The following is a 46,033-nucleotide window of genomic DNA, read 5'->3' on the forward strand; positions in this document are numbered from 1 at the left end:
ATCTACAAAGAGGTTGAAGATAAATACGGTCAAAATGGCAATGTCTCCGTTCCTCCTCCTGTTATTTTAAAACTCATATTTCTTTTTTTCTTTTACAACATCCGTTCAGAACGGGAACTCATGGAAACCATCCCTGAACGAATAGACTGGTTATGGTTTCTGGGCTACAATCTCGACTCCGGTATTCCTGATCACAGTGTCTTATCCAAGGCACGGAAGAGATGGGGAAAAGGAATCTTCCAACATTTCTTTGAACGTATAGTGGTTCAGTGTGTCAACGCAGGACTCGTCGATGGAACAAAGATATTCATGGATGCAAGCCTTATCGATGCCAACGCATCGAACAACTCTGTAGTTGATACCCATTCTTTAAAACGGTATCTCGATACGGGCTATCAGGAATTGGAAAATAGACTGGATGATACTCTGGGTCCCCCTATAGTGATGTCAACAGGAGATATGCTTCAACCACCGATCCCGATGCATCCATCGTACGTCACGGGAAAGGAAAACCGAAGCTCCAATACAAGACCCACCGGGCAGTAGATCCGGAACATGAGATTATCACCGCTGTAGAAGTCACACCGGGTGCAGTGAATGAAGGCCACAAGATGGCTCATCTCATTGAGAGCCATGAAGCCAATACGGGCAGTAAGATAACCGCCGTTGTTGCCGACAGCCTTTACGGGACAAAGGAAAACCTCATTACCTGTCATGACGAAGGGATAAAGGCTCACATGCCGGTGGTAAAACTTCTGAACGACAATACCGGTTCCCGGGAGGGCATATTCCCGGAAGACCGGTTTGCCTACGATAAGGAGACGGACACGTACACCTGTCCTGCCGGGAAAACCCTCAAGAAAAGAACACTCCATGAAAACAAGCAGAACATCGAATACGCCGCATCAAAGAAAGATTGTGCTGTCTGTGCTGCACGGTCCGATTGTACCAAAAGCAGAGGACCACGAACTGTGCAACGGCATGTCCGTCAGGAAGAACTTGACCTAATGCTCACGATAGCCCGGAGCCACCAGGCCAGAAGCGACCTCAAAACCCGCAAGCACCTCATGGAACGTTCCTATGCAAGGAGCACACGGTTCGGATTCGATAGAGCACGGTGGAGAGGCGTATGGAAGGTTGCTATTCAGGAATACCTTATTGCGGCTATCCAAAACATCCAGGTATTGATCCGGTATGCAAAGCAACCAACAAAGGGGGCGCTTACCCTTCCATTGCTCACCGCAATTAAAACAGATATCTGCCAACCAATTGAGCTTTTTATAATAACATTTGGTTTGTATATCCTGAGAATGAGAGAACGTAGCAAAAACCATTATCTCCTGCCAACGTTATGACGACGAGGAGACCTTCATTGTGACACCCGATAAAACATACTGTTTGGGCAACAGGCCGTTTATCCTTGACTTTGGAGGGCGGAAGGCAAAACTGGCTCCTTATTTTTTGAATGTCACGTTTCCCTTTGCATCTACATCCACTTTGACTTTGTCGCCCTCTTTGACGTCACCTTTTAATATCATCATTGCAAGGGCATCCTGGAGTTTCTTCTGGATGAGTCGCTTTAATGGTCTTGCTCCGTAGACAGGGTCATATCCTTCCCTGGCTATCATATTTTTCAACTTGTCAGTGAATATGAGCTCAATTCCTTTCTCTTCAACCCTCTTAACCAGGTATGCAAGCTGGAGGTCGGCGATATGTTTTATGTTTTCAATGGAAAGCGACCTGAAAATAATGATTTCATCGATTCTGTTGAGAAATTCCGGTTTGAAATGGGCCTTTACACCCTCCATTACCCGTCGTTTCAACTCATCATAGTCTTTTCCGGCAAGTTCAGTTATCCACTGGCTTCCGATGTTGGATGTCATGATGATGACAGTATTTTTAAAGTCCACTGTCCTTCCCTGGCCATCCGTAAGCCTTCCATCATCAAGAACCTGCAAAAGGACATTGAATACTTCGGGGTGGGCCTTTTCCACCTCATCCATCAGGATTATAGAATAGGGTTTTCTCCGCACTGCTTCTGTGAGATAACCACCTTCTTCATAACCTACATATCCGGGAGGAGCGCCTATAAGTCTTGATACAGAGTGTTTTTCCATGAATTCGCTCATGTCAATTCTCACGATTGCCTGTTCATTATCAAAGAGGAATTCAGCAAGTGCTTTTGCAAGTTCGGTCTTGCCGACCCCTGTGGGTCCTAAAAACAGGAATGAACCGAGCGGCCTGTTTGGATCCTGGAGTCCTGCCCGTGCTCTCCTTATTGTGCTTGATACGGCCTCAATGGCTTCGTCCTGGCCTACAACCCTTTTATGAATCCTCTCCTCCATGCTGACAAGTTTTTCCATTTCCCCTTCAAGCATCCTTGAGACCGGTATGCCGGTCCATTTTGAAACTACCTTTGCTATATCCTCTTCATCAACTTCTTCATTGAGCATCTTAATGTTTTTCTGTAGTTCTAAGAGTTCGTTGTTTTTTTCTTTCTGTTCCTGTTCGAGAGCGGAAATGGTGCCATACCTTATTTCTGCAACCTTCCCGAAATTGCCTGCCCGTTCTGCCTCTTCCGCCTCAGTCCTTGCCCTGTCAATTTTTTCTTTAATTTCACCTATACTCATAATCAGAGCTTTTTCTTTTTCCCAGTGCTTCCTCTTTTCATTTACCTCTACCCTCATTTCTTCCAGATCTTGTTCGAGCCTTACTTTTCTTTCTTTTGAGGCCGTGTCTTTTTCCTTTTTCAATGCTTCTATCTCAATCTGAACCTGAATTATTTTTCTGTCAATCTCATCGATCTCGGTTGGTACGCTGTCAATTTCCATCCTTAACTTTGAAGCAGCTTCGTCGATTAAATCTATTGCCTTGTCCGGCAAAAACCTGTCTGTAATGTAGCGGTGTGATAGGGTAGCCGCAGCGATGAGCGCCGAGTCTTTTATCCTCACCCCGTGATGAAGTTCATACTTTTCTTTTAGTCCCCTTAAAATCGCTATCGTTTCCTCAACCGATGGTTCACCTACCTTCACGGGTTGAAACCTTCTCTCAAGGGCGGCATCTTTTTCAATATATTTTCTGTATTCATCAAGCGTTGTTGCGCCTATGCAGCGGAGTTCACCTCTTGCCAGAGCCGGTTTTAGCATGTTTGATGCATCGATTGCCCCCTGCGCATTCCCAGCGCCGACAATCGTGTGAAGTTCATCTATGAAAAGAATTATAGAACCGGATGCCTCGTCAATCTCTTTCAATACTGCCTTCAACCTGTCCTCAAATTCACCCCTGAATTTTGCTCCTGCAAGCATGGCCCCGAGGTCAAGGGCAAGAACTTTCTTATTTTTCAACGTTTCAGGGATGTCGCCGCTTATAATCCTCTGGGCCAACCCCTCAACGATTGCTGTTTTCCCGACGCCTGGCTCACCGATAATAACGGGATTGTTTTTTGTTCTCCGTGAAAGCACCTGCATGACCCGCCTTACTTCCTCATCCCTCCCTATAACAGGGTCGAGTTTGCCCTTCCGGGCCTCTTCGGTAAGGTCCCTGCAGTATCTTTGTAATGCCTGATACTTCTCCTCCGGGGCTTGATCGGTTACCCTCTGTGAACCGCGCATATCCTTTAAGACGGTGTATATTTTATCCTTTGTGACACCATAATCTTTTAATATCCGTGAAGCAGGGCTTTCGTTTACATCGGTAATGCCTATAAGGAGATGCTCTGTACTTACATATTCGTCCTTTAGTCTTTCTGCTTCGTTAAATGCTATGTCAATTGCTTGTTTAAGGTGAGGGGATATATAGACCTGTGCGGCGCCTTCTATCTGAGGCAGCTTCTTGAATTCCCTCTCCAGGTCGTTCATTATGTAATTAGTGTTCGCCCCCAGCTTATCAAGGATAGGTTTTACTATTCCCTCTTTCTGAGACACAAGGCCGTAAAGAAGGTGTTCATTTTCTATCATTTGATTTCTGTTCGCTTCGGCCCGTTTCTGGGCATCAGCTATGGCCTCCTGGGCCTTTATCGTTAATTTATCCCAGTTCATATTTCACCCCATAATTAAATTAGCGTATAGCGTATAGCAAGAATATACCGGTTTTCCCTCTACGCCTGTCCTCGCGTAGCGGGGGCTCCACGCTCTATACTCTCCACTATCAGCTAATCGTTGTTATTTATTATAATCATTATTTTCGCAAAATCAATTACCGGCAACTCATTATTATCGCTTGATATTATTTGCAGGATTGGCTATAAAGTAGATATTTGTATGTATTTGTAAGCTAAAAGGGGGAAATAATCAGATGGGTAAAATCAGTAAAACCATATGGACCGTCGTTTTATGTTTGACGTGTATATTTTTGATTTCTACCTGCTCATCAAACAGCGATAATTCTTTGGACAGGGTAAATAAGGCCGGTTACATGGGTTTCGGCATGAGTAGCGGCTATCCACCGTTCTGTTTTTATAATAATAGAACTGAATTGGTTGGATATGATGTCGATGTGGCAAATGAAATCGCAAAAAGGCTGGGCGTGCAACCGAAACTAATCGACACTGAGTGGAAAGACATCATCAACAATTTGAATGCAGGGGTATATGATGGTATTGTCAGTAGCATGTCTGTCACCGATGAACGGATGGTGTTGGTAAACTTCTCTATACCTTATTACTATAGTAAATCTGTTCTTGTGGTTAGTAAGGATGCGCCATATAAGTCTCATGCAGATATGAAAGGAAAAATCATTGGTGTTGAGGCAGGGACGATGTTTGAAAGTGATGCCAAAAGAATGGGAGAAGTCAATATCCGTACCTTTAATACCAGTGATCAGGCCCTTTTGGCGCTTCACAATAAGCTTATAGATGGTGTAATTACGGACGAAATAGTAGCCAATTATGTTGCCGGCACAAAGAAATTCAACTTAGAACCATTGAGTGAGCCTCTCCGCAGGGATAAAATTGCTGTGGCCCTCCGCAAAGGAGATAATGCCTTACTTAAAAAGGTGAATGAAATCCTGAAGGCTATGCAGGAAGACGGTACCCTGAGAAACCTGTCTGCAAAAATAATTAAAAACAAGTATAAGTGATTCCTTGCTTCTGTCCCCGCAGTTTTTGACAACATTCCTCTGGTGTGCTATGTATTAGCCATGAAAGTCGAATGTGACGGTAAGACGCTCGAATATGACAAACCCATGGCAATCTATAGGCTGATGGAACATCTTTCGCTGAACAGGGAGACCCATCTTGCCATGGTTAACAACCGGCTTGTTACGGAAGATTACAGGGCAGGCAAAGATGATGCGGTAAAATTCATAAAGGTGGTATCGGGCGGTTGAAGTGCAGGGTATGCGGCGAACCGGCAAGTATCAGCTTGAAGGCGTATAGTACCGCACTTTGTGCACCTGATTTTATCTCTTTTTTAGAAAACAGAACCCTTACTACCATTAAAAAATATCACCTCATTGAAGAAGGCGAAAAACCAATTGTAGCCGTATCGGGTGGAAAAGACAGTCTTTCCATCTGGTCTATGCTGAACAAACTCGGTTATCCTGCCGATGGTATTTATATCCATCTCGGAATAGGGGATTATTCGGATATTTCGCTTTCCAGGATAATAAAAATGGCCGATTTACTGAAAAGAAAGGTCTATACCTTCAATCTCCGCAACATCCTCGGGAAGGGCATCGATGAACTTGCAAAGGCCATGAGGAGGGTGCCATGCTCCGCCTGCGGCATGATAAAACGTTATGTCATGAACAGGATATGTATGGACAAAGGCTATACAACGCTCATTACAGGTCATAATATTGATGATGAAGCCTCTGCGCTCTTCGGAAATATGCTTTACTGGAAAGAAGAATATCTTGGAAAAAAGAACCTGGTGCTGGAAGGCAGGGAAGGGCACCTATCCAAAAAGGTGAAGCCCTTCTTTTTGTGTTCTGAGAGAGAGATTGCCGCCTATGCCATTTTGAACAATATAGACTATATCCATGACGAATGCCCTTTTTCTGTTGGCGCCAAGACATTGATATATAAAGGAATATTGAACAAACTTGAAGAATCTTCACCAGGAACAAAGATACAGTTCATAAAAGGATACTTAAAAACTTTTGCCGCCCATAAAAACGAAGACAGTAAAAGTGCTGAGAATTTTTGTTCAAAATGCGGGTATCCAACATATGGCGATATATGTAATTTCTGTAAGGTTATTGAACGGTTAAATATTGAAGGCCATATTCATTTCGATGAATACAACGCTTCCAGCCTTGACAGCAGTGAACAGTTAGTGACATAATTCTCCTATGGGCATGATAGACGGTTTCACAAACCTCATATTCAACGTTTATGAAGCATTTACTGTAGCTCTCTTCATAAAACACAGGGAAAATTTAAGGTGTCTTTCATATGTCTCATTCGCAAACAGTTTTGATAAAAATAGAAGTATTCCTATTGACGGGTCCCTGCCGGGGTGGGTTATGAAACACAATGAGCCGCTCATTATCCCTAATTTTGATAAGGATGAAGGCACACTCGGCTATTATGGGAATTCTGAAGGGATTAAATCTTTCATGGGGTTTCCCATGGAGGACGAAGGCGTTATAATCGTTGACAGCAAGAAAAAATGGGTTTTTACGGATAAAGAAAAGAAGATCCTCAGCTCTTTTGTCACCGCCATTCATGAAGAGATTGAGAATGAAAAACGTTTTTTCGATATGGAGGAGAAGCTCGATGAGCTTAATACGGAAAGAAGAATCTTAAACCTCTTCAACGAGCTCAATCAGTCAAAGATATCTGCAAATGAAGTATTTAAAGAATGTATCAATTTTTCCCATGCTGATTTTTGTTTTGTTGGTATTGAAAAGAACGGGAGAATGTTTGTTCATGATGTTTTTGGAGTCGATAGCAACGAATATATCAAAAGAGAATGTCCGGCGGGGAGCAGCATAGCCTCTGTGGTTATGGAAGGAGAGAGAGAGCTTTTACTGCCCCACAGCAGCAGATTTCTCAGGGAAAAACCTTTATTTTTTCCCGGAGAAATGGTGAGGGCAAAACAATTCTTTGGCTTTCCTTTGATTACCGACGACATGACCTTCGGTATGGTTGGTTTTGTTTCCTTATCGGACAATAACTTGAAAGAACAGTCCATAGGTTTTTTAAGAAATATCTCCACCCTTCTGTCATTATATTACTCATCATTGTGGATGAGGGAAAACCTGGAAAAGTTAAAGGATTTTGAGCCGGTAACCGATGCGCTTCAGTTCCCGGTTTTTCTTGAAATTTCAGATAAAATAATAAAAAAGTCTGAGAAATTTTCACTGTTATCAATAAAACTTTCCGGTATAAAGGCTTGTAACAAACACATGGGCCTTGATTTTACAAATAAGCTCCTTAAAAAAGTATTTCATATTATAAGGAATTGTGCGGGTACCCGTGCCTATATTGCACGAAAAAGGGGAGGGCACTTCTCCGTTTTGCTTAAGGACAGCGATGTAACGGAAATAAACAGTATCCTGAGGGTTTTACATTACAGTATTGCCAAGGGTCTCGCAGAAGAAAAAGTGGATAATATAATGAATGACGCAGAGATTGGAATATCCAGTTTTCCGGAGGATAGTACAGACATCTGGGGACTTTTAGATAAGGCGGGTCATAAGAAAATTAATTTTCAAAAATAAATAAAAAAAAGGAGGGGACATGGATTTTTTCAGTAAATTGTTTGGATTTTTCTCCACCCATCTTGCTATGGATCTTGGTACTGCAAACACGCTCATATACATGAAAGGGGAGGGTATTATACTCAATGAGCCATCGGTGGTAGCAATCGACAATAATAACGGGAAGGTTATAGCGGTAGGAAAGGAGGCGAAGGAATATATTGGAAGGACGCCCCCGAATATCAGTGCTATCAGACCCCTTAAGGACGGAGTTATTGCCGATTTTGATGTTACAAAGGCCATGATAAAATATTTTCTCACCGTTGTGAGGAGGGACAGGAAGATTTCAAAGCCTAAAATGGTGGTAGGCGTGCCGTCAGGGATTACACAGGTTGAAAAGAAGGCGGTTGTGGATGCCTGTTTCCAGGTTGGTATCAGAGACGTGTTCCTTATCGAAGAACCCATGGCCGCAGCCATTGGCTCAGATCTGCCCATAGAGCTGCCGAAGGGGAATATGGTTATTGATATCGGCGGCGGTACAACAGAGGTAGCCATAATCAGCCTTTCAGCTACCGCTTACAGCGAATCCTTGCGGGTTGCGGGAGATGAGCTTGATGAATCAATTGTCAGATACCTTCAGAAAAAGCATCAGGTCGCAATCGGGTATAGTGCTTCAGAAAGGATAAAGATAGAAGCCGCCTCTGTATACCCAACGGATTTTCAGGGAGGCCCGATCAGCATTGTAGGCAAGGATATGATTACCGGCATACCGAAAAACCTGAAGATAGCGAGAGAGGAAGTGAGAGAGGCTATTGAAGAGCCTGTATTGGCAATCATTGACGCCATCAGAAGGGCTCTCGAAAAGTTACCTCCCGAGTTTGTCTCCGATTTGGACGAAACCGGTATGATATTAACAGGCGGCGGTGCCCTGCTAAAAGGCCTTGGTCAGCGGATTGAGGCGGAGACAGGTGTCAGGGTGCGCGTTATTGATGATCCGCTCTTTTCTGTTGTCTTAGGTGCAGGCAGAGCCCTTGAAGATATGGGAAGGTATAAGAAGGTATTTATTAATTAAAGGGGTCGAGTGATTTAAAAACACATGACCCCTTGAACCTGTTTTCAGCTATTAGCTATCAGTACGCAGGCTAAAGCCTGTGGCTACCTGACACCTGCTATCAACTATCAGGAAGTTCCTGACCCTTGAACCCTCGACCCCTGCTTTTAATAGTCCGACACCTGCCACTCATCATAGGTGTTGCCGTTCAGTTCTGAAATAAACCGCGACGGTTTCATAATGATATGGCCTATCTGCCTGTCGTAGATGAGGAGTGGGTAACAGAGATACAATTCATCCATTGCCCTCGTTGTGGCAACATAGAACAACCTTCGTTCCTCTTCGATATTTCCTTCATCCACGGCCTTTGGGTTAGGGAACCGCCCTTCGGCGCACCATACTATAAAGACCGCCTTCCATTCCAGTCCTTTTGCCTGATGGACAGTGCTCAGAATGACTTTCTCGTCTTCTCTGCCTGCGGCTACAATCTCTTCACCGCTTACACCGCTCATCAAGGAGAGCTCACTCAGGAAAGATTCCAGATCATTGTATTTTGAGGAAAAATCTATTAACTGGCCAATATCTTCGAGTCTTGAATCGTAATTAGGGTAGTTGCTTTTCAGATACTCCGCATACCCATGTTTTAATACAGCGGAAATCATATCCGATAGTGCGTCGGCTTCGTGTAGTCCCTGGAGTTCTTTAAATAATCGTGACCATATTTCAACATTTTCTTTCAGGACATTTTTAAATTTATCCCCGATCCTTTTTGAGACGAATTCATCAACAGGATTTCCGGTGGATTTTATATATTCATATATGTAGTCAGCCGTTCTCTTTCCTACACGAGGAAATATCTTCAGCATTCTCTTCCATGAGACTTCATCGTTTGCATTAACCATAACCCTCAAGAACGAAACAACATCCTTGATATGGGCCTGTTCAAAAAAACGGAGCCCGCTCCTTATTTCAAACGGTATATCTCTCCTGGTAAACTCCATCTGAAGTTCCATGGAATGATAGTGTGCCCTGTACAGGACTGCGATATCATTAAGCGGGACGCCTTCGTCTCTAAGTTCCAGAACCCTCTGTGCCACAAATTCTGCCTGTTGCATCACGTCCCGCAGATTTGTAACAACGGGTATTAATCCACTTTTCCGTATGCTTCGCAGCTCTTTCGAGAATTGTTTTTGATTTATGGATATGGTGTTATTAGCCAGTTTCAGGATTTCAGGGGTACTTCTGTAATTGGTTTCAAGTTTAAAAACCTTTGCTTCCTCATATTTTTTCGGGAATTCGAGAATGTTTTCAAAATTTGCACCGCGAAAGGAATAAATACTCTGGGCATCATCCCCCACCACCATGACATTTCTGTTGATAAGTCCCATAAAATCAACAATTTCTGCCTGGATTTTATTGGTATCCTGATATTCGTCCACGAGGATATGGGGGAAGGCGATTGCGTAAAACTTCCTCAACTCCTCGTTTTCAAGTAACATTTTGTGCCAGTAAAAGAGAAGGTCATCGAAATCCATTGAGTTCGTTATTTTCTTTTTTTCTATGTACTTCTTGTGAATCATGGAAATTTCATCGATGAGATCTAAAAAATAAGGGAACCTTTCCTTTATTCCTTCTTCGACATTTTTCATTGTATTAATGGAATAGCTAAATATCTCTTTGAGCACCGTGCCCTTTGGAAACCTCCGCTCTTTTTTGTCTATTTTGGATGCTTTTACGGCGAGCTCTATGAGGTCTTTTGCATCCTCATTGTCGAGGATCGTGAAGTTCCTGGTAAAGCCGAAAAGGTCGCTGTGACGCCGCAAGATCATATTACCTATGTGGTGAAATGTTCCGCCATAGATGTAGCGGGTATCTGTTTTAACGAGATGTTCAACCCTGTGGAGCATCTCACGGGCTGCTTTATTTGTAAATGTGAGAAGCAGAATATTGTTAGGCGATATACCCATTTCAAGGAGTCTGGCTACCCTGTATGTAACGACCCTCGTTTTTCCGCTCCCGGCGCCTGCTATAACAAGGATGGGGCCGTTACCGCTCAAAACTACATTTAATTGTTCCTTGTTGAGTTCTTTTTCATATTCAATAAGGGGGGTTTTCGGGGATGTATCCCTGTGAAGCGTGTACCGTTTCATCGGGCTAAATTATGCGTTATGTCATACTCCATGTCAAGAAAGGATTGGATAAAACCCAATTGTGACATGTTTATATCTTAGAATTTATCTTTAACACCTGTTTTGAGCATGCAGTTTTGTTTTATGACATGTCGGGAGGATTAAATCATGCGAAGTAACGTCCTTGTTGACTTTCCGACGATTTTGGCGATTGCTCTAACTGTTAGAGCAATTTCATCCGGCAGGTCTTCGGGTCTCCGGTTATAGTTTCTGCCTGTATCGTGCCCGGTCAGTTTCATGGAATTTTTTTTGCCGCCCGCCCTCCCATCCAGCCATTATATCCTTCGCTACTGTAAAAAATACTGCTATACAATTATTGAATAGCAAACAAGTGAACAATATCAATCTGTTACGGGTAACTGATAAGTGTATAGAATCTTATCAGTAAGTCAAAGCCTTGTCTATCCTTGATCTACGGGCTTGAGTGATAAGTTTCTTTATAGCCGCGTAACCATATCCGATACCCCTCAAATCCCTATCTCACTGAAATTACAAGGAAGTTGGTCAGTGGCATCCTTATTGCTCTATATTGTAATATGAATTACAACAAATACTAACAAAAGGAGCCACAATCATGTATGCAAGAGCAACGGAAAAGAAAGTGTTACTCATTGACGATGAGCCATCTTTGAGAAGAAGTGTTTCGATGGGTCTCATGCAGCAGGGTTATCAGACAGAACCTTGCGAGAACGGCATGAAGGCACTCCAGGCCCTGGAAATGTTCAAGAGAAAGAAAATCCCTCTGGACTATGCAATTGTGGACATAAAACTGCCCGATATCGACGGCTTGAAGCTCCTGAAGGTGATCAAATTCAATTATCCGAATCTCCCGGTTATTGTGATTACCGGGTACGGCAGTGAAGCAACCCGTGAGGAAGCCACGACCCAGCATGCAGATGCCTACCTGGAGAAGCCGTTCAGCATGGATGACCTCGCCGGGGTCCTCTCCGGGATCAACATGGCGGGCGAGGAAAGCGCCGCCCCTGAGAGTACACCAACCGAATCCACCGCACTGGCCCAGTCTGTGAGCGCCTACGCCCTTCTGTCCCTCGACAGTTCCGCCAACCTGCTCAAGGTGTACAGGAAACTTTATTTTCAGGAAAATGTTCTGTACTGTGATGCCATCAGGGGTGACTTTGACATCGTCCTGCTCCTCCAGGCCCCCACGTTTGATAAGATCCAGGATGTACTGGAAAAAGAAGTAAAGAATATTGAAGGCGTGGCGGATGTGACGCTTCTCAATGTGGACTCACCGCTGTTTGGAGAAAACGTGGTAAACATTATGAGTTCTGTGGACAAAGCCCTTGGCAGGGACAAAGAGGAAGGCGAAGTCTATACGAGTCAGCCCGTGAGAATCAGGGCATCTTCCTACGTGATGCTTGAGATTGAGAAGGAAAAACTTGAAGCCATCTATCCGGTCCTCTACTTCAATGACCAGGTTGTATATTGTGACTACGTGAGAGGCAAATATGACATTGTCCTCCTCATGAAAGGCACAAGCTTCAGCGAAATCGACAACACCATAAAGAATAAATTCAAGCCCCTCGACGGCGTCCTGAGAATCAAGGAATGGCCGATCATCACCATGTTTGAGTAAAACCGTGCAGTCCATGTATGGTGAACGACATCGATAATCAGGGAGAATAGATATGCTACAGAAGGAAGAGATTAGAAAAGAAAATACGGGCAGCCAGTTTTACGACTTCAAGATGGAGTTGTGGAAGTACCAGGGCGAAAAGGGAGCGCTTATACCGCTCCTTCAGTCCGCCCAGGAGGCGTACGGTTATATACCGGAGTCGGCCATTGACCATATCAGCGAGGTGGTGGAGATTCCGGGGGCCGAGATCTATGGGGTTATCACCTTTTACTCCCAGTTCCGCCTGAAACCTATGGGTAAGAACATCATCAAGATGTGTGACGGGACTGCCTGTCACGTGAACGCCTCTAACGGCATCTTGAGGGCCCTGGAAGATGAGCTTCAGATCGGAAATGATGAGACCACTGAGGATGGTCTCTTCACCCTGCAGAAGGTTGCCTGTCTCGGGTGCTGTTCCCTTTCCCCGGTTATTATGATAAACGACGATACCTTTGGACGGCTTACGCCCAAGAAGGTTAAGGAACTGCTCAAGGAGTTCAGAGCGAACGGAAATGCGTAGTCACCGTGGTTTTGTGTCAGGGAGATGTTTGGGACCTTCGAAAAAAGATGAGGAGAATGAGGATGAAAACAATTAAAGTCGGGCTTGGTACCTGCGGGGTATCCGCCGGCGGCGAAAAGACCTACGAAGCCATAAAGCATGAGATTGAGAAAGAGAATATCCAGGTGGTGTTGAAGGAAACCGGATGCAACGGCATGTGCTACCGTGAACCCTTGGTGGAAGTGATTGATGAGGAGAACCATTCGTTCCTGTACGGAGATGTTACCCCTGAAAAGGCAACGAGGATCATGACCGACCATGTACTCAAGAACATGCCTGTGAAGGAATGGATTGTTCAAAACTCCGGTCCCTCTCAGGACGATGCCTTTTTTCAGAAACAGCGGCGCATCGTATTGAGAAACTGTGGCATTATTGACCCGAATTCAATTGACGAATATATTGCTGCCGGAGGTTATAAGGCCATCCGAACAGTGATAAAAAAATATACGCCTGAGCAGGTCATTGATATCATGACCAGATCAGGCCTGAGAGGTCGGGGCGGTGGAGGATTTCTTACGGGTGTGAAGTGGAAATTCTGCCGCCAGGCGGAAGGGACATTGAAATACATTATCTGCAATGCTGACGAGGGAGACCCGGGTGCTTTCATGGACCGGTCCACCCTGGAGAGCGATCCCCACGCTGTGCTTGAGGGCATGATGGTCGGCGCCTATGCCATCGGCGCCGAGGAAGGATACATTTATGTGCGCGCAGAATATCCAAAGGCGGTTGCCCGGTTGAAACACTCGATCAGGGAGGCGCTGGCACGAGGGTTCCTCGGCAAGAACATCTTTGGCTCTTCTGTTAATTTTTCCATAAAGATCAAGGAAGGCGCCGGGGCCTTTGTGTGCGGAGAGGAAACGGCCCTTATTGCGTCCATCGAAGGCAAACGGGGTATGCCCCGGTTTAGACCTCCTTTCCCTGCCAACAAGGGATTATGGGATAGGCCTACCAATATTAACAACGTGGAAACCTTCGCCAATATTCCCTGGATCATCATGAACGGGGCTGAGGCCTTCGCTTCCATGGGCACGGAAAACAGCAAAGGCACCAAGGTATTTGCCCTGGCGGGAAAGATTAAGCGGGGCGGACTCGCAGAAGTACCCATGGGCATTACCATAAATGAGATTGTGTACGACATAGGGGGCGGCATCAAGGGAGGAAAGAAGTTTAAGGCTGTACAGATGGGCGGACCATCGGGCGGATGTATCCCTGCCTCCATGGGTGACCTCCAGATCGACTACCAGCAGATCAACAAGACGGGCGCCATCATGGGCTCCGGCGGTCTTGTGGTTTTGGATGAGACCACCTGCATGGTGGAAATGGCCAAGTTCTTCCTTTCCTTTACCCAGGAAGAATCATGCGGTAAATGCACCTTCTGCAGAATAGGCACCAAGCGGATGCTCGAGATCCTCGAGAGGATCACCGATGGAAACGGCCGCGAAGGCGACGTGGAACTCCTCCAGCATCTCGCGTATCAGATACGGAATAATACTATTTGCGGGCTTGGGCAGACAGCTCCCAACCCTGTGCTCACTACGCTCAAGTACTTCCCTGAGGAGTATGAGGCCCATATCCGGGATAAGAAATGTCCTGCCCATAGTTGTGCGCCTCTGCTTACCTATTCCATACAGGCCGATGCGTGCAAGGGGTGTACCCTTTGTGCCAAGGCGTGTCCGGTGGAAGCAATAAGCGGCGAGAAGAAAAAGGTTCATGAGATTAATGTGGCGATCTGCATAAAGTGCGGCAAGTGCTTCGAGACCTGCAAGTTCAGCGCAGTGCTAAAAAACTAAATGGAGAATCAAGTATGGCGGATACAGTGAAACTTACAATAAATGGAAAAGCATATACGGCGAGTCCAGGACAGATGATTCTTGAAGTGGTCCGGGCCAACAATATTGACGATATTCCGACCCTTTGCTATGACCCCCGTCTCCCGCCTTATGGCTCGTGCTATCTGTGCGTGGTTGAACAGGAAGGGCTCGAGAAGCTGATTCCATCCTGTTCGAGCCCTGTGGCCGACGGGATGGTGATCCATACAAACAATGACAGGATCAGGGAATCGCGCAAGACGGCTCTCGAGCTCCTCCTTTCAAACCATTACGCCGACTGTCTTGGGCCTTGCACCCAGACATGCCCGGCCGGGGTTGACGTACAGGGCTACATCGCCCTTGTGGCCATGGGAAGGAACAGAGAGGCAGTGAAGCTGATAAAAGAGAAGAACCCGTTGCCCCTGGTCTGCGGCAGAGTCTGTGTGAGGGAGTGCGAAACCGCGTGTCGGAGAAATTCCGTCGATGACCGGGTGGGCATCGATTATCTGAAGCGGTATGCCACTGATATCGACATCGACGATCCCTGGATGCCCGAGGTTGCCCCATGGAACGGAAAGAAGGCGGCAGTGGTGGGCGGTGGTCCCGCCGGTCTTACCTGTGCCTATTATCTTGCGGTCAAGGGTTATAAGGTCATCATTTTTGAGAAATCACCCCATCTGGGCGGCATGCTTCGTTACGGCATACCGGAATACCGCCTGCCCAAGGCGCTGCTCGACCGGGAGATCCAGTGCATACTCGACCTCGGTGTTGAGGCAAAGAGGAATACGGTGTTGGGAGAGGATTTCACCATAAAGTCCCTCAAGGATGAGGGGTTTGATGCGATATTCCTTTCCATCGGAGCCCAGAAGGCCAAGACTATGGGACTTGCGGGCGAAGAAGCGACGCCGGGCGTCATCGGTGGTGCCGACTATCTCCGGGCCATGCAGGATGAGAGTCCTCCCAAGGTATACGGGAGAGTAGTTGTGGTTGGCGGTGGCAATACTGCCATCGATGCGGCGAGGACAGCCCTGAGGACCGGTGCGGATAAAGTGACGCTTCTCTATCGGCGGACCAAGAAAGAGATGCCTGCTCACGAGATGGAGATAGATGCTGCCCTTGAAGAGGGAGCGGAACTCGTATCCCTGTCTGCTCCCGAAGGAATCGTGACAAAGGGCGGCCGGCTCAGCGCTCTCACCTGTATCCGCATGGAGCTTGGCGAACCGGACGCAAGCGGCCGGAGAAGTCCTGTGCCCGTAAAGGGCTCTGAATACGAGCTCACATGTGACTTCGCGATTTCCGCTATCGGTCAGAATATCGATCTTGGGCAGATTAATGCGGACGGACAGCTCAAGACAACACGTTGGGATGGTACGGTGGTGAAAGAGGGTACCTTTGAAACCTCCATACCGGGTGTTTTTGCAGGCGGTGACGGCATGACAGGCCCGGCAGTGGCCATCGATGCCATCGCTCACGGACGGTTCGCTGCCCTGTGTATGGATCAGTACATGCAGACCGGGAAGATGATCCCTGTGGCCAGGGGTTTTGTGAGCAGGAAGGATAGCTTCGGCAGTATTCCCGAGATTGAGTTCGCCCAGTACAAAAAACTGGAAAAAGAGAAGATGGACGAACTGCCGGTGCTCCAGAGAATCAAGAACCAGGACGAGGTGGAAACCGGGTTTACTCGGCTCCAGGCCGAAAACGAGGCAGCACGCTGTCTTGAATGTGGCTGCTCGGACTATTTCGATTGTGACCTGAGGAAGCATGCGTCGGATTTTGGTGTTGAACTGAGCCACTTCCTGGGTGATGTAAGACGGTTTAAGGTAGATGCGGCACATCCCTTTATAAACCTTGATCCGAACAAATGTATCTCCTGCGGCCGGTGTGTGCGCACCTGTTCCGAGATCCTCAAGATTTCGGCCCTGGGCTTTGTGAACAGGGGCTTTAAGTCAGTGGTAAAACCTTCCATGGAAAAGAAGCTGCTCCAGACCAACTGCATTTCCTGCGGGAACTGTATTGCCGCCTGTCCGACCGGTGCCATCACTGAGAAACTGTCCTTCCGTAAACCCGGTCCATGGGATTCGGAGAAGGTTCCTTCGGTTTGTTCCTTCTGCTCCGTAGGATGCAACCTGAGCTACAGGGTTTTTCACGACCACTGCTTCACCGTGGAGAATGTAAACGGAAATTCCCACAACAAAGGGTTCCTCTGTGCAAAGGGGCGGTTCGGCTACCGGTATATGCTTGAGAAAGACCGGCTTATGAAGCCCATGATTAAGAAGAGGGGCAGACACTATGATGCGTCATGGGAAGAAGCCTTTGATTACGCCTCAGAGAGACTGAGCAATATCGTGAAGACCCACGGTCCCGACTCGGTGGCTGTGTTCGGGTCACCCCGGATGACGAATGAGGAGCTTTACCTGCTCCAGAAGTTTGCGAGAACGGGACTCAAAACCAATAACATTGGAAGTTTCAGTAATCTCATCAACGGGGCGGAGCAGGACTGTCTTGACGACATGTTCGGTATTACCACATCCACGGCGACCATGGATGATCTCGCTGCCGCCGACGTGATCCTGATCATTAATGCAGACCTTTCTGAAGACAACCTTATTGCGGAACTGAAGATAAAGGCCGCACAGAAGAACGGTGCCCGCCTCATCACCGTACACTCTGCCGAGATGGAGCTTAACAAATTTGCAGATTTGTGGATAGATTCGAAGCGCGGCACGAACACGGGACTCATCAATTTCCTTTCCAAGGCAGTCCTGGATCGGGGGCTATCAGACAAGGGCTTTATTGATAAGAGGACGGAAGGGTATGAAGAGTTCAAGGCCTCGATCTCGGGTTTCAACATGAATGCCATCTCGGAAGTCACCGGGGTGAATAATAGCAAACTCCAACAGTTTTGTGATCTCATTGCAAGGCCGAAACTGAACCTCGTGGTAGTCTACAGCATCGATTCTCTGTGGGAAAAGTCGAAGGATGACCTGAAGGCCATAGGAAACCTGATGATGTTGACGGGTCGGATTGGAAAAACGGGGAATGGTATCGTAGTGCTCAGGGATTTCGCGAACTCTCAAGGTCTCCTCGACATGGGTGTGGACCCTGGTTATCTTCCGGGGTACGTGAGCCACCGTGACAAAGAACAGATTGCCGCCCTCGGCAAGAAGTGGGGTACGGACCTGGCAGCCATTTTCAAACCCGTGGATCTCAAGGAAGCCATGGAGAAGGAGAAGATCAAGGCAGCCATCGTTTTCGGCGAGGACCCTTTTTACGTCACATCGAACTTCAAGCTAACAGGAGGGATTGAGTTTCTCCTTGTTATTGACTCTTTAATGACGACCACAGCTATGGAGGCGGATGTGGTTCTTCCGGCCTCTGTACCGGTTGAAACAGAGGGCTCTTACACTGCCTGTGACCGGAGAGTTCAGAGGATGGCCAGGGTTTTTGAGCCCCTGACAGGCATGGAGAACTGGCAGATAATCAAGAAGCTTGCCGAAAAACTGGGTACCAAAATGAGTTTCGCTGCGGTGAGCGGCATCGCCAAAGAGATTGAGAAGGTAGTCCCTTTCTACAAGGGCGTAGCCCCCGGTTCTTTCTGGGGCAAGGGATTTCTCGGGAAGGCTTTCATGACCCCAGGCGGAAAAGGGCGATTCAGCACGGTCTCCATGGATGCGTCACCTTGTAACATGGAGAAGAAACCATTTCTGTCCAGTGAAAACTATTTCAACGTAAAGATCAGAGCAAAGCTGACTAAATAGAAGGGGATGAAGTTCAGAGAAGGACAGGCGATCTTCCCATGAGTCCGCCTGTCCTTCTCTTTATTTATATGGTATAGTAAGAACGCTAAAATGTTCATGAAAATGTTCATGACTAAGGGAGGGTAAAGGGATGGGGCAGATCCGGGATGAACGGAGCATTGAAAAGGACTTGAAGAAACGGCTTCAGGAACTGGATTGTCTCTATAAAACAGGATTTGAGATAGAGTCGGATAATGATCTTGTGGAAATTTTGAGGAACATCACCACACATCTGGTTGCAGGCCTCAAGGTTCCGGAAAGCGCAGCATCGTCCATATGGTTTGACGGGGTTGAGCATTCCTCCAGGCCGCCAAATCGTGCACATATTGTGGAGTCCTTCAGCTCGGACATTGTGGTAGAAGGTCGAAAGCGTGGTGCTGTTGAGGTGTATTACAATAAGAAAGAACAGTTTCTTGAAGAAGAAAAAACACTGATAACCGAGATTGGGCGCAGACTGTCAAAGGCCATAGAGAGACGGGAACTCCATTCAAAGGTTCATTATAGCCTTCGTCACCTCGAGGAATTTATGGATGAGAAGACCGGGGAACTCGAAAAGTCCAAGAACCGTTACAAGAACTTCTTCACGGATGCGCCTATGCCCATGCTCATCTCCCGTCCTAACGGGGATATAACCAAAGCAAATCGAGCATTCTACAGGCTTTTCGACTATCCCGAGGACGGTTCCGTGCATCTCAGCTTTGTGCGGGACAAGCTCTACGAAAAGCCTGAGGTTCGCTCGGTGATCTTCGATACTCTGCACAAGGAGGGAAAGCTTGAAGATTTCGAAGTGACCCTTCTGGACAGGAACGGCAACCCGATTCCTGTCATTGCATCGTATATCTGGATTGATGTTGATGGAGAGTTGTGCGTCGAATCTGTGTATAAGGATTTGCGCATAAGGAAACAGCTTGAAAAGAAGCTCATAGAACAGAACGAAAACCTGGAAAGAAACGTCCGGGAGCGGACATTGGACCTGGAAAAACAGAAGGATCTCCTTATTAAAAAGAACCAGGAACTGATGACCCTGACAGAGAAGCTGCGGGAGAGCAAAACCAGGCTCCAGGTCCTTTTTAAGACTATCACCGACACTGTAACGGTAATCGACGGGGACTTTAACATCCTTATGTCCAACCAAAAGGCCATCGGAAACAGGGGGAAATGCTATAAAAAGGTCTTCGGCCAGGAGCACTCCTGCGAAGACTGCCTGGTCAGGCGAGTGCTTGAAGAGAAAACCTCCGTCACTTTTGAGAAGGTAATCGGTGGTGAATACTATCTTCTTCAGGCCTATCCCATCTTTAATTCCAGTGGCGAGGTGACGGGAGCCCTCGAGATTTCGCGGATCATCACAAAAGAGAAAAACATGGAGAGGCAACTCCTTCAGGCAGATAAGCTTGCTTCCCTGGGGCAACTTGTATCGGGTATAGCCCACGAGATTAATAACCCCAATACCTTCATCCGGGGAAACCTGCATATCATCCAGGAAGCCATGAATGATATCTTCCCTTTCCTTGACCAGGCCTATAAATCCAATCCTGATCTGAAGATCGCCCGTCTCAACTATGATATCTTCAGGCAGAATGTCCCGATCCTCATTGATGATATGGCTCAGGGGGCAAACCGTATCAAAGGCATCGTGGATGGGTTACGAAAATTTGCGAAGCGTGATGAGGGACTCCTCAATGAGAATGTAGAGCTCAATGCTATTACTGAAAGCTGCCTGCGCCTGGTAGACAACCAGATACGGAGAACCGCGGACGTGAAAGTAGAACTCGAGCCGAACGTTCCAACCATAACAGGGAACACTCAGAAGCTGCAGCAGGTGATTGTGAACATTCTGATCAATGCCTCTCAGGCCATCGAGAAATCAAAAGGAACAATCATCGTTACCTCGGAGTTTAATGATGGGGAGGTTGTTCTTCGGGTGCGAGACGACGGCAAAGGCATGGACGAGAAGACATTGAAACAGATGTTTGATCCTTTCTTTACCACCAAGAGACACCAGGGCGGAACGGGCCTCGGCCTTTCCATCGCTTACGGCATCATCAAAGAGCATAAGGGGAGAATAGATGTGGAGAGCAAGGTTGGGGTGGGGACTTCCTTCTGCATCTGCCTTCCCAGAAGCCCGGCGGAGGCTTGATGAACAGAATTTTGGTTATCGACGACGATCAGGCGGTGCTCAATTACTTGAATATCTTCCTGCTTCAGGCCGGGACCTTCGACGTGACAACCCTGAGCAATAGCACCAAGGCCTTCGATGTACTAAAGAGTAACCGCTACGATCTCCTCCTTCTCGATATGGATATGCCCGAGGTAACGGGTCTCGACATCCTCAAGAAGATTCAGGAGAACAGTATAGACGTGAAGACAGTGGTCCTGACGGGCATCGAGGACATTGAGCTCGCCGTGTCTGCTATGAAATTCGGTGCCATTGAGTACCTCATTAAACCCGTTGACAATGAGCGTCTCCTGGACCTTATCAATACAACACTGGAGAATCGGAATAACCAGAAAATGATCGACCGGGAAATCCCTATCTCGCCGGGTCTGAAATTCGGGGATGCCTTTAAAAATATTGTCACCCAGCATGATAAGATGAATACCATCTTCTCATCTGTTGAAAAGATGGCCCAGACGGACAGTAGTATCCTTATCTGGGGCGAGAGTGGCACGGGCAAGGAATTGATCGCCAGAGCCATCCACAAGATCAGTAAACGCCATATGGAAAGCTTCGTGGCCGTAAACGCGGGTGCCTTTGCCAACGAACTCTTCTCCTCTGAGTTCTTCGGCCATAACCAGGGCGCTTTTACGGGCGCTACGACCCTCAAACGGGGGTTGATCGAAGAGGCTGACAAAGGAACTCTCTTCCTGGACGAGATCGGTGAACTTGCCCTCCCGATCCAGGTCAAGCTTCTCAGGGTGTTACAGGAAGGAGAGTTCTTCCGCTTGGGTTCTACCAAGCACCAGAAGGTTGACGCGAGAATACTTGCTGCCACCAACAAGAATCTCCATGAGGAGATCAAGAAAGGAAACTTCAGGAAAGACCTTTTCTACCGTCTGAACATGAACTCCGTCTACCTGCCACCCTTGCGGGAGAGGAAAGGAGACATCCCTCTTCTCGCTTACCATTTTCTGAAGCGATTCTGCGTGGTCAATGAGAAAAAAATAGACAAGATATCGGATGCTGCGATGAAGCCCCTGACGCATCACGATTATCCCGGTAACGTCCGGGAACTCATGAATGTTATAAACAGCGCTGTGATTATCGAGTCTACAAATGAGATCAGAAAGAAGTCTCTCCCCAACTATTTTTTGGAAAGTGCTACGAACCTCGATGAAGGTTTTACCAATTTAACACTCAAATCCATGGCCGATGTAGAGAAGGATCACATCAGAAAAATACTTGGCTATACCGATGGAAACAAGAGCAAGGCCGCCCAAGTCCTTGGTATCTCAAGGATAACCCTCCTGTCGAAAGTGAAGAAATACAAGCTGGAATAATTGTCGAGATTATTTTTTTACTTTCATTGGTTTTTCGCAGCATACAAGGTCACACACCTTTGTGCAACCGCATGCTGTATCAACTGCGACAACCAACCCGCATACCTTACAACTGTATTTTGTTCCTTTTTTCATAGCTGACTTAGCCGCCGCGGGTGCTGCTTTCTTGGCCGGCTTAACTGCTGCTTTCTTGGCCGGCTTAACTGCTGCTTTTACGGCTACTTTTTTTGCTGCAACTTCTTTTGGCTTTACGGCTGTTTTTTTAGCAGCCTTTGGTTTCGTTTCAGCTTTCTTTGGAGTTGTTTTTGTGGCCATTACAATTTCCCCTTTTCGTTGTTTTTTAGGTGCTTCTTTTTATTGTATACAAATAAATTATTCTGTCAAGAAAAGTTTTAAAAATTACGCATTTTAAATGTGGCAGATACTGTTAAACGAGCATGCAGCGCATGCCTCATCATCGAAAGGCTTAAAGGGCTTCGATATGTCCATCATATCCCTTAAGACTGTTTTAAAGCCTTCCATATATTGTTCAATTACAGTTGCTCTGTTAGCGTCCCAGCTGCCCTTGAAAAGCATTTCTTCTTCGTTTGTCTTGAGCAAAATCAATATTGCTTTGATGCTGTTTAATGGAACTGAAAACGCTTTATGGAACAGATACACATATATCGGCAATTGGAGAGAGTTTACCTTTTTATGAATGTCATCAATTGACGTAAAATCGGTCTTTTCAATGATGTTCCGCGGGTATTGCTTTGAGCCTCCTGTCTTATAGTCTATGATTGTATATTCGCCATTGTCAGGATAAAAATCAATCCTGTCTATCCTTCCCCTGAAACTGACCGGAGTGCCGTCAGCGTCAATGACATTATTAATTGGCGCTTCGAGATGCTGGATTATAAATGGTCTTCCGGCATCCCTGATATTTTTTCGCAGAAAGGATTCCAGTTTATAGGCAGTAAGCCTTTTAAAAAGATAATAATCGCCGGTGACCACTTTATCCTTAAAGCGTTCTTCTATTACGGTGTACATTTTGTCCAGGATATCCTTAAATGCTATGCCGGTCATATCTCTATTTTTAAACATCTCAAATGTATCGTGGAGGATGCGATGTATAATAGTGCCCCTGTCTAATGCATCAATGTCGTCGGATATCCCCTTTTTTTGTTCAAAATTGAGAATGTGCTTGTAATAGAATAGCACCGGGCAGAGGATAAAGTCGTCAACAGACGAAGGAGAGTATGTTTTGTTTTTAAGTCGCCCGATGATGCTGCCCGTCTTTTTAAACTCAGGCAGGATCTCTCTGGATTTCAGGTTGATTTTACATTGTGATCGCTCAACAGGTATTGCATTGAGGGTTTTTGTACGCTTTTCTTCTTCCCAGAGGATTTGTTCGATATACCTGCTTCTCTGTTTGTTTTCTGAGTCTATGTATAACAAATGAATGTCTTTCGCTGAGTTTATTAAACGATAAAAGTGGTATCTGTATATTTCTTCGTTATATTCAGGAGTAGGTATACCGAGTATTTCATAGACGCCGAGCGGTACAAGGGGGTCGATCCTTTTTGGCTGAGGCATGACCCCTTCATTGACATCGGGCATAATCACCGTATCAAAGAATAGGTTTCTCGTTTCAAGCATCCCGATAATTTCGAGTTCTTCTATGGGTCGTGTATCAAACGGCAGGTCGATTGTTTTGAGCCAATTGATGGTAAAATCATACAATGCCTTTTTGTTCTCTTTGGTGTCAAAAGAAAATATCTCCCTGCAAAACCTTGCCTGTTTCAGGTTCTCCAGGAACTTGAATGCTGTTTTAAATATTTCCCCGGATAGAATGTAAGAACGTATGGGCGTGCGGTTGAGGATATACTCAAGCACTTCTTCAACCCTTTCAACGATTTCGTATAAATTCTTGACATCCTCAAGGTTTCTGAAAAAAATCCTGTGGATTTCGTTGAGGGATTTATTAGTTGCGAGTTCACACTCTGTCTCGATTTCTTCCAGTGTTGCAAAAGGTTTTCCAGATACGCCTGTTTCAAAGGTTTCGCCTTTCAGGGATTTTTCTATATGTAAAAAAATCCCCCTTATATCAGCATCCAGATTGAGGTTTTTTACAAAGGGGTTGAGAATGACATGGAGATAATCTTTTGTAGAATAGAATGTCTCTTTTCGTCTCGTCATCTGTGCATTGATTATGTTTTCAATCAAATCAAAGACAGATGTTCTCGCAAAGGGGTATCCCAGGGAGATATTGTATTTTTTGTCCGACCGGTCAACGGCGAAAGTCAATAATGGAAAAAGTGACTCTGACAGAGGAAGTACAACAGCAACCTTTTTCGATGTTACATCATGCAATATGTTGTGTATTTTCAATACTTCAGAATGGGTATCGAAGGCCGAATAGATTTTTACATGTTCCGGCTTTGAAACGGCACAGTCGATATTTTCGATTTCAGCACTAAAATGGGGAATCAATTTTTTCAGGATTTGCCACTCGTCGATATTGCCTTCAAAGATAATCTCCCCCTTGTCTTTCAACCAGACATTCCTGACAATCTCCCTTTCTGTGCCTGATAATGCAAACAAACCGGCAAAATATATCACCTCAAATTCATCAAGAGGCGCCTCACTGATTGCTTCAAGGGCGCTGAGATGTTTGTATCCATGTGTAAAACAGAAGTTTTTCCTTAATGCCTCATGGAATCTGTTTCTTATAATGCCAATGTTCATGAGGAGTTCGTTAACACTCTCCGGTACGTCATACCCTATTTTTGCATTGCCTTCCAAGGCATGTAACCTGCTGTTGGAGACGTTTTCAATGTCAAGCTGGTTGATAAAATCAAGGATATGCCTGCCCCAGTAGAAAAATTCACCGAAGCCTTTCTGTGCAAAGGAATGCTCATGAAAAATCTTCAACGATTGGACAACCTGATACAGTAGCCATACGGCATCGGCATATTCCATGTCAGTAAAATCGTAAAATTTCTTTCGTGTGATATAGTCGATGAATTCAGCAACAGAATAACAGCGTGGAGGGTAAAAAGGCTGAGTCTGACCTTCGGCAAAGGCTTTTTTAAGATAAAGGGAGGGTCTTTTTCCAGAAAAGACTATTGCTGTTTTTGACAGGGGCTTCCCGTTGCGGATAATAAATTTTTTTAGTTCCCCGATAAAATCAGCGCCAAATGGTATTGAATATATCTTTCTCATACGACCTTCACTTCACCGGTGTCTAAATACAGTACATATCTGTTTACAGTTTTATCGGGATACATTTTTTGCATAAGATCCCCATAGTGCATTATCTGCTCAATATGTTCCTGTAAATGTGTCTCGCCTGTCTTAAAGTCGATCACATCAATATGGTCATCCGCCATAAGGATTCTGTCAACCTTATAGGTATCGCCACGTGGATCAATTATTTCCTGCTCTGAATAAATAACACTGTTTTCTTCGGGCTGAAAGAATCGCTTAAATTGCGGGGTTGTGAAGATCCGGTAGATCATGTCTGTAACCATAGATTTGTGGCTATGAAAACCATATCGTGCAATTCCTGTAACGATGCACCTGTTGAGAAAGATGTCATAATCTTCTGGTAATTTTGATATGAGAGACAGGATGTAATGAATCACATCACCCTTTTTCTTTGCAAACAGGTTTTCAGGTGAAATCCCTCCGGGTTCTTCAACCTTTGCTTTGATATATCCCATCCATCCAATATCCTCACCCAGACCTTCAAAAAGCTGTCCCTTGTCCCTTGTCCCTTGTCCCTCGTCTCCTTTTCTTTCTGCTCTCCGTTCTCTGTCTTCTGCTGTTTTTCGCCCTATCTCCACCACGTTCCCATGAATATATCCTCTCAGCCCATCCAGACCAAAAAAATAGTCAATCAGATGGTTTTTCTGTCGGTTCGAATCGGTCAAGAAGACATAAAGTTCTTGTTCTGCACGTGTGCAGGCAACATATATGTTATTAAGTTCGTCAAGGATGTACTCTGCCCCCCTTTCATTATAAATTTCCTTCAGTTTCCGGGAATACTCAGTAAAATCTTTCTTGATGTACAAGAGTTTCATCTCATTATCTTTTTTTACAAAATACCTTGTTTTATCTCTGCTGTCTGAGGAGCCGTATGTGTTTAATTTCAAGAAAGGCAGGATTACAACAGGGAACTGAAGCCCTTTTGCCTTATGAATCGTCATTACCTTGACTGCGTTGTTTCCATCATTTGTTTTTAATGAGAAAGATTCTTCACTTTCCGAGTCATTCTTCCAGAATTCTAAAAAGCACGTAAGGTTGTTCTGCTGCAAACCTTCCTGTTCTTTTATTAATTCGCAGACATGGAGAAAATAAGCGTTGTCCTCGGGAAAATTGTTCAAAATTCCCCATTTTTTTAAAAAGAGCACGACAAAATCATAAAGTGGCAGGTAGCCGGAATTCCTGAAAAAATAGTCGAAATAATCATTCCAGATCCGGGGAAAATCTCTTTGAAACGCAAGGTAAAGGTGTTCAGACGGTTTGTTTATGCGCCCATGCGTAATAAGGCTTATGAGTTCATCTTTATGTAAACCTGTCTTTTTCTGAAAAATGTTTCCCAATAAAAAGCCCGTAATTGAGAGGTCATCATCGGGTGAATTGATGAACGTTAAAAAGTTTATCATCTCCTGTATAAGTGGATTATTCTTAACATTCACCGTGAGGTCGGATTCAACACTGATGTCCATTTCAAGAAGTGTCTTAACGATGAATCGTGCCTCCTCCTTTCTCCTCACAAGTATGGCAATCTCCGTATATTCAAAGGTGTTCCTCTCTCTCAGTTCCTCGATTAGTGCTTTAAATCTGGCCTTGATCAGTTCGTTTTTTTCATCTTTCAAAAACGTTTCTTTTGCATCACCGTTCATGTCTTCCTGAATGATCCTTTCCACGCGAACGTAACCTTTGCGGGCATGGCTGTCTATGAATTTTTGTGCCGATTCCATATAGGTTGAAGTAACCCTGTATGTTATATCTCCGGGGTTGTTTTCTTTGAGGTATTTGATGACAGCCCCTAAGTTATCAGGATCAAAAATAGTATTATTAAAAGATACAACATATTCCCCGCTTCTGTAGTTCCTGTCGAGCTTCAATTCATAAACAGGATAGGACTGGTATTGGGATGAGATTTCATCGACAAGCTCAGCTTTTCCGCCACGCCACCGGTAGATTGCCTGCTTTTTATCGCCAACGAGAAAGAGCGTACCGCCCTTGCTTAACGCCTCTTCTGCCAGTATCTCAATATTATTCCATTGCAGATGGTTCGTATCCTGAAATTCATCAATAAGAAAATGTGAATACCGCTCAGCAAGGGCATAGTAAATTTCAGGTATGAAATGTTCATCTTTGATGATTTTCTGCAATAAGGTATTCAATTGTTCGATGAGAATGAGTCGTTTGTGGTAGGTAATCTCTATCTGGAGCATTTGCTTGAAGAGTTCATAAATTTCTATATATGAGGCATATCTGGATTCTGAAAGGATCTCTATAAAGGATGAAAGTCCATTTTTTATGTCTCTCCATAATTTTTCACATTCCTCGGGGGCAGAGGCACTTTTTTTATTCAGAGATTCCTGGACAGTATCTCTTTTAAAATAGGCACTGATTTTAGACACATATTTATTAGAAACGGAAAATTGCTCGAGGGCCTTTAAAAAACCTGCGTTAGGTTTCATTTCAGACGTTGTGGAGAGGTATGCCTTTAATTTTGAAATATCCTTTTCTATCCCTGCTTGTATATCCTCCAGTGAAGCAGTATTCGTTGCGTATGCAAAACCGATATTTTCCTTTGTTTCTTCATTCCAGAGGCTCGAGATGGTCTCGCGTAGAAAATTCTTCGGGATCCAGTTGACGTTTTCCCCTTCCAGTTCAATGTAATTTTTGAGGAACCTGTCGAATTTTCCCCTTATGCTGTCATTCTCGAGGATTTTTTGAAGGCATTCCTGAAGTACGAAGTCTGTATAAGTCCCGGACTCGGTGGAGATATCAAAATCCGGCGACAGGTTTAATTTAAAGGCAGAGGCCTTCAGGGTAAGATTTACAAAGCTATCGATGGTACTGACATTAAAGTCATAGTAATTTTCAAGTAAATCCTCGAAATTTCTCTCAATAGCTTCTCTGATTAAGGGTTCAGGAGTTCGAGTCCCCGACTCCAGACTTTCCATTATTTCATCTATGGGTTTGCGCTGTGTACCTTCAAAGGGTATATCAAGGATTATCTTTTTCATCCAGTCTATGATCCGTGAGCGCATCTCTGCCGCAGCCTTATTCGTGAAGGTGATGGCAACGATATTGGAAATGTGGGTCTTTATGGGTGACGGGGTAATCTTGTCGAGCAGTAGAAGCTGAAGGTATTTGAGCGCAAGGTTATATGTCTTCCCTGCGCCGGCAGAGGATTTGACTATCAGGATATGGGGTAACATCCAATCGTTTTTAATCACTTAAGTATATTTCTTTATTAAAGTAAACTATAGTTTCATAAATAACGAATATTTTTACAAGTAATATTTATAGATTACCCGGTATTTGTGATTTTGTATTACCAAACAAAAACCCCCGCTTTATGGGCGGGGGTATAGTAACTTCAGGCTTCTGTTGCATTAATAGTCTGCTTCCTGTGTGATGCCCGCAAGTATCCAGTTTCTATCACCGATTTTTCGTGTGAAAGTCCAGTATTCAAGGAATTTTACCGGGTCGGTTGAGTTGCCTGAAATAAGCTGGTTATTTGTATCATCTACGGTGTAGTCAAGGATATTTGCAAGGAATTTCACCGTTATATATTCTTCACCCTGATCCTGGACGGCGTCGACAATCTCAACCTGCCGCATGGCAATATTCTCAAGGCGGTTGATTTGTTTATTAGCTATATAATTATTAATATCGGTCTGAAAGGTGTTCAGCATCTGGGGTGTCAGAAGATTCCGGATGCTGCTCAGATCGCGCTTTGTCCAGCCGCTCTGGATTTTGAAGAAATTATCTTCTGCCAGTTCTTTAAACTTGTTGTCGTCAAAGGAAGGATCCATTTCCGTTATGTGGCGGAGGCCTTGAGAGACAGGGTCCCCTTGCTGTGGAGCCGGTTCGTATGCCGATTCCGGTGCAGGCTCGCTGTAAGTGTATGAAGGTGAATAGCCTGCTCCTGCTGCGCTCATTTGCATCTCCTCAGCCTTCCGTGCGCGATATTTTTTATAGATAAAATAGGCTATCCCTGCAATGACGAGCAGGATGATTATATCGCCAAAGCCAAAACCGCCTCCACCACCCCATCCACCGCCACCACCGGCATTACCGTGACCGCCGAATAGCATACTTCCAATCATCCCTCCCATGAGTCCACCACCAATTCCATAGAGGAGACTTCTCCCGAATGATGGTTGTGGTTGTTGAATAGGAGGAGGGGCTTGTGTTGTTGGCTGCTGAGTACGTTGCTGTGTGCTGCTTGGGGGTTGGGTTGGTGTTGTCCTCTGGTAGGTCCTGCTGCCGCTGCCAGATGTTCTTCCGCCGCCTGCACGCGCGAAGGCGATTGACTCCATTCCTACGAAGAGAAGAAAAAGGAAAACAACCGATATTACAAGCAAATTAAATTTATTTATTGAAACCTTTTTTAACATCCTGTTTCCTCCTGAATTATTTTCTGAATAACTATAGCGGTTTTTAAATACCATATCATTGTTTATGATGTCAAAACCAAATATGCATGGTATATTGTGCTTGATTTTAGGGTATCAGGTATATTATGAAGAATATTCGCATTATGAAACAAATATTGAAAACAGGAGAATAATAGTTATGTCAAATGTTGGTGTAGTAGGAATACAATGGGGAGATGAAGGTAAGGGGAAGATAATTGATATATTGAGCGGTTTTGCCGATGTAATTGTCCGGTTTCAGGGCGGGGCAAATGCCGGACATACAATAGTTGTTGACGGAAAAAAAGTAGTACTCCATTTGATCCCCTCAGGCATTCTTCATGAAGGGAAATACTGCATCATCGGTAACGGCGTCGTTCTGGACCCGGGCGTGCTGGAGCAGGAGATGAGTGAGCTTAAGTCCATTGGATATATGAAAGACGACAAGAAATTTATGATCAGCGGTTTGGCCCACGTTATCATGCCGTATCATAAAAAACTTGATTCATTGAAAGAGTCAAAAGTTAAAAAGAAGATAGGTACTACAGGAAGGGGGATAGGCCCTGCTTATGAAGATAAGGTGAGCAGATTAGGGATAAGGGTTATAGATCTCCTTGATAAAAAGGTATTTTCTGAAAAGGTTAAACAAAACCTTGAGATAAAAAATTTCATCATAAAGAAATACTATAAAGATGAGGGTTTCAAGGCGCGGGACGTAATCAAGGGGTTTGACGGTTACAGAAAACTCCTGAAAAAGTATACTGCCGATACAACAGAGTTTCTTCATAAAAGTATAGAAAGGGGCAAAAAAATACTTTTTGAAGGCGCTCAGGGAACATATCTTGACATCGATCATGGCACATATCCCTATGTTACTTCTTCCAATACCGTTTCTGGAAATATTGCATCAGGAAGCGGCGCACCACCAACATCTGTAGATTATATCCTGGGTATCTGCAAGGCCTATACGACAAGGGTAGGAGAGGGGCCTTTTCCCACAGAATTATCAGATGAAACCGGAGAGAGGATCAGGAAGATTGGTGGCGAATACGGCGCTACGACCGGAAGACCGAGGCGGTGCGGGTGGTTTGATGCAGTTATAGTCAGAAGGGCACTAAAGCTTAACGGGGCCAAAGGGTTGTGTATGATGAAACTCGATGTCCTTGACGAGTTTGAGAAGATCAGGATATGCGTCAGATACAAAATAGGCAAAAAGTTTTATTCTGAGCCACCAATGGCAACAAAGGCTTATTACGAGTGCGAACCTGTTTATGAAGATATTGATGGTTGGAACAGATCAACGAGAGGCGTTACAAAGTATGAAGACCTCCCGTTGAATGCAAAAAAATATCTTAAAAGGTTAGAGGAAGTTGTGGGGGTGAATATCGACATTATCTCTACAGGACCCGAAAGGGAAAGCACAATTATCCTGAAAAATCCCTTTGAATGAACGATGCACGATTCACTATAGCCATCAATTATATTGACTTTACACATTTTTTGAGTTTAGATTAGTGACTTTAAATTTATCCTATGGACGGAGGGAGGGAATGATGAATGCCAGCAGTTATTGTAAGAGAAGGAGAGTCCTTCGAAAGTGCCCTTAAAAGGTTTAAAAAACAATGCGAAAAGACAGGTATACTTTCTGAGATAAAGAAAAGAGAGCATTACGAAAAGCCAAGCGTCAAGAAGAAGAAAAAAATGCTTGCTGCTAAAAAGAGAGCATTAAAAAAACTGAAAAGGGTAATGGACAAGGGACTTTACTAATAATGGAATACAGATCCAGAATAGAAGAAGGTCTCAAGGTTTCTTTAAAACAAAGGGACAGCATAAGAGTGTCCATTTTACGGATGCTCTTAGCTGCCATCAAAAATAAAGAGGTTGAAAAGCTTCGGGCTTTATCTGAAGACGAGTTTTACGCTATTATCAAAACGTCGATAAAGCAACACATCGAATCTATCGAGAGCTTCAAAAAAGGAAACAGAACAGACCTTGCTCAGAAAGAGGAAAAGGAACTCGAAATCTTGAAGGAGTTTTTGCCTGCCCCTTTATCTGAGGAAGAACTTTTAAAAGAAATAGAAGAGGCAATAAAGTTACTGGAAGCAAAGAGCCAGAAGGATATGGGGAAAGTTATTAAATTCCTTATGGAAAAATATCCCGGGAGGACAGACGGAAAGGTGTTAAGCGGAACGGTGCTTAAAAGACTATCTTCTCAATAGATAGTCGCAAGCCCTCTATGGTTGATAAAACCTTATCATACCTCGATTATACAAAGCTACTCGAACTATTCAAAAATTTCTCTTCAATACAGTATGTTCATGAATTGATTTCTAGCCTTTGTCCCCTCGACAACAAAAGCGAGATGCTGGAAAGACAGGATAAAATTGAAGCCCTTCTTGAGGTATTGAGATGGGACGGGAATATTCCATTTTTGAATATCCCTGCTGCCATAAAAGACATTTTAAAACGGCTTCATATAAAAGATTCACTTCTTGAAGCCGGAGAATTTGTGGCAATTTCCAGTTTCCTCAGTGCTTGTGATGATATATCAAGATTTCTCAAAAAAGCTTACATGAAAAAACTTTTCATTGAACAGGCAATTCAAACAATAAAGCCTCTTCACCCTCTCCTTTCAAAAATATCGAAAACCATAAACAGTGAAGGTTTCATCGAAGATACTGCCTCTTATGAGCTATCCAGAATCAGATCCGACCTTTATGTTTATAAAGAAAGAATAAGGAAACAGCTCGAGAAGATGATGGAGAGAGAATCAATAACCCCTATTCTTCAGGATGTCTATATAGCTATGCGAAACGGGAGATACGTAATACCTCTGAAGCCTAATTTTAATCAGTTCATTCAAGGGATTGTTCACGACTATTCACACTCCTTGAAAACTTCTTTTGTTGAGCCCGTTGAATGCGTAGAACTGAATAACAATGTAAATATCCTTGAGAAAGAGGAAAAGGAAGAAGAAACAAGAATTCTGAAGGAATTGACTGAATATATCAGAAAATCTGTTAGCGACCTTGAAGCAAATCTCGAGGTTCTTTGTGAGTTGGATTTTTATCAGAGCCTCAGCCTCTTCAGCAAGAAGTTTGAATGCGTAAGGCCGGAAATATCTATTGATGAATCAATAGATATAAGGGATGCGAGAAATCCTTTTATTACCATGTCCAAAAAAGATCAGACAATTCCTGTAGATATACATATGGATAAAGAAAAGAATGCAATGATCATAAGTGGTCCGAATGCAGGCGGTAAAACAGCGGCACTGAAGACGGTAGGACTCTTGTCTCTCATGGCGCAAACCGGTTTATTCATCCCTGCATCCGGAAGGCCAAGACTTCCGGTCTTTTCCAAAATATTAGCAATTATCGGTGACGAACAGGACATCTCCATGGAGCTCTCAAGTTTTACCGCACATATGATGACGATTAAGGATATGTATAACAAAACAAAAGGTGGAGAACTTATCCTTATTGATGAAATTGGTGGCAATACAGAGCCGCAGGAGGCATCTGCATTATCAATGGGCATTATTGATACCTTTGTTGAGAAAGGCTGCAAAGTAATTGTCACTACCCACTTAAACCTTTTAAAGGCTTATGGATATACGAAACCCTTTGCTATAAATGCTTCTACTGCTTTTGATCCTGAAAGCATGAAACCCCTTTATAAGCTTTCTTATGGCATAGCAGGATACAGCAATGCCATCAATGTTGCTAGGAACATCGATATTCCAGGCGAGATTATCGAGAGAAGTTACGGATATATGGGGACGCAGGAACTTATGCTCAACGATCTTATAAGTGCGTTGGAAAGCGGAAAACAAAAAGTCGATGAGGAGAGAAAGGAGCTAAGCAGACTCCGGGAAGAATTTAAACGGAGGCTCTCTTTACTTAAACAGAAAAAGGATGAATATATAAAAAAAGTGGATGAAAGATGCAATAATAGACTGCTGGAACTGGAGATAGAATTAGAAGAAGTAAAGAAAGAGATTGCAAAAAAAGAAAAAGCGTCTATAAAGATAAGTAGGGAAAGATTGAGTGGTTTAAGGGATAAATATTTTAAAGAAGAAATTAAAAAACAGGATGATATTAAAATCGGTGATTATGTCAAAATAAGGACACTCGGAAGCAGTGGATATGTGGCAGATATTGATGAGGAGAGGGACATCTGCGAAATTGTAACAGGTAATGTGAGAACAAAGATTAATAGGGTTTTTGTAAGTAAGGCAATTAAAGAGCCCAAACAGGTTATTAATAATATAATAGAGTTAAATGTTGAGCGTATCAATGAGCCAGAATTGAATCTCATAGGCATGCGGGTAGAAGAAGCAATTGTGAGGCTTGATAAATTCATTGATACAGCCATTATTCAAGGTGTACCAAGGGCGAGAATTCTTCATGGAATCGGTACAGGCCGGTTGATGAAGGCGGTAAAAGAACACCTTTCTGATGCAAAATATGTCCGGCAGGTTAAAGGGGATGAGAAAAATATGGGCGTAACAATAGTAGAGTTTTTATGATGAATACGTTAGATGAGCTACTCGGAAAAATAAATATCTTAGATATTGTTTCCCAGTACGTTCAATTAAGAAAGACGGGAAGAAATTTTGTTGGATTATGCCCGTTTCACAAAGAAAAGACGCCTTCATTTACTGTAAGTATTGAAAAACAGATATATTATTGTTTTGGATGTAACGAAGGCGGGAATGCAATCAATTTTTTAATGAAGTATGATAATTTAACCTTCCAGGAGGCCATTGAAAACCTTGCGCGTCAATATGGTGTTAAGATTAAAAGAGAGAGCTCAAAGAGGGCCAGTTCTTTTGATGCGCTGGCAAAATTAGCCGATTACTACCATAACAATTTAAAGGCCTCTAAGTTTGCCCTTCAGTATCTCCTTGCCAGGGGAATCGATATAAAGATAGTTGAGGAATTTAAGCTGGGCTACAGCGAAAAATCGAGACAGAATATCAGTGTTTTTCTTAGAAATTCAGGGGTCCCCAATGATATTTTCATGAGTACCGGTATCGTGAGGGTGAAAGAGGGTGAAGCATACGACATATTCAGGGGCAGGGTGGTCATCCCTATTTTAGATGTGAATAAGAAAGTTATTGGTTTCGGAGGGAGAACAATCGAAAAGGATGGATTCCCCAAATATATAAATTCACCTGAATCGCCCGTGTTTTCGAAAGGTGTATCCTTATTTGGCATTGACAAAACACGGAAAAACATCTCAGAAAAGAATGAGGTTTTTATTGTTGAAGGATATTTTGATCTCATAGCCCTGTATATGAATGGCGTTAAAAACGTTGTCTCAACCCTTGGCACTTCCGTCACAGAGGGGCAGTTGTCTAAGCTCAGAAATTACACTGACAACATTACGTTAATGCTTGACGGCGATGAAGCGGGCATAAAGAGCGCTCTCCGGTTGATCGGACTCTTTTCTGAAATGGACATTAATGGGGCTATGGTTGTTTTACCTGACGGCCACGATCCTGACAGTTTTTTAAAAGCAAAAGGAGTTAATGGAATAAATGATGTAATAAAAGAAAAAAAGCCCATACTGGATTTTTACTTTGATTATTGTATGAATAAGTGGGGAATGGAAACAATTGAGAATAAACAGGTATTCATTAAATCGGTCATGCCCCACATACAAACTATAAGAGATGGTGTTAAAAAGAGACTTTACATTAAGCGTTTATCTGAATTAACAAACGTTGAAGAAAATTATTTTTGGGACAATATGAAAACAAATAACATTCCGGGTCAACCTGTAACCCGGAATAATTCATCAAATCAAATAGGGAGGAAGGTTGTAGGTGCTTTAATGAGTTGTCCCGGTATGTTTTCAATATTAAAAGAGAAGGAGGTGATGCATTATATTTCAGACATCAATATCAGGGAGATATTGCTTAAAATGTATGATTTTTTTGAAGACAAAGGGAGCCTTGAACTGAACTGTTTCGTTAATGTCCTTGATAAGGATGAGTTGAAGGATTTGGCCATCAATGGGGTTTTTGATGTGGCAGAATGTACAGAAGATGAATTGAAAATAATTTTACAGGATTATCTTAAGTATGTAGAAAAAAACTTTATAAAGGAAGAAGCAAAAAAGATTACAGAGAGTTTATCCGAGGCAGAAAAAAGGGGAGATGAGAAAGCAATTATTGAACTTCTTGAGAAAAAGAGGCAAATGCTGGTTTTTATGAAAACTAACCCATAAAGCGAGGTAAAGATGCCCGATAAAGTTAAGAGTTTTTTTTCTATTGATGAAAACTCAGACAACAAGGAACTTTATCTTTTTATTAAAACAAGCGGTAAATCGGAAAGCATTTTTGAAGATATTGAGTTATTTGATATTGAAGGTGGAACTGAAATTGGATTGCCTGATCCAGAAAAACTTGAAGAGGTCCTCGAACAAGAATTTGAAGGTTTTTATGATGACGAGCTAACAAATCCTATAAGACACTATATACGGGAAATGGGTGCTATGTCTTTACTCACGAGGGAGGGAGAGAAAGAAATTGCCATAAAAATGGAAGAGGCAAAAGAGGAGATTAAACAGATTATTCTATCTTTTCCTGGAACAGTTAGGGAGTTACTACATGTTCTCTCTTCTTTAAAAACATCAAGGACAAATATAAAGGATATAACTTTTGAAGTTGATGATGAAGAAGAGATAGAGATTGAACTGGAATTTCAGAAGGAAAGGGTGGTAACCCTTTTAGAACGTTTGAGAGATATTCACTTACAATATAAAACGAGCAACAATGGTGGTGTCAAAGAAGAATATTTAAAAAACATCAAATTGATTATTTCTGAAATTAACCTGAGCAATAAACTGATCGATAGGATAGTCTGGAAGATGAAAAGATATGTTGAAAGGATCTGTAAAATAGAAAGCGATTTGGAACAGTGCCGGAACCATAAGAATGAAGGTGTGGATAAAGAATTGGCTACAATTTTCAGGAGGCTGCACAGGATTGAGCAGGAAGTGGGGATTCCCACTGAGGAGCTTAAATATTGTTTGTGCAGAGTTGAGGATGCCGAAAGAAGATGGGTTTATGCCAAGAATGAACTGATTAAGGCGAATCTCAGGCTGGTGGTCAGTATCGCAAAGAGATATATAAACAGGGGACTCTCCCTCCTTGATCTTGTTCAGGAAGGCAACATTGGGTTAATGAAAGCAGTGGACAGGTTCGAATACAGGAGAGGCTACAAGTTCAGCACATATGCTACATGGTGGATAAGGCAGTCAATTACAAGGGCAATTGCTGACCAGGCGAGAACAATACGGATACCCGTTCATATGATTGAGACTATTAACAAGATAATTAAAGTTTCCAAAGAACTTGTTCAAGATTTAGGAAGAGAACCATTTCCCGATGAGATAGCCGAAAGGGTTGGTTTTCCCGTTGAAAAAGTGAGAAAGGTGTTGAGAATTACACGCGAACCAATTTCACTTGAAGCGCCCATAAATGATGACGAAGATACACACCTTGCTGATTTTATAGAAGATAAACATTCCAATACGCCACAGGATACGGCAATTTATGATGACCTTTACGAACAACTGAATAAAGTCCTTGCCACACTCACACCGAGGGAGGAAAAGGTTGTGCGGATGAGGTTTGGATTAGGTGAAAAATACGATCACACTCTAGAGGAGGTTGGACAGTTTTTTGATGTAACAAGAGAGAGGGTGAGGCAGATAGAAGCGAAGGCTCTGAAAAAACTGAAACATCCTGTAAGGGCAAAACGATTGAGGTGTTTTGTAGAAGCATAAAAATAGTTTATTATCACCAACCTTTTTTATTCTTATAAATTTGATGACAATCAGCGGTGGAATTTTTGCTTGACAAAGATTGCATTTTTTAAATATTGTATACAAAATTTTGATTTAACTTTTCCCCCAAAGGAGGCCAGTTATGGATTTCAAATTGACAGAGGAACAAGAGTTTTTTAAAAAAACGATAGCAGATACTATTGACAGAATAGTTGTTCCAAAGTCACAAGAAATAGACGAAAAGGATGAATTTCCATGGGAAGTCTGGAAAGAGTTTACATCTCTTGGTTATCTCGGACTCCGTTACCCGGAGGAGATAGGTGGAATGAATGCCGATAAGATAATGAGTATGGTTTTTTATGAAGAGATTGCAAGGGGGTCGGTCGGTTTTGCCCAGAGTGTAATTATGAATATCCTCATGGGGACATATTTTGTTTACAGGTTTGGCAGCGATGCAATCAAGGAGAGATGTCTTTATCCTGCGATGAGAGGGGAAAAGATTTCTACTATGTGTTTTACTGAAGACCAGTCTGGTTCTGACCTCGGAGCAACAAGGACTACCGCGGTTAAAGATGGGGATGGCTGGAGGATCAATGGAACGAAGATGTGGATAACGAACGGGCCAATATGCAATTTTTGTACTGTCCTTGCCACTACAGATGCATCTAAAGGTTTAAAGGGTCTCAATTTCTTTTTAGTGGAAAAAGGAACACCAGGATTTTCAAGTGGCCAGATTATTCATAAACTTGGATGTAGGGGCACGGTTACCGGTGAGCTTGTGTTTGATAACGTATGGGTTCCAAATGAAAATTTGTTAGGTGAAGAACTTGGAAAAGGTGTATATTATGTGGGCGATATACTCGATGAAGTGAGGCTTATGACTGGAGCAATGGCGCTTGGTATTGCGAAAGGTGCTTATGCTGAGGCGCTTGAGTTTTCAAAAAAGAGAGTTGCCTTTGGTCAGCCCATAGGAAATTATCAGTTAATAAGAGAAAAATTTGCAGAGATGGATACACTCATGAATGCAGCGAGACTTATGATAAACTATGGAGCCTGGCTATTGGAAAATAGTATGGATTGTAGAATAATAGCCGCGGAAGCAAAAATGTATGCTACCGAGGTATGCCTTAAGGTGGTTGATGAGCTGACAAGAATTTATGGTGCCAATGCCTTTGCATATGAGTATACCCCTCAAAGGTATTTCAGGGATGCACGTTTTCTCCTTTACGGAGGAGGAACACATGAAGTGTTAAAGGATTTTATTGGCAGGACGATAATCGGAAAATTGTAATTATGAATTTCGGATTATACATTGCGGAATTAAACCCAGAAATATGAAATTAAAAATTGAAATTGATAACAGGAGGCTGGTTAAGTGAACATTTTGGTTTGTATTAAACAGGTTGCTGATACTGAGGCACGAATATTACTTAAAAGTGACAAAAAATCCTTAGAGATTGAAAACAAGTATAACATGAATTTTTTTGACGAATTTGCTGTTGAGGAAGCAATACGGATCAAAAGCAAAATCAAAGACAGCCAGATCACAGTATGTACATATGGTACAAAAAAAGCTGTTGAGGCGTTGCGTACAGCAATAGCAATGGGGGCAGACAGAGCTTTCTTGTTGGATAACACAGGTTTGGACAGTGACGACCCGCTAATAATATCAAAAATACTTGCAAATTTTGCAAAGCAGGAAGGATTCGATTTGATATTCTGTGGCAGGCAGGCAATCGACGATGAAAACGCAAATATCGGTGCCATGATAGCTGAATTGTTAGGCATACCTCACGTGAGTGCTATCTTGAAATTTGATATCATTGATGAGAAAAAGGTGAGAGTCGAAAGTGAAATAGAAGGTGGCAAAGAAACATTAGAAGTTCAGTTGCCGGCTCTATTCACCACTCAAAAGGGAATTAATGAGCCAAGGGTGCCGTTAATTACAGGCGTTATGAAGGCCATGAAGGCCAGCATAACTGTTGTAGATCCAAGCACTTTTGAGGGATTATCCAAAGAGTTGATAGACATGACTGCTTCAAAAATATCGGTATTAACATACGAGACACCTAAGGGAAGACCTGCAGTCAAAATTGTTGATGGTGAGACCCCTGGAGAGAAAGTAAAATCTCTTATAAAGATTTTAAAAGAAGAAGCAAAAGCATTATAGAGAGGAGACTAAAACATGTTCAAAGATATATTTGTATTTATAGAATGCAAAGAAGGGTCCATAAGGAAAGTATCGTTTGAATTACTGTCTAAAGCAAAGGAGATATCAGAAAAATCATTATCGACTGTGTATGCAGTGATTATTGGTAATGACATAGTAGCGGCTGCAAATCAACTGAAAGAATTTGCAGATAAGGTTATAGTTGTTAATAATGAGAAATTAAAAAATTACAGATGGGATATTTTTACACACGTTATGGAGCAGTTAATAAAAAAGTATAAACCTTACGCTGTATTTGGTGCATCGACTATTACAGGCAAAGATATTTTCCCGAGGTTAGCTGCAAAATTTAATGGAGCTATTGTATCTGATGCGGTCGGTGCTGTTTTTGACGGAGAAAGCATAAAGATCAAAAAACCACTCTTCGGTGGAAAAATTATCTCATGGATCGTATGTAAAGATGACTCAACTTTTTTTGTAACTTTCAGGCCAAACTCATTCCCTGTCGAAAAGAGATCGTTAAATGGAGAATTGATTGACGAGACGGTAGATGTAGTTGGCGATCCACGAATCAGTTTGATTAGCACAGACAAATCAGGATCAAAAAAGGTAGATTTGCAGGAAGCAGATTTTATAATCTGCGGTGGCCGTGGTATGAAGGGACCTGAAAATTTTCAGATGCTTGAAGAAATAGCTGGGGTTATGGAAGGAAGGGTTGGTGCGTCCCGTGCAGTTGTGGATAGTAAGTGGAGAGACTACAATGATCAGATTGGCAAAAGTGGCAAGACCGTATCTCCAAAACTATATATAGGTTGTGGTGTTTCAGGCGCACTCCATCATACAATGGGCATGGATACAGCAAAAGTAATTGTTGCAATAAACAAAGACCCAAATGCCCTTATATTCCAGTATGCTGATTATGGGATAGTAGATGATATTTTTACTATACTGCCAGTATTAAAAGAAGAGCTAATAAAAATAAAACAAGAGGTTTAGAAGAGGCTTGGCATGGATAAAATTGATGCTGTAATTGTGGGAGGGGGGCTCTCAGGATTATCCTGTGCATATAAACTTGCTGAAAAAGACATGCAAGTTATAGTTGTGGAAAGAGGTGATTTCCCGGGCAGTAAAAATGTAACAGGTGGAAGACTTTATCTCGAACCGATAAAATCAATCGTTGGAGACATGCTTGATGGTGCCCCTTTCGAGAGAAAAGTAGTAAGGGAAAGATGGAGTCTATTGGGTGACGACAATTCAATTAGTATTGATTTCACTGGTGAAAGATTTAAACAGACAAATCACAGCTATACCATTTTAAGAGCATACTTTGACAGGTGGCTATCTGAAAAGCTGATTGAAAAAGGTGTTTATGTAATACCTAAATACAGAGTCGATGACCTTTTATGGGAAGGAGATACTATAGTTGGAGTAAGAGCCGGTGAAGAAGAGATATATGCAAATGTAGTTATAGCATCTGATGGTGTTCTTTCTTTTATGGCCGAAAAGGCTGGACTTAAACAGAAGATGAAACCGAAGAATTATGCTGTTGGTATCAAAGAAGTCATTGAGCTATCAGAAGAAAAAATCAATGACCGATTCAATGTTGATATCAACGAAGGTTGTGCTCATCTTTTTATTGGTGATGTTACAAAGGGCATGTTCGGTGGAGGTTTTTTATATACAAATAAAGAAACAGTATCTCTTGGTATAGTTGTCGGGATTAAAGCGTTTATAGAAAAGACGCCAACTATTGAGGCTCATGCCTTGATGGATGATTTTAAGGATAGATATGAAGTAGGTAGGCTGATTGACGGTGGAAGTCTTGTTGAATATTCTGCGCATATAATACCTGAAGCTGGTTATAATGGTATATCTAAACTTTACGGGAATGGTATTATAGTTACAGGCGATGCTGCAGGTTTTGCATTAAACATGGGGGTAACGGTAAGAGGAATGGAGTTTGCGATTGCATCTGGAATTATCGCGGCTGAGTCAGTAATAAAGGCAAAAGAAGCCGAAGACTATTCAGAGAAAACACTTGCCTATTATGAAAGTAAATTGCGCGAGACTTTCGTCTTAAAGGATCTTTATACATGCAAGGATATACCGGCATTTCTTGACAATGATTCTTTTTTTTCTTTCTACCCGAAATCTTTTCCCGATCTGGTTGAGAAGATTATGTGGTTTGGCGAAGAGCCAAAAGGAAGAATTGGAAAATCTTTGTGGGGTGAGATGAAGGCATCCGGTTTATTAAGCTTTAAAAGATTAAAAGAACTTTACACATTAAAAAACTTATAGGTGTAATATGAGAGTTGATGAAAAGCTTACCATTGATGCATTTAAGACAGACAGGGAAAGCCATATAAAAATAAATCATGATATCTGTAGAGATAAGTGTAAAATTAAATATTGTCTTTTTATCTGCCCCGGCCATCTTTATACTTTAAATGAAGAAAACAATGAGGTTGTTGTTGAATTTGCAGGGTGCCTCGAATGCGGAACATGCAAGATTGCTTGTATCGAAGGCGCTATAGAATGGATTTATCCAAGAGGAGATTACGGGGTTCAATATAGATACGGATAAAGTTAATTGCATAAAAATGTTTTCTCATTTTAACTTTAAAAAAAACTGCATTGTTTATAAATCAGAATAAATATAAATTACTTCGATTAGATATATAGCTGAACTGACATTAAACGATAATAATTGTTATGTAAACAAAGAAAGGTGGTACGGATAAGTGAGGTGGTCAAGTTCTTTCATACAATACCCAACAGGTTTTAAGTGGTTCGCCGCTCCGGTTCATACTGCATCCTTCATCTTCGGCAGCGTACTCCAATAAACCTCATCCGGGGTCCTGTCGTCAAGACCCTGATGCCGCCTCCATACATTTTTTTGATTAAAAAACTTCTTAAGCTCCTTTTTCGCATCAGTGATTGATTCATACGCCTTGATGTACATTTCTTCATATTTGACTGTCTTCCAGAGACGTTCAATAAATATGTTGTCTCTCCAGCGACCCTGTCCGTCCATGCTGATCCCGATGTTGAGCCTGTAGGAAAAGTCCCCAAGTAATTTCTTGGGTGGGATGTAAAAATGGATGACTTCACAGAATGCTCTACAATCGACGATTTCATACTTGGGAAGGACAAATGACTCACAAAAAAATAGTCTTTAATCGTTTCGGGGCGCTGTTAGGGGTTTTTCTACAGGCTCGTTGTGGTCAATGAGAATCTTTGTAAACTCCAGAGATGTAAACTGACTCCCCTGGTCGGTATTGAATATGTAGGGTGTTCCGTATTTCTGTATCGCTTCCTCAAGGGCTTCTATGCAGAATGACACGTCTAATGTGTTTGACAACCTCCAGGACAAGACTTTTCTGCTTGCCCAGTCCATAATGGCTATGAGATAGCAAAAGCCTTTTGCCATGGGGATGTATGTGATATCCGAGCACCACACGGCATTAACCTCCGTGATGTCGAGTCCACGGAGGAGGTAGGGATAGATCTTATGCTCGGGATGGGATTTAGAGAGACGAGGCTTTTTGTAAAGTGCCTCTATGCCCATCTTTCGCATGAGGGTTCTTACGTGGGTTCTTCCTGTCTTATGGCCTTTATTCCAGAGCTCATTCCTCATGCTCCGTGAACCAAGGTAGAGGTGGTCGAGATGAAGCTTGTCGATGAGACGCATGAGTTCTCTGTCCTTGTCGCTTACCGGATGAGGTGTGTAATAGACACCACCTGACCGGGAGAGTTGTAATATATGGCACTGCTTTGTTATAGACAATGGATGGTCCTTGTTGATCATTTCATTGCGCCCGGTTCGGCTATGCGCCCGAGCGCGACTGATAAAAAATTGTTTTCCATCGTAAGCTGCCCGATCTTGGCATGAAGTTCCTTTACGTACGGTGCTTTCTCTGAGTTTTTTCCTTTGTCGAAGACTTCTGGTGCCTTCTCAAGAAGAAGTTTCTTCCACTCCGCGATCTGGTTGGGATGCACCCGAAACCGTTCTGCCAGCTCCACTAATGTCCGCTCTCCTTTAATTGCCTCCAGTGCTACTTTTGCCTTAAATGCTGCTCCATGATTCCTTCTTGGTCTTTTTGCCATTTTGCTGCTCCTTTCTATTGTTTTAGTATAGAGCAGCTTAACCACCTATGTCACTGTCCAGTTTTGTGAGACTGTTTTTGTTTATGGATATTGCCACACTCCCCGTAACTGAGGTTGTGGGAATAAATATATAAATAGCACCAAATACAGAAGCAATTTTAAAAATAGAGTATAGATTTATTAATTATATATTAACAATATTAATTATATATTAACAAAACAAATATTATTTTTTGCAGGTAAATATCTTAATGTGTGTGACGGGGCATTTCAACTCGATATATCAATCATTTATTAATCATAATTACAATCTATTTTAAACAATTTCTATTAGCTAAACAATTGTATCATTAGATACTGTCTAAGTATAAAGGGTTAACTGTCTATTTGTACAATATACTGTATAAGCAAACATAAAAAAATGTACATAATTGTAATTTTTTACTTGACAAATTATTCAATCTGTATAAATATAGATAGTAGGATAATAACTGTCTAAACAAAGGAGTCTTTATGAAAATATTAGACGAAAAGTATCAGGACTGGGTAAGCAGTAAAGAAATTATAGATTCGTGTGGGATTTCAAGGGCAACCCTTAATAACTATATTAAATTAGGTATTATTCAGAAACCAGTTGTACTCAAACCACGAGAAGGGATGGAAGGCACAAAGAAGATAGGCTATTTTCCCCCAACAGCAATAGATCGTATAGCTATGGTTAAGCAGTTAAAACAACAGGGGAACTCGGTTTTTTCCATAGTGAAGAAGTTGAAAGAGAAAAAAGTACAAAAAGTAACAGCAACAACAGCAACAACAGCAACAACAACAGCAGCAACAGCGGCAGCAGTTTTAGAGCTGGATAGTAAAAGGTTGGACAACAAGGTATACGCAGATACAGATCAGAAGGTTACTATAAGCATAGATGATATACAAACCCCTGCATATCTTATTAACCACAAATTTGAAATAGAGTGGATTAATAAGGCGGCGGAAGAACATGTCTTTAACAAAGATGTTAAAGACATAAGAAATGCTGAATCAAGAAATATATTTAAACTGTTCTTTAACTGGGAATTTAATAGTGGAATTCAAAATTGGCAAAGTATAATTGATTTTCACATGTCATTTGTAAAGTCAAATAACCCTCGTGACTATATTTCAAAGATATATACAGATGTTACAAATAATGAAATAAATCTATTAGAAAATGCATATGACAGAGTTTTACCGTTACCAAAAGAGCTAATCAGAGAGAGTTTTATGACTATAATAAAAAATGACGGTTCAAGCGAATCGTACCGTATATATACTTCGTTTTTCAGAGAAGGTTTATTGTTTGTTTATGTTCCTGCAAACAGTTATATCGAAGAGATTACACAATTTCTATCAGGCCGTGAAAATGTAATTAAAGATCTGCTTCAGAAGAGATTACCGACTATGGTATCGTTTTGTGTTTTGTTTGCTGACTTGCAGGATTCTGTCCGTATATGCGCAGAGTTACCTCCAGAAGAATACTTTGAGTTGATTAATCAATTGTGGAAGACCATGGAAGGATCTTTCAAGAAGTATTACGGTATATATGGAAAACATGCCGGCGATGGTATTGTATACTATTTTTTAAAGGAGCAAAATTCTAACTATCTTATTAATTCAATATACTGTGCAATGGACATAAAGGAAAAAATGGAAAGAATTTCGGCCGAATGGAAAGCCAGAAAAAAATGGTATAATGAGCTTTATTTAAATATAGGCATCAATGAAGGCATGGAATACTTCAGCACAGTAAACGCTTCAACAAGTATGGAGTTCATGGCATTAGGGGATACCATTAATTATACCGGAAGACTTTCAGACCTTGCCAGATATGGTTCGATACTGACCACGAAAAACCTCATTAATACTTTACAAGACGAAGATCGTAAAAAACTGCGTTTCGGCATAAGGAGAAAGATGGAAGATAGGGAAGTTTTTATAGAAAATGTATTTTCCCGTGTAACCGATATTATGCATAACGATGATATGAGGCGCGGTAAGTTTATGGATATTGCCACACTCCCCGTAACTGAGGTTGTGGGAATAAATATATAAATAGCACCAAATACAGAAGCAATTTTAAAAATAGAGTATA

Annotated in this window: 34 protein-coding genes; 25 read left to right on the forward strand and 9 right to left on the reverse strand. The window is 42.7% G+C overall.

Translation table 11 applies throughout. The annotated features are described in order from the left end of the window. Together NTX75_11125 and NTX75_11130 are read left to right on the forward strand one after the other, a co-directional pair. A partial coding sequence (locus NTX75_11125; protein MCX5816771.1) for a transposase occupies positions 1 to 546 on the forward strand: 546 nt, incomplete at its 5' end. Continuing rightward, positions 489 to 1,355, forward strand: a complete 867-nt coding sequence (locus tag NTX75_11130) for a transposase (GenBank protein MCX5816772.1) — start codon at positions 489 to 491, stop codon at positions 1,353 to 1,355. The genes NTX75_11125 and NTX75_11130, both read left to right, overlap by 58 nt. Positions 1,356 to 1,454: 99 nt before the next feature. Here the strand turns inward: NTX75_11130 and clpB are convergent, their stop codons facing one another. Then, on the reverse strand, positions 1,455 to 4,037 hold the full coding sequence (gene clpB / locus NTX75_11135; protein ID MCX5816773.1) for an ATP-dependent chaperone ClpB: 2,583 nt from the start codon (positions 4,035 to 4,037) through the stop codon (positions 1,455 to 1,457). Between the two features lie 256 nt (positions 4,038 to 4,293). On the opposite strand from clpB, the gene NTX75_11140 reads away from it, so the two are divergent. From NTX75_11140 to NTX75_11160, 5 genes are all read left to right on the forward strand, one after another. Further along, the gene (locus NTX75_11140) at positions 4,294 to 5,076 is read left to right on the forward strand and encodes a transporter substrate-binding domain-containing protein (protein MCX5816774.1); all 783 of its coding nucleotides are present in this window, start codon (positions 4,294 to 4,296) and stop codon (positions 5,074 to 5,076) included. A gap of 60 nt (positions 5,077 to 5,136) precedes the next feature. Continuing rightward, entirely contained in the window at positions 5,137 to 5,325 is a 189-nt protein-coding gene (locus tag NTX75_11145; GenBank protein MCX5816775.1) for a MoaD/ThiS family protein, read from the forward strand. Next, positions 5,322 to 6,284, forward strand: a complete 963-nt coding sequence (locus tag NTX75_11150; GenBank protein MCX5816776.1) for a TIGR00269 family protein — start codon at positions 5,322 to 5,324, stop codon at positions 6,282 to 6,284. Before NTX75_11145 ends, NTX75_11150 begins: the two co-directional genes overlap by 4 nt. 181 nt (positions 6,285 to 6,465) lie before the next feature. Beyond that, positions 6,466 to 7,665 carry a diguanylate cyclase gene (locus tag NTX75_11155; GenBank protein MCX5816777.1) on the forward strand — a complete coding sequence of 400 codons (1,200 nt, stop codon included), beginning with the start codon at positions 6,466 to 6,468 and terminating at the stop codon, positions 7,663 to 7,665. Between the two features lie 19 nt (positions 7,666 to 7,684). Beyond that, positions 7,685 to 8,716, forward strand: a complete 1,032-nt coding sequence (locus NTX75_11160) for a rod shape-determining protein (protein ID MCX5816778.1) — start codon at positions 7,685 to 7,687, stop codon at positions 8,714 to 8,716. Positions 8,717 to 8,862: 146 nt separating this feature from the next. Here NTX75_11160 and NTX75_11165 read toward each other — a convergent pair whose 3' ends face one another. Next, entirely contained in the window at positions 8,863 to 10,845 is a 1,983-nt protein-coding gene (locus NTX75_11165; protein ID MCX5816779.1) for an ATP-dependent helicase, read from the reverse strand. 613 nt (positions 10,846 to 11,458) lie between these two features. Here NTX75_11165 and NTX75_11170 point away from each other — a divergent pair. The 6 genes from NTX75_11170 to NTX75_11195 all read left to right on the forward strand — a co-directional run bounded on the left by NTX75_11170 (position 11,459) and on the right by NTX75_11195 (position 22,182). Further along, positions 11,459 to 12,481, forward strand: a complete 1,023-nt coding sequence (locus NTX75_11170; GenBank protein MCX5816780.1) for a response regulator — start codon at positions 11,459 to 11,461, stop codon at positions 12,479 to 12,481. Between the two features lie 112 nt (positions 12,482 to 12,593). Beyond that, positions 12,594 to 13,040, forward strand: coding sequence for an NADH-quinone oxidoreductase subunit NuoE (nuoE, locus tag NTX75_11175; protein ID MCX5816781.1), 447 nt, complete (start codon positions 12,594 to 12,596; stop codon positions 13,038 to 13,040). Between the two features lie 311 nt (positions 13,041 to 13,351). Beyond that, positions 13,352 to 14,869: a 4Fe-4S binding protein gene (locus NTX75_11180; protein ID MCX5816782.1), complete on the forward strand. Its 1,518-nt coding sequence runs from the start codon at positions 13,352 to 13,354 to the stop codon at positions 14,867 to 14,869. Positions 14,870 to 14,883: 14 nt separating this feature from the next. Beyond that, on the forward strand, positions 14,884 to 18,645 hold the full coding sequence (locus tag NTX75_11185; protein MCX5816783.1) for an FAD-dependent oxidoreductase: 3,762 nt from the start codon (positions 14,884 to 14,886) through the stop codon (positions 18,643 to 18,645). A 130-nt stretch (positions 18,646 to 18,775) separates the two neighbouring features. Beyond that, positions 18,776 to 20,821 carry an ATP-binding protein gene (locus NTX75_11190; protein MCX5816784.1) on the forward strand — a complete coding sequence of 682 codons (2,046 nt, stop codon included), beginning with the start codon at positions 18,776 to 18,778 and terminating at the stop codon, positions 20,819 to 20,821. Beyond that, positions 20,821 to 22,182, forward strand: coding sequence for a sigma-54 dependent transcriptional regulator (locus NTX75_11195; protein MCX5816785.1), 1,362 nt, complete (start codon positions 20,821 to 20,823; stop codon positions 22,180 to 22,182). The genes NTX75_11190 and NTX75_11195 overlap by 1 nt, the downstream gene beginning before the upstream one ends. A 9-nt stretch (positions 22,183 to 22,191) precedes the next feature. Here the strand turns inward: NTX75_11195 and NTX75_11200 are convergent, their stop codons facing one another. From NTX75_11200 to NTX75_11215, 4 genes are all read right to left on the reverse strand, one after another. Beyond that, complete coding sequence (locus NTX75_11200) at positions 22,192 to 22,497, reverse strand: hypothetical protein (GenBank protein MCX5816786.1); 306 nt, start codon at positions 22,495 to 22,497, stop codon at positions 22,192 to 22,194. 93 nt (positions 22,498 to 22,590) lie between these two features. Beyond that, the gene (locus NTX75_11205; protein MCX5816787.1) at positions 22,591 to 25,386 is read right to left on the reverse strand and encodes a PD-(D/E)XK nuclease family protein; all 2,796 of its coding nucleotides are present in this window, start codon (positions 25,384 to 25,386) and stop codon (positions 22,591 to 22,593) included. Beyond that, the gene (locus NTX75_11210; GenBank protein MCX5816788.1) at positions 25,383 to 28,643 is read right to left on the reverse strand and encodes a UvrD-helicase domain-containing protein; all 3,261 of its coding nucleotides are present in this window, start codon (positions 28,641 to 28,643) and stop codon (positions 25,383 to 25,385) included. The genes NTX75_11205 and NTX75_11210 overlap by 4 nt, the downstream gene beginning before the upstream one ends. A gap of 159 nt (positions 28,644 to 28,802) precedes the next feature. After that, positions 28,803 to 29,810 carry a Tim44 domain-containing protein gene (locus NTX75_11215; protein ID MCX5816789.1) on the reverse strand — a complete coding sequence of 336 codons (1,008 nt, stop codon included), beginning with the start codon at positions 29,808 to 29,810 and terminating at the stop codon, positions 28,803 to 28,805. A 178-nt stretch (positions 29,811 to 29,988) separates the two neighbouring features. Here NTX75_11215 and NTX75_11220 point away from each other — a divergent pair, with 178 nt between their 5' ends. The 11 genes from NTX75_11220 to NTX75_11270 all read left to right on the forward strand — a co-directional run bounded on the left by NTX75_11220 (position 29,989) and on the right by NTX75_11270 (position 42,382). Then, positions 29,989 to 31,278 carry an adenylosuccinate synthase gene (locus tag NTX75_11220; GenBank protein MCX5816790.1) on the forward strand — a complete coding sequence of 430 codons (1,290 nt, stop codon included), beginning with the start codon at positions 29,989 to 29,991 and terminating at the stop codon, positions 31,276 to 31,278. Between the two features lie 107 nt (positions 31,279 to 31,385). Beyond that, on the forward strand, positions 31,386 to 31,595 hold the full coding sequence (gene rpsU / locus NTX75_11225; GenBank protein MCX5816791.1) for a 30S ribosomal protein S21: 210 nt from the start codon (positions 31,386 to 31,388) through the stop codon (positions 31,593 to 31,595). A gap of 2 nt (positions 31,596 to 31,597) precedes the next feature. Further along, positions 31,598 to 32,047, forward strand: coding sequence for a GatB/YqeY domain-containing protein (locus tag NTX75_11230; protein MCX5816792.1), 450 nt, complete (start codon positions 31,598 to 31,600; stop codon positions 32,045 to 32,047). A gap of 17 nt (positions 32,048 to 32,064) precedes the next feature. Next, entirely contained in the window at positions 32,065 to 34,359 is a 2,295-nt protein-coding gene (locus NTX75_11235) for a Smr/MutS family protein (GenBank protein MCX5816793.1), read from the forward strand. Continuing rightward, entirely contained in the window at positions 34,356 to 36,065 is a 1,710-nt protein-coding gene (dnaG, locus tag NTX75_11240) for a DNA primase (GenBank protein ID MCX5816794.1), read from the forward strand. The genes NTX75_11235 and dnaG overlap by 4 nt, the downstream gene beginning before the upstream one ends. Positions 36,066 to 36,077: 12 nt before the next feature. Next, the gene (gene rpoD, locus NTX75_11245) at positions 36,078 to 37,628 is read left to right on the forward strand and encodes an RNA polymerase sigma factor RpoD (protein MCX5816795.1); all 1,551 of its coding nucleotides are present in this window, start codon (positions 36,078 to 36,080) and stop codon (positions 37,626 to 37,628) included. A gap of 142 nt (positions 37,629 to 37,770) precedes the next feature. Beyond that, positions 37,771 to 38,919: an acyl-CoA dehydrogenase family protein gene (locus tag NTX75_11250; protein ID MCX5816796.1), complete on the forward strand. Its 1,149-nt coding sequence runs from the start codon at positions 37,771 to 37,773 to the stop codon at positions 38,917 to 38,919. An 84-nt stretch (positions 38,920 to 39,003) separates the two neighbouring features. Beyond that, positions 39,004 to 39,798, forward strand: a complete 795-nt coding sequence (locus tag NTX75_11255; protein MCX5816797.1) for an electron transfer flavoprotein subunit beta/FixA family protein — start codon at positions 39,004 to 39,006, stop codon at positions 39,796 to 39,798. Positions 39,799 to 39,813: 15 nt separating this feature from the next. After that, positions 39,814 to 40,794, forward strand: a complete 981-nt coding sequence (locus tag NTX75_11260; GenBank protein ID MCX5816798.1) for an electron transfer flavoprotein subunit alpha/FixB family protein — start codon at positions 39,814 to 39,816, stop codon at positions 40,792 to 40,794. A 12-nt stretch (positions 40,795 to 40,806) separates the two neighbouring features. Continuing rightward, a complete protein-coding gene (locus NTX75_11265) occupies positions 40,807 to 42,096 on the forward strand; it encodes an FAD-dependent oxidoreductase (protein ID MCX5816799.1) in 1,290 nt (429 codons plus the stop codon). A gap of 7 nt (positions 42,097 to 42,103) precedes the next feature. After that, a complete protein-coding gene (locus NTX75_11270) occupies positions 42,104 to 42,382 on the forward strand; it encodes a 4Fe-4S dicluster domain-containing protein (GenBank protein MCX5816800.1) in 279 nt (92 codons plus the stop codon). Positions 42,383 to 42,601: 219 nt separating this feature from the next. Here NTX75_11270 and NTX75_11275 read toward each other — a convergent pair whose 3' ends face one another. The 3 genes from NTX75_11275 to NTX75_11285 form a co-directional block, all read right to left on the reverse strand. Beyond that, the gene (locus tag NTX75_11275) at positions 42,602 to 42,832 is read right to left on the reverse strand and encodes an integrase core domain-containing protein (protein MCX5816801.1); all 231 of its coding nucleotides are present in this window, start codon (positions 42,830 to 42,832) and stop codon (positions 42,602 to 42,604) included. A 141-nt stretch (positions 42,833 to 42,973) separates the two neighbouring features. Then, the gene (locus NTX75_11280) at positions 42,974 to 43,606 is read right to left on the reverse strand and encodes an IS3 family transposase (GenBank protein MCX5816802.1); all 633 of its coding nucleotides are present in this window, start codon (positions 43,604 to 43,606) and stop codon (positions 42,974 to 42,976) included. Next, the gene (locus tag NTX75_11285) at positions 43,603 to 43,905 is read right to left on the reverse strand and encodes a transposase (protein ID MCX5816803.1); all 303 of its coding nucleotides are present in this window, start codon (positions 43,903 to 43,905) and stop codon (positions 43,603 to 43,605) included. Before NTX75_11285 ends, NTX75_11280 begins: the two co-directional genes overlap by 4 nt. A gap of 513 nt (positions 43,906 to 44,418) precedes the next feature. Here NTX75_11285 and NTX75_11290 point away from each other — a divergent pair. Continuing rightward, positions 44,419 to 45,993 carry an adenylate/guanylate cyclase domain-containing protein gene (locus NTX75_11290; GenBank protein ID MCX5816804.1) on the forward strand — a complete coding sequence of 525 codons (1,575 nt, stop codon included), beginning with the start codon at positions 44,419 to 44,421 and terminating at the stop codon, positions 45,991 to 45,993. Positions 45,994 to 46,033: the final 40 nt, after the last annotated feature.

The sequence above is a fragment of the Pseudomonadota bacterium genome, from assembly GCA_026388315.1.
Classification (GTDB): Bacteria; Desulfobacterota; Syntrophorhabdia; order Syntrophorhabdales; family Syntrophorhabdaceae; genus MWEV01.

Coding starts and splice junctions, on each gene's coding strand:
- NTX75_11280 (MCX5816802.1), bottom strand. CDS start 43,606: ATGATCAACAAGGACCATCCATTGTCTATAACAAAGCAGTGCCATATA.
- rpoD (MCX5816795.1), top strand. CDS start 36,078: ATGCCCGATAAAGTTAAGAGTTTTTTTTCTATTGATGAAAACTCAGAC.
- NTX75_11270 (MCX5816800.1), top strand. CDS start 42,104: ATGAGAGTTGATGAAAAGCTTACCATTGATGCATTTAAGACAGACAGG.
- NTX75_11170 (MCX5816780.1), top strand. CDS start 11,459: ATGTATGCAAGAGCAACGGAAAAGAAAGTGTTACTCATTGACGATGAG.
- NTX75_11220 (MCX5816790.1), top strand. CDS start 29,989: ATGTCAAATGTTGGTGTAGTAGGAATACAATGGGGAGATGAAGGTAAG.
- NTX75_11140 (MCX5816774.1), top strand. CDS start 4,294: ATGGGTAAAATCAGTAAAACCATATGGACCGTCGTTTTATGTTTGACG.
- NTX75_11160 (MCX5816778.1), top strand. CDS start 7,685: ATGGATTTTTTCAGTAAATTGTTTGGATTTTTCTCCACCCATCTTGCT.
- NTX75_11230 (MCX5816792.1), top strand. CDS start 31,598: ATGGAATACAGATCCAGAATAGAAGAAGGTCTCAAGGTTTCTTTAAAA.
- NTX75_11180 (MCX5816782.1), top strand. CDS start 13,352: ATGCCTGTGAAGGAATGGATTGTTCAAAACTCCGGTCCCTCTCAGGAC.
- NTX75_11290 (MCX5816804.1), top strand. CDS start 44,419: ATGAAAATATTAGACGAAAAGTATCAGGACTGGGTAAGCAGTAAAGAA.
- dnaG (MCX5816794.1), top strand. CDS start 34,356: ATGATGAATACGTTAGATGAGCTACTCGGAAAAATAAATATCTTAGAT.
- NTX75_11215 (MCX5816789.1), bottom strand. CDS start 29,810: ATGTTAAAAAAGGTTTCAATAAATAAATTTAATTTGCTTGTAATATCG.
- rpsU (MCX5816791.1), top strand. CDS start 31,386: ATGCCAGCAGTTATTGTAAGAGAAGGAGAGTCCTTCGAAAGTGCCCTT.
- clpB (MCX5816773.1), bottom strand. CDS start 4,037: ATGAACTGGGATAAATTAACGATAAAGGCCCAGGAGGCCATAGCTGAT.
- nuoE (MCX5816781.1), top strand. CDS start 12,594: ATGGAGTTGTGGAAGTACCAGGGCGAAAAGGGAGCGCTTATACCGCTC.
- NTX75_11190 (MCX5816784.1), top strand. CDS start 18,776: ATGGGGCAGATCCGGGATGAACGGAGCATTGAAAAGGACTTGAAGAAA.
- NTX75_11155 (MCX5816777.1), top strand. CDS start 6,466: ATGAAACACAATGAGCCGCTCATTATCCCTAATTTTGATAAGGATGAA.
- NTX75_11260 (MCX5816798.1), top strand. CDS start 39,814: ATGTTCAAAGATATATTTGTATTTATAGAATGCAAAGAAGGGTCCATA.
- NTX75_11265 (MCX5816799.1), top strand. CDS start 40,807: ATGGATAAAATTGATGCTGTAATTGTGGGAGGGGGGCTCTCAGGATTA.
- NTX75_11205 (MCX5816787.1), bottom strand. CDS start 25,386: ATGAGAAAGATATATTCAATACCATTTGGCGCTGATTTTATCGGGGAA.
- NTX75_11165 (MCX5816779.1), bottom strand. CDS start 10,845: ATGAAACGGTACACGCTTCACAGGGATACATCCCCGAAAACCCCCCTT.
- NTX75_11185 (MCX5816783.1), top strand. CDS start 14,884: ATGGCGGATACAGTGAAACTTACAATAAATGGAAAAGCATATACGGCG.
- NTX75_11235 (MCX5816793.1), top strand. CDS start 32,065: ATGGTTGATAAAACCTTATCATACCTCGATTATACAAAGCTACTCGAA.
- NTX75_11250 (MCX5816796.1), top strand. CDS start 37,771: ATGGATTTCAAATTGACAGAGGAACAAGAGTTTTTTAAAAAAACGATA.
- NTX75_11285 (MCX5816803.1), bottom strand. CDS start 43,905: ATGGCAAAAAGACCAAGAAGGAATCATGGAGCAGCATTTAAGGCAAAA.
- NTX75_11145 (MCX5816775.1), top strand. CDS start 5,137: ATGAAAGTCGAATGTGACGGTAAGACGCTCGAATATGACAAACCCATG.
- NTX75_11200 (MCX5816786.1), bottom strand. CDS start 22,497: ATGGCCACAAAAACAACTCCAAAGAAAGCTGAAACGAAACCAAAGGCT.
- NTX75_11195 (MCX5816785.1), top strand. CDS start 20,821: ATGAACAGAATTTTGGTTATCGACGACGATCAGGCGGTGCTCAATTAC.
- NTX75_11275 (MCX5816801.1), bottom strand. CDS start 42,832: ATGGACGGACAGGGTCGCTGGAGAGACAACATATTTATTGAACGTCTC.